The sequence below is a fragment of the Caulobacter sp. GW821-FHT10F06 genome (assembly GCF_058809215.1).
Genome location: NZ_JBXASK010000003.1, coordinates 531132 through 584968, shown reverse-complemented (window position 1 = coordinate 584968; position 53837 = coordinate 531132). Strand labels below are relative to the sequence as shown.

Below are 53837 nucleotides of genomic sequence, written 5' to 3'. Positions count from 1 at the left end.
CCGCTGGATCGCGACGCGGGCCTGGTCACCCTGACTGACGGCGCGCCTCTGGCGTTGTCGTGGCTGGGGTCGGTGCGCGGGCAGCGGGTGAGGGCGCTGGGCCTGGAGGTGTTCGGCCAGTCGGGCGATCTGCCTGATCTGTTCGGCAAGTACCGGCTGGACGCCGACGCCGTGCTGGACGCCTGCGCCGACCTGCTGGCCTAGAGGCCTTTCACCACCGTCAGCCGCCAGATGAGGCCGTCGCGGAAGCGATAGGCCAGCGTCACGCGGGTGTCGGACCACAGGCGGCCCTTTCGGCCGCGCACCGCGTACTGGATTTCGGCGATCAGCTGATCGGGCGGCGCGTCGCGGATATCGATCAGCCGCGCGTCGGCGCTCATCACCTCGAGCTGACGGTTGAAATAGTCGACGATCGCCGCGCGGCCCTCGATCTTGCCGCCTTCCATGAGGTCCGGCCATTCCGCGTCAGGGTGAAAGAACGCCCCCATGGCCTCGATGTCGCGACGATTGAAGGCGTCGTAGACCTTGGTCAGCAGGGCCCGTTCGGCGTCCATGTCAGCCCCTCCGGTCTTCGTCCGGCGCGATTTCCATGTCCGCGATAAGGCCGTCGCGAAGACGGAAGGTGGCCGTCACCGGACCCTCCCACCAGAAGCCGCCGCCGGATCCGCGCACCAGCACGTGGATGGCCGCCTCGATGCGGTCGTCCGGCAGGCGCTTGGTCGATATCAGCGACGACGCCACCTGGATCGTCGCGAACTGGCGCAGATAATAGTCGCGGATCGCCGCGTGGCCTTGCACGGTGACGCCCTCGAGGTTGTCGGGCACGCGCGCGTCGGAATGGAAGACCGACAGCGCCGCCTCGACGTCCTTGCGCGCGATCGCGTCGTGCAGCGTTGTCAGCAGAGGCTCCAGGTCGTCCCCGCCGTCCGGCGCCGGATTGCGATCGGTGTCCATCCGCACCACCAAGCCGTCCCGGACCTCGTAGGTATGGCGAATGCGGGTGTTGGACCAGACGCTGTGGTCGGCGGTGCTGTAGACCACCTGCTGCGAGAGCACCGAGACCCGGCCGTCGTCCAGGGTCTTGGTCTGGATCGGCGCGTACTCGGCCCGCAGAGCTCCGGTGTCGTAGAGGATGTAGGCGCGCAGGGCGTCGTGCCCGATCAGCCGCGTGTCATCCGTGTCGTTGGGCCAGTCCACGTCCGGAGCGAGCAATTCGAAGAAGCCGTCGAAGTCCCGGCCATTGAAGGCGCGATAGAGCTTCAGAATACGGTCTTCGTCGGCGGTCATGGCGCGGCGCTTGGCTTGTCTTCTGTTTCCACATCCATGCGCGAGATCAGGCCTTCGCGAAGCGTGTAATACTGACGCACCTGGATGTCGGACCACAGGCTGCCGCTCAGGCCGCGCACCACCTGATTGACGTCCACCCGCACCCGGCCGTCGGGTTCGGGGGTGAAGGCGATGGGCGTCACCTCCACCCGGATGGACTGGTCGTTGGTCTCCCAATAGTCGCGCAGCGCCGCATGGCCGATCAGCCGACCGCCGAAGGTCTGGTTGGGCCAGTCGACATCGTCGCGCAGTCGGGCTGCGAAAGCTGTGAAGTCGCGGCGATTGTACGCTTCGAACAGATCGGTCAGCAGGGTCTCTGCGTCGCTCATGTCAGGGCGCCGGCTTGTAGCCCGTCTCGACCTTCAGATAGGCGATCAAATCGATCCGGTCCTTGGGATCCTTCAGGCCGGCGAAGGTCATCTTGGTGCCGGGCATGAAGCCGCGAGGATCGGCCAGCCACTTGTCCAGGTGTTCGCCGTCCCAGATGAAGCCGGCGGCCTTCACGGGCGCGGAATAGGCGTAGCCTGGTTTCGTGCCGACCTGCCTCCCGAAGACGCCGTGCAGGTTGGGACCGGTCAGGTCCGGCCCGCCCTCGGTGATGGTGTGGCACGAGCGGCAGAGCGCGAAGCGGCTCTGGCCGTTGGCGATGTCGCCGGTGTTGTAGGGCGCGGGCAGGGCGGCCACCAAGGCGGCCTTCTCGGCGTCGGTTGGCGCGGGCGCGGCCGGCGCCGAGGCGGGCTCGGAAGCCGGTGCGGATGCGTCGCCGGAGCCTCCGTCCTTGGAACAGGCGCCCAGAACGACGCAGGCCGTCGCGATGACGGCAAGTTTGAAACCACGCATTACGAACCCCAACTGCGACACCATGGCGAAGTTATGCGACCCCGCGCCGCATATTATTTCCAGGACGTTTCTGAGTGTAAAATTCTCGTATAACGCCGTTATCCGGTCAAGCTTCCGCCACGGTTCCAGCGGCGTCCCTGCGACAATTGTCGGTATCCACTGGATTGCAAAAGAGAATCGTGGAATCGCGAACCGTGGTTCTGCACATAAATATTTGACGCCCGTTAACCATGATCATACCCAAAAGAGGCGGAGGGGCTGCTCCGCGACTGGGTAGGGAAAAAGTCATGGACTGGAATGAAGAGCGCACGGCGGTTCTGAAGAAGCTGTGGCTGGAAGGACTTAGCGCCAGCCAGGTGGCTCGGCAGCTGGGCGGCGTCAGCCGCAGCGCCGTGATCGGCAAGGTTCACCGTCTGGGCATCACGGTTCGCGAGACGCCCGTCCGCCAACGCACCGCCTCGGTCCGCGCCCCCAGCCGCATGCAGGTCCGCGCCCGCACCGCCCGCGAAACGACCGCGCCGGCCGCGCCCCGCGCCCTGGCTCCGCGTCCGAGCCGTCCGACCGACGACCTGCTGCCGACCTCCGGCATCCTGGGTTTGGAGACCCACTCCTGCCGCTGGCCGATCGGCAATCCCGATCAGGACGATTTCGGCTTCTGCGGCCGTGAGAAGCCCAAGCGCGGATCCTATTGCGACCAGCACTCGCAGGGCGCCTTCCGCCGCTTCCAGTCCGCGGCCGACATCGAGGCCTGGACCCTGCAAAAAGTCCCTGAAAAACGCATCCAGCAGCGCTTGGTCTGAGCAACGCCTCGCCTAATATGCGCGTTTACACTTTTTCGCCACGTCGTCCTTAATCGTCCGTTCGAGTAGATCCCATGAACATGGTCCTCATCGAGAACACCGCCGGCAGCAGCCAGGTGATCACAATCATCGAAGAGTTCGCCGGCCATTCGGTGTCGCGCGATCTCAACCCCGGCGACCACGCCCGCATCCCCGTCAGCCAGTTCAAATCCATCACCGTACGCGAGACCTATCCCGACGATTGGTTGTCGCGCGGCCGGGCCCGCAACCGCGCCGCCAGCGACGCCTGACCGCCCTTCATTTCGAAGGTTACAAAAGCCCCGTGAGAGCCATCTCGCGGGGCTTTTTGCTGCGCTCGGAGCGTGTCGCATGCAAGCAAGCTCAATTAGACGTCGCGAACGCCGGGTACCGATTGCGCGCGTTAACACCTCATGACATGAAGGCGCCCACGCGCGATCCGGGGGCGAGATGCGGGTACAGGATATGGGGGGGGATCAAGCTTTGCCGTTGCCGAGCTATCTCAGCTATCTGCTCTACCAGACCGAGCAGCATCGCCGCGCCTTGGCGGCCGATTGCATCGCGCGCCACGGCCTGAGCTTCGCCAAGTGGGTGGCGATGGTGTCGCTTCGCCGGTTCGGCGAATGCTCGATGACGCGGCTGGCCAAGCTGTCGGCCAGCGACCGCACCACCCTGACCCGTTCGGTCGACGGCCTGATCCGCGACGGCCTCGTCGTGCGCGAAACCTCGTCGATCGACCGCCGCATCGTCGTGGTGCGCCTGACGCCTGCGGGCTTCGATCTGCTGGCCCGCATTCGCGAGGACATCCGCCCGCTGAACCAGGAGGTCTGCTCGGAGCTGACCGCCGAGGAGCAGGCCAACATGACCCGCTATCTGAAGAAGATGCTGACGGGCCTGATCGAGGAGCCCGAGTGGATCGGGGACGTCCTGTCGTTCAGCACCCAGGCCGAGGCGCTGACGGCCTAGTCGTCGCCCTCTAATCGTCGCCTTTCGGCTTGCCCCGCAGCGACTTGATCCCCGCGCGCTTGCCCTTGGTCTCCAGCCGCTTGAGCTTGCTGGAATAGGTCGGCTTGGTGGGCCGGCGGGCCTTGGGGCGCTCGGTGGCCTTCTTGATCAGCTCGACCAGCCGCTCGCGCGCCTCCTGCCGGTTCATCTCCTGCGAGCGGCTGCCTTGGGCGAACAGCACCAGCACGCCGTCCTGGGTCATGCGGCTGCCGCCCAGCGTCTCAAGGCGCGCCTTGACGTCCTCGGGCAGGACGGGGGAGTTGCGCACGTCGAAGCGCAGCTCGATGGCGGTGGAGGTCTTGTTGACGTGCTGGCCGCCGGGACCCGAGGCGCGCGTGGCCTTCCAGATGAGGTCGTCCTCGTCGATCCGCAGCCAGGACGTGATCTCGATCATCGTCGGCCCCGCGTGGCCTTGACCACCACGGTGTCCAGGGCCTGGAGGAACTTGCTGCGGTCGTTGGGCCCGAACGCCTTGGGACCGCTGGTCACCTCGCCCATCGAGCGCAGGTGTTCGCCGATCGACCGCGAGGCCAGGGCCGAGCCGATCATGTCGTGGGTGAAGATCCGGCCGTTGGGCGCCAGCGCCGCGGCGCCGGCCTTCAGCACCCGGTCGGCCAGGGGAATGTCGTTGGTCACCGCCACGTCGCCCGGCTGGGCGCGTTCGGCGATCCAGTCGTCGGCGATGTCGGGGCCGGCGTCGACCACGATCTGCTCGATGACCGGGGTCAGCGGCACGCGGATCCAGCTGTTGGAGACCACATAGGTCTTCAGACCATAGCGCGCGGCGACCTTGTACACCTCGTCCTTCACCGGACAGGCGTCGGCGTCGATGAAGATCACGGGCGGGCGAGGGGCGGCGTCGGTCACGTCCTGCCGATAGCACGGCGGCGGCGGGGTTCAACCCCGCCAACGCGCCTTCGAATGTTAGTTGCGCGCCTTGCGGGCGGCGTATTTGGCGTCGCGCTTGGCCTTGGCGTCGGCGGCGCTCAGGGCCTTGCGTTCCTTGCGCTCGCCGCGCTTGGCGGTGAGGGCTTCCAGGTCGATGGCGGCTTGGGCGGCCAGCTTGGCCTCGGCGCTGTCGGCGATGGCTTGCTTGGCGTCGGCGCGGGCCTGGCTGCGTTCAGCGCGGACCTGGGCCAGCTCGGCGGCCTTCATGGCCTCGCGCTCGGCGAACAGCGGATCGGTGGCGGCCGCCTTGGGGCGGAGCTTGTCGAGCAGAAGCTTCTTGGCGGCGGCGGCCGTTTCGAGGCGTTTGGAAAAGTTCGTGTCGTGCGCTGAGATCATGGAGCCTTCGGTGGAGGAGGGTGGGAGAATTTCGGGCAGGAATGCTGGGCGCGAAATCCGCACCCCGACCCGCACCGGAAAAACTCCACGCGCGCCGTCGCACCTTGGAGGTGCGCGGAGGAGGGCGCACCATAGAAGAAGGGCCGGGAAGCTTTCGCCGCCCGGCCCCTCAAATCGTCTTAGGCAGCGGTCAGCTGGCCAGCGGACATCTTGCCGCTGCGCTGGTCGCGCTCGAGCTCGAAGTTGACCTTCTGGCCTTCGTCGAGCGAGCCGAGGCCCGAACGTTCAACGGCCGAGATGTGCACGAACACGTCCGCGCCGCCGTCGTTGGGTTGAATGAAGCCAAAGCCCTTGGTGGAGTTGAACCACTTCACGGTGCCGGTAGCCATGTTTTGTATCTTTCAGTTCTAGTTTCGCGGAGCCCAAGAGCGGGCCACGTGATCAAATTGTCGGAGAGGATCGTGGTAGGTCCGGAGCTCGATCCGAAGAGCAAGCGAGGAGAGCAACCGAGCCAGTTCGATATTCAATAATGAGGCTTATGCGCCATTATAATTCGAAATGCAACGCCATTCGAAATGCAGCAAATTCTTGCGACAATATCCGAGAACATCGCGAGAAAATTTTAGCCGACGGTAGAGTTATTTTTGAAAACGGCGCCGTGCGCGCAAGCGGCGGCGTCGTTTTCTTTTTGACGATTAGATCTCGAGCGTCAGCAGAGCGAACAGCGCGCCTTCGGTGTCCGACAGGCGCCAGCCGCGATGCACGAACACCGCGCCGCGCCGGAAGTCCTGGGCCACGCGCTGGCGCAAGCCGGGCAGGGTGCTGTCGCCGCGCCCATCGGGGAACAGGCGCTTGGCCAGGTTTGGCGCGTTGACGCCCGGGTTCCGCGCCAGCCAGGCGCGGCCGATACGCTCGACGGCCGCATGGTCCAGGTCGTCGAAGGCCGGAGCGATCGCGGCGAAGGCGGGCAGTCCGGGACTGGCGGTCAGGGCGACGAGGGCGGCCAACAGGTCGCGGCGGGCGAGAACGCTCATCGGGCGGCTCCCATCTCGGATTTCAGATGATCGGCCAGGCGCATGACCAGGGCCAGGATCGTCAGGGTCGGGTTGGCGATGCCCGAGGTGGGGAACACCGAACTGCCGGCCACATAGAGATTGGCCGTGTCGTGCACGCGCCCGTCGGGATCGACCACGCCCTGGCTGGGATCGGCGCTCATCCGGGTCGTGCCCATGTGATGGCGCGAGGCGCTGGAGACCTTCAGATAGTTGGCGCGCTGGATCGGCCAGCACAGCCGCCCCTGGCCCGAAGCGCCCAGGGCGTCGCCCAGACCCGCGGTCGAGCGCTCGAAGCTGTCCCAGTCGCGATCGGAATAGACCCATTCCAGCCGGATGCGCGGCATGCCCAGCGGGTCGAGATGGTCGGGATCCAGGGTCACGCGGCTGTCGGAGTTGGGGAAGTGCTCGGTCATGGCGAAGCAGCCCAACAACTGGCCGTCGCCCTGGCCGCCGTCCGTGCGCGTGGCGGTCTGGCGGATGACCTTGGTCTCGGCCTGGGTCGGCGACCCTGATCCCGGCGGTCCGCCGTTGTAGAGCGTCAGGGTGAAGTTCCCGGTCTTCATCCGGACCTGGCCGGCAAGGCCGCTGCCGATCACGCAATGGGCGGCCGCCCGCCCGGGCGGAACGTACAGCGTCATCGGCTCGGCCCGCGAGACGTTGATGGCCGAACCTTCGGTCTCGGCGTCGCCGTCCATCGCATAGGTGACGTGGCCCTGGAAGAACCGGCCGACCAGGTCGTGGCGGTTGCCGATCCCGCCAGAGGCCAGCAGCAGCCGCACATTCTCGATGCCGCCCGTGGCCAGCACATAGGTCTTGCCCCTGGCCGTGTGGCGCTTGCCGTCCAGGCAGGCGACGTCCAGCCCCTCGACCTTGTCGCCTTTGGTCCGGATACGGGTGACGTTCGCGTAGAGGTAAACCGTGATGTTCGGCGCGCTGGCGAAGCTGTCGCGAAAGGCGTCGAACGCCTTCTTGTCCGCGCCGCCCGACAGGCGGGAGAAGTAGCGCGGGGCGGGGAAGAAGCCGTCGACCGGATCCAGCGCCAACGGCGTGCGTGCGGGGTCTTTCAGAACCGGCGTGTCGGGACCAAAGCGTGGAATTTCCAGCACGTCGCAGGCGCGGTCGTAGAAGGGCTGCATCTGCTCGCGGCTCATCGGCCAGCCGCTGTGCGGCGCCCAGTCGCGCTGGGCGAAGTCGGCGGGATCCAGCGGCGCGCACTTGCCGCCCCAGACATGGCCCGAGCCTCCATAGGCCCGGATGCGCGACTGCACCGGATAGTCGTTGAGCGGCTTGTCGGGATTGCCCGGCGCGCGGACCACGGCCGTGCCGGCGTAGAGCGCCTGGTTCTCCATGTCGATCTCGCGACCGCCGCTCTCCAGGATGGCGACCTTCAGTGGTCCGCCGGCCAGCTCCTTGGCCAGGGTGATCCCCGCCAAGCCGCCGCCGATGATGATCAGGTCGGCCTTGATGCGGCTGGCGTCAGGCAAGGCTCGGGCGTCGATGAAAGCCATCGTGTTTCAGGTCCGATTTTCGAGTGGGTGAGGGCGCGCGCCTAGCGCTGCGCGCCCTGGGCTTGGAGGTAGGCGGCGACGTCGGCATGACCGCGCTTGGTCGCCTCGCCGAGCGGCGAGCGCATCTCGCCGCGATCGGCCTTCACGGCGCGGCTGGGGTCGGCGCCCTTCTCGACCAGATAGCGCACGGTCGGCAGGTCGCCGGCCTGGGCGGCGTTGATCAGCGGGGTCTCGTCGCCGGGCACATAGGCCTCGACCGAGGCGCCGCGCTCGACCAGCATCCGCACGATATCGAGCTGGCCCGACTGCGCCGCCGCGATCAGCGGATTGCCGTCGCCGCGCACCGCCACGTCAGGATCGGCGCCCTTGTCCAGCAGCAGCTTGACCATATCGGCGTGACCCGAACGGGCCGCGGCGATCAGGGGCGAGCCGTCGCCCTGAGTGGTCTGGTTGAGGTCGGCGCCGTTGTCGACGAGGTAGCGCACCGTGGCGGCGTCGCCCGAACTGACGGCGTTGATCAGCGGGTCGCCGTCGCCGCGCGAGGCCTTGCTGGCGTCCGCGCCGTTGTCGATCAGCAGCTTGACCAGATCGGCGCGGCCGATGCGGGCGGCCAGGATCAGCGGCGTGCCGTCGGTCGTGCCCTGGTTGGCGTCCGCGCCGTTCTTCAGCAGATCGGCGACGATGTTCCGGTCGCCCGACAGGATGGCGTTGGTGAGAGGCGTGCCGTCGCCGCGGGTGATCTGGCCGGCGTCGGCCCCATTGCCCAGCAGCAGGTTGACGATGTCGGCCCGGCCGGCGCGGGCCGCCACGGTCAGGGCCGTGCCGTCGCTGGTGGCCGCGTCGACCTTGGCGCCGCCGGCGACGAGGGCGCGGGCCGTGTCCAGGTCGCCGCGACGGACGGCGGCCATCAGCGGGGTGTCGTCCGGCGTGCGGTCGATGCGGTGTACGACGCGGGCGGGCTGCGCGGCCCAGGCGGCGACGCCTGCGGTGAGGGCGAGGGCGGCGACGGCCGCGCCTCCGGCCAGGCGACGGGCGCGGCCCTGGCGATGTTCCTTCAGCATGACGAACCTCTCCTTGAGTTGGGTGTTGGCCGAGGCCGGCCAGTGGCAGCCGAGCGGTGGGGCGTGGGGCGCCAGCTGGGTCTTCAGCATCGCCTCGCCATAGGCGCGGCGGGCGACGGGGAAGCGGGTCAGCACGGCGGCGTCGCAGGCGATCTCCTGGTCGATCCGCAGCAGGCGGGCGCCCAGATGGACCAGCGGGTTGAACCAGAAGACGCACTGCAGCGTCGTGGTCAGGGCGTTGATCTGCGCGTCGCCGCCGCGCAGGTGATTGCGTTCGTGGGCGAGGATCAGGGCCTGCTCCTCGGTCGTGAAGCGCAGGGCGAAGTCGGCGGGCAGCACCACGCGAGGCCGCAGAGCCCCGATCACGGCCGGACCGACGCCGGCGTGTTCGGCGTGAAACAGGCCTTCCTTGCGATGCAGTCGTCCTAACGACTTCAGGAACCGCCGCTGACGCTCGGCCTGCACGCCGATGGCCAGCAGGGCGACCAGGGCCCAGCCGATGGCGAGGGTGTCGCGAAGGTGACGGGTTCGAACGCGGGTTCGCTGGGCCGTCTGAGGCATGGTCGTCGGGCCAGCGACCGGAGTGGGAGCGGTCGCCTGGACCGCAATAACTGGCTTGGGCGCGGCGGGCGGCGTCACCGTCACGGTCCGCGCGGGGGCCAGCACGGCCAGCACCGCCAGCGGCGCGACCAGCCACAGGGCGTAGGCGGCGCGAGCCCCGAATGCGGCGCGCACGGGCCTGCGCAGAACCATCACCAGCAGCACGGCGGCGGCGAGCGCGAGGTTGGCGCGCAGCAGAAAGGACAGCAGATCACTTGCCATCGTCGAGACGCTCCAGCAGCTGGCGCAACTCGGCGACGTCCTCGGGGCTCAGCTTTTCGCGCTGCGAGAAATGGGCGACCAACGGGGCCAACTTGCCGTCGAACAGCCGGTCGAGCAGGCCCTGGCTCTCGGCGTGGACATAGTCGCCCTGGGCCACCAGCGGGCGGTACAGGAACCGGCGGCCATCGCGCTCGGCGGCGATGGCGTCCTTCTTCAGCAGGCGGTTCAGCAGGGTCTTCACCGTGGCGTCGGCCCAGTCCTGGTCATCTGGCAGAGCGGCGATGATCTCCTCGGCGGTCAGCGGGCTCCTGGCCCACAGCGCCTTCATCACCTGACTTTCGGCCGTGCTGATCCGCATGGAAGATCTCCGTTCTGCCGCTAACGTTTACGCTCGTAATCGATCGAGTCAATCCAACGATTACGCTCGTAAACGAAATGTAATGGAGGGCCCTCTCGGGCCCGAAGCATTTCCAGCGAAGCGTGGCTTGAAAACAGATCGATAGGATGCTATCTAAAATAGATAGGAAGCTATCTATTGAAAATGATGAAACCTCGCATCCTCGACGAACGCACCTTCACCGGCTCGCTGCTGCGTCTGGCGCGCATCTATCGGCGCGAGGTTAATCGCGCCCTGGCCGAACACGGCCTGTCCGACGCCAAGGCTCTGCCGGTGCTGCACATCGCCCGCGCCGGCGGCGGTCTGCGCCAGGGCGTGCTGGCCGAGGAGCTCGGGGTAGAGGGGCCGTCGCTGGTCCGCATCCTCGACCAGCTATGCGCCGCCAACCTTGTCGAGCGCCGTGATGATCCCAACGACCGTCGCGCCAAGACCCTGCACCTGACCCCTGAAGGCGAGGCCTTGGCCGTCGTCGTCGAGGACGCCGTGCAGGTGGTCCGCACCCGCGTCCTCGCCGGCGTCAGCGACGTCAACCTGGCCACCACCTTGCGCACCTTCACCGCCTTCGAAACCGCCCTGGACGCGATGGCGCCAGGGCAGGGGAGCTAGGCCTCGCCGTCATGCCCAAGTTCGATCGGCATACGCTGCTGTTCTCGCTGAACAGCTTCGCGGCGGCGATGCTCGCCCTCTATATCGGCTTCGCCTTGGGCCTGCCGCGCCCGTACTGGGCGATGACCACGGCCTATATCGTCAGCCAGCCTCTGGCCGGGGCCGTGCGCTCCAAGGCGGTCTATCGCGTGCTCGGCACCATGCTGGGCGCGGCCGCCGCCGTGGCCCTGGTGCCCAATCTCGTCAACGCGCCGGTGCTGCTGAGCCTGGCCCTGGCCCTGTGGGTCGGCGCGTGCCTGACCGTCTCGCTGCTGGACCGCACACCGCGCAGCTACGTGCTGATGCTGGCCGGCTACACCGCCGCGATCATCGGCTTTCCGAGCGTCAATCAGCCGGGTGCGATCTTCGACGTCGCCGTCTCGCGCGTGGTCGAGATCGGCCTGGGAATCCTGTGCGCCACCCTGGTCCACAGCCTGGTCTTCCCGCGCCCGGTCGGGACCGTGCTCCAGACTCGTCTCGCCGCCTGGCTGGGCGAGGCCGATCGCTGGGCGCTGGACGTGCTGAGGGGCGAGGACGCCGAGGCCATCGCTCGTGACCGCCGGCACTTGGCCGCCGCCGCCAGCGAGATCCACATGATGGCCGTCCACCTGCCGTTCGACACATCGCGCCTGCGCGAGACCAGCGGCGCGGTGCGGGCCCTGCACGAACGTATGCTGCTGCTGATCCCGCTGCTGTCGGGCCTGGCCGACCGCATGGACGCCCTGCGCGACGCCCAGAACCCCAAGGTGCGCGCCGCCCTCAACGCCGTCATCGCCTGGATCGAGGCCGGTTCGCCGCGTGAGGAGGGCCTGGCCCTGATCGAGAGGCTCGAGACCCTGGCCGCCAAGCGCCGCAACGCCAGCTGGGACGCCCTGCTGATCGAGAGTCTGCTGGTGCGCCTGGCCGAGGCCGTGCAGGCCCTGGGCGAGAGCCACGCCCTGATGGCCCGCCTGTGCGATCCCGACGCGCCGCTGTCGCCGGCCCTGGAGGCTGTGGCCGCCAAGGCCGGCCGCCGCAAGTTGCACGCCGACCTGCCGCTGGCCCTGCTGTCGGGCGGCGCGGCGACGATCGCCATCCTGCTGTCCTGCGCCGCCTGGATCGTCGCCGGCTGGGGCGACGGCGCGGCCGCGCCGGTGATGGCGGCGGTGTTCTGCTGCTTCTTCGCGGCGATGGACGACCCGGTCCCGGCCATCAAGAGCTTTGGCCTGTTCTCGCTGCTCTCGCTGCCGCTCTCGGCGCTCTACATGTTCGCCGTGCTGCCGGCCATCGACGGCTTCCCGCTGCTGGTTCTGGTGATGGCCCCGCCGCTGCTGTTCCTGGGCCTCTACATTCCCAACCCCGCCACCATGGGCGCGGCCCTGGCCGTGCTGATGGGCTTCTGCAACGCCCTGGCCTTGCAGGAAACCTTCAGCGCCGACTTCGCCAGCTTCCTGAATGGCAATCTCGGCCAGTTCGTCGGCCTGCTGGCCGCGATCATGGTCACCGCTGGCCTGCGCTCGATGGAGGCCGACGCCAGCGCCCGCCGCCTGCTGGGCCGCACCTGGAAGGGCCTGGCCCGCCTGGCCCGCGCCCGCTCGGCCCCGGATCCTGCTGACTTCGCCGCTCTGCTGGTCGACCGCCTGGGCCTGCTCACCCCGAAGTTGGCCATGGTCGGCGACCGTCACGACCTGATCGGCGTCGACGCCCTGCGCGACCTGCGGGTCGGCATGAACCTGGTCGCCGTCCAGGCCGCCCGGTCGCCGACGCGGGGCGAGCGCCAAGCGGCGCTGGACCAGGCGCTCGACGGCGTCGGCGACCACTTCGCCGCCCTGGCCGCCGGTCGCGGCGGCGCCCCGAGCCCCGACCTGCTGAACCGCCTCGACACGGCCCTGCGCGGCCTGATCGACGCCGCCGCCAGCTCCACCACTCAAGGCGTCAGTGGTCTGGTCGGCCTGCGCCGCAACCTTTTCCCCGACGCCCCCGCCTTCATTCAGGAGCCCGTCCGATGATCGGCGAAGTCAATGTCAGCGGCGTCTTCCTGTCGTCGGTCCTCGTCTCGGCGGTCATCGCTCTGGTCGCCTCGTTCGCCTTGCGCCGCGTGCTGTCGAAGGTCGGAGCCTATCGTTTCGTCTGGCATCCGGCGCTGTTCGACACCGCCCTGTTCGTCATCCTGTGGGCCGCGGTGATCACAATTCCGCTGCCGTTAGCTCTGTGAATTCAATGCTCAATACCAAAATCCTCATCCCGCTCCTCGGCCGCGTCGCCGTCACCGGCGTCGTCGTGGCGGTCGCCATCGTCGGCGGTCGCGCCCTGTGGACCCACTATCAGGTGGACCCCTGGACCCGAGACGGCCGCGTCCGCGCCGACGTCGTCCAGGTGGCCCCCGACGTCTCGGGCCTGGTCACCCGGGTCGAGGTCGGCAACGACCAAGTGGTCAAGGCCGGCCAGCCCCTCTTCTATGTCGACCGCGAACGCTACGCCCTGGCGCAGCGCCAGGCCGAAGCCGCGGTCGCCGCCCAGCGGGCCGCCCTGGCCCAGGCCCGACGCGAGCTGGCCCGCAACCGCATCCTCGGCGATCTGGTCGCCGGCGAGGTGACCGAGCAGAGCCTGTCCAAGGTCGAACTGGCCAACGCCGCCCTGGCCCAGGCTGTGGCCGCCCGCGACGTCGCGGCGCTGAACCTGGAGCGCACCGTCATCACCGCGCCGACCGACGGCTTCCTGTCGGACCTCACCCTGCGCACCGGCGATTACGTCACCGCCGGCAAGCCGGTGCTGGCCCTGATCGACAGCCGCTCGTTCCGCGTCGAAGGCTATTTCGAGGAGACCAAGCTGGCGGGCCTGCATGTCGGCCAGCCGGTCAGCATCAAGGTGATGGGCGAGCCCGCCGCGATGAAGGGCCACATCCAGTCGATCGCCGCCGGCATCGAGGACCGCGACCGCGCGGCGGGCGGCAATCTGCTGCCCAACGTCAACCCGACCTTCAGCTGGGTTCGCCTGGCCCAGCGCGTACCGGTGCGCATCGCTCTGGACCAGACGCCCAAGGATCTTCGCCTGATCGCCGGCCGCACCGCGACCGTCGCCGTCCTAGGGATCGACCGGTGAGCCCGCTGCGCATCCTGACGGTCGCCGCCTCGCTGCTGACGCTGAGCGCCTGCACGACCGTCGGCCCGGACTACAAGGTCCCCGACGCCGCTAAGCTCAACGCACCGACCGCGCAAGGGGCGTTCATTGAGTCCAAGACCAAGGCCGTCAGCCAGGCGCCCGTGCCGGACGGCTGGTGGAAGCTCTATGACGATCCGACCCTGAACGGCCTCGTCGCCGAGGCCCTCGCGGCCAACACCGACCTGCGCGTCGCCGCCGCCAACCTGGCGAGGGCCCGCGCCGTGGCCGGGGAGGCCGATGACGCCGGCGGCTTCAGGGTGGGGGCCTCGGCCGCCGCCATGCACGCCCGCGAGTCCGGCGAGCAATATCTGATGGCCGAGCCGCTGCCGGTCGAGAACCTGGCCGACGCCGGGATCAAGGTCTCCTACCAGGTCGATCTGGTCGGCCGCCTCAAGCGCGCCGCCGAGGCCGCCCACGCCGACGCCGAGGCCAGCCAGGCCGCCCTGGACCTGGCCCGGATCAGCGTCGCCGCCGATGTCGCCCGCGCCTATGTCGACGCCTGCGCCAGTGGCCACGAACTGGCCGTCGCCCGTCACAATGTCGACCTGCAGGGCAGGAGCCTGGCGGTCACCGGCAAGCTGATCGCCGCCGGCCGGGGCACGAGCTTGGACGCCACCCGCTCGCGCGCCTTGCTCGAGCAGTCGCGCGCCGCCTTGCCGACCTTCGAGAGCCGCCGCCGCGCGGCGCTCTACCGGCTGGCCATGCTGACCGGCAAGACTCCGGCCGAGTTCCCTAAGGTGGTCGAGGCCTGCGCGAGCCCGCCGCGTCTGTCCCAGCCGATCCCGGTCGGCGATGGCGCGGCGCTGCTGAAGCGCCGTCCCGACATTCGCCAGGCCGAGCGAACCTTGGCCGGCGCCACCGCCCGGATCGGCGTGGCCACCGCCGCGCTCTATCCGAACATCAGCTTTGGCCTCGGCGCCGGCTCGACGGGTCTGCTCGCAGACATTGGCCAACCCGCCGCCAATCGCTGGAGCCTGTCGTCGCTGATCTCGTGGACCGTGCCGGGCGAGGGCGACCGGGCCCGCATTCGCGCCACCGAGGCCGGAGCCGACGCGGCCCTGGCGCGTTTCGACGGCGTGGTGCTGAACGCCCTGCGCGAGACCGAGACCAGCCTGGCCGTCTACGCCCACGAACTGGACCGCAACGCCGCTCTACGCGCCGCGCGGGACGAGGCGGTGAAGGCCGAGGTGCAGGCGCAGACGCTCTATCGCGGCGGCCGCAGTCCGTACCTGGCCAGCCTCGACGCCCAGCGCACCCTGGCCGGCGCCGACGCGGCCCTGGCGGCGTCGGACGGGCAGGTGGCCGCCGATCAGGTCAATCTGTTCCTGGCCTTGGGCGGCGGCTGGGCGAGCGGCGAGGCGGTTGCGGACTAAGTCTGATTGCCGACGTAAGCGTTTGTTTTTGCGAACATCTCTCAGGTTGAGTTCGGGGTGGAACGAAGCGCCGGGCGGCGGCTTCTTCCTGCAACCCGCATTGGAGAATTGCTCATGGCCACCGCCGCCCCCAAACTTGACGCCGTCGCTCTGCTGAAAGCCGATCACCGCAAGGTCGAAGACCTGTTCGCCAAGTTCGAAGCCGCCAAGGGCGACGGCAAGAAGAAGGCCCTGGCCGAGCAGATCTGCATGGAGCTGACCGTCCACACCAAGATCGAGGAGGACATCTTCTACCCGGCCTGCGAGGGCAAGGTTGAGGAAGACCTGCTGAAGGAAGCCTATGTCGAGCATGACGGCGCCAAGGTGCTGATCGCCGAGATCGAGGCGGGCGGCCCGGACGACGAATTCTACGACGCCAAGGTCAAGGTGCTGTCGGAGATGATCGAGCACCACGTCAAGGAAGAGGAACAGCGCGTCGAGGGCATGTTCGCCCAGGCCCGCAAGGCCGGCCTCGACATGGACGCCCTGGGCGAGCAGATGGCCGCCGAGAAGGAACAGCTGATCGCCACCTACAAGGTCAGCGGCCTGCCGCGTCCCGAGACCCCCACCTTCCAGGGCACCGCCCTGGCCTAGGCGTTTCGCCACAAGTCAAAGAGCCCGCCGATCCCCAAGGTCGGCGGGCTTTTTTTATCCAATCTTGGCGCTGGCGATCACCAGCGTGCAGACCAGGCCCGTGGCGGCGTAGTCGAACTGGACCTCGCCGGCCATTTCGCCCTTCAGGCTGGTGGCGATCAGCCGCGAGCCGAAGCCGGTCCGTTCGGGCGGCGAGACGGGCGGACCGCCGCTCTCGCGCCAGACGATCTCGATCCGCGCATCGTCCCGGCGACGCCACGTGACCTCGACTTTGCCCTGCGGCGCCGACAGGCCGCCATACTTGGAGGCGTTGGTGGCCAGTTCGTGGAAGATCATCGCCAGCGACAGGGCCGCATTGGGCGTCAGCGGCGTGGGCGGTCCTTTCATGACGGCTTGGGCGCTGTAGGGCTCCAGGGTTTCGACGAGCAGCTCGCCCAGATCAGCCCCTTCCCAGACGCTGCGTGTCAGCAGGTCGTGCGCCCGGGCCAGGGCGTGCAGGCGATCGTTGAACAGCGGCAGCCCCTCGGCGCCACCGTCGCGCAGGCTGTGACGCGCCAGCGACTGGACGATGACCAGCGTGTTTTTGACCCGGTGATTGAGCTCGTTGATCATCAGGTCCTGACGTTCCCGAGCCGCGCGCGCCTCGATCTCGCGTCGTCGCAGCTCTTCCGACGCCTCCAGCATCGAGCGCCGCACCTCGACGATCTCCTGCAGGCGATCCGGATTGGGCTCGATCGGCTGACCCGCCGCCAGGCGTCCCGCGTCAACGACCAGGGCCCGCACCTCGCGCGAGATCGGGGCCGCGAACAGCATCGCCGCCAGGACGCCTAAGGCCATCATCAGCGCCGCGGCGAGCGCCAGCGGAGCCAGGGACGACAGATTGGCGCGATTGAGTTCGGTGCGCGGCACGCCGACGATGAAGGTCCAGCCATAGTCCGGCGAGCGGCTGAACGCCGACAGGGTCTTGACCCCGTCGAGGGTGTGGGTGCGCACCACGCCTTCGTTGGCCTTCGCCATGGCCGCGCGCATGTCGACACTGGCTAGGCGGCCCAGCATCTTCTCCTGGTCTCGCGACCGCGCCACCAGGGCGGCGTTGCGGTCGACGATGCTGCCGGTCCAGGTCTTTGGCAGGTTCTGCGAGGCCAGCAGGCTGTGAAAGGCGGCCGGTCGCTGGATGTAGGCGAGGTCGTGCAGCCGGCCGTCGACGATGACCGGCATGTCAATGGCGATGATCGGCCCGCCCGCCACCGCGCCCTTGGCCAGGTTCGAGACGGTCACGCGACCTTTCTGGACGACCGCCCAGCGTTCGGGCGGCAGGGGCGCGACGGGCAGTTTCGCGCCGGGCGGCGACAGGGTGTTGATCACCTGACCGTCCGGCGCGATCAGCACGATCCAGGCGGACTTGCCGGCCATGGCGCGCCGGGCCTGGCCTTCGAACGCCTTGAGATCGCCGCTGGCCAGGGCCGGCGACACGGCCAGGCCTTGCAAGACGCTCTGGCCCTGACCGATCTGGCGATCGGTGGCCAGGGCCAAGGCGCGGGTCATGGCGATCAGCTGCGTGGAGAACCGGCGCTGGCCTTCGGCATACTGGCCGGCGGCCAGGACGATCATCAGCAGGATGGCCGGAGCGGCCAGGGCCAACGCCATCAGCAAGAGCCGTCCGGTCACGGTCGGATGGGCCTTCGCGGCGCTTTTGGTCGTCACTGTCAGTCGCGCCCCGGTGTCACGCCGCAAGCTGACCGGGGCGACGGTTGAAGGTCAAGTCGCGAAGCTTGAAAAGCCTTGAGGGAATGGTGCCGGTTACAGGAATCGAACCCGTGACCTTCGGTTTACAAAACCGCTGCTCTACCAGCTGAGCTAAACCGGCCTGGTCACCCGGCGCGCCGAGCGGACGCCTTCCTTAGCGTCGAGGCGCGAACCGGGCAATGGGGCAGCGCGGGGATTGGCGGCGTGACGGTCAGGGGAAGGGCGCCAAGATCCTCCCCTGAAGGGGTTGGAGATCGCTGAGCGATCGGAGGGGAAAGTCCCGCTGACTCAATGCGTTCTTCCCCACCGGCCTTCGGACGCCTCCCCCTTCAGGGAGAGGATCGCGCGGGGATACAGCCTTCCTTATCCAACGCGCCCAACCCTCCCGTATTCTCAACTCACCTCGTCGCGAGGAAAGGGCGCAAGGCCAGCGACCGATGCGGCGACGGGGGGTGATCGAGCGGGGTCGGTCGGAGTCGCGGAAGCGGGGCCGGTCGGCGTTGAGGGCGGGGGACGTAAACCTGCCCATCGGAGGTCTCGCTGAAGACCTCCGCCCGTCCGAAGGTTCGCTCCGGGTCCCTCCGGAATCGATGTGGCTTGCAGCCTTTGGGCTGGGTCCGTCGCGAGGAGGACTAGCCCGGGTGGGGCAAAGGGTTGAACCAGACCCGCGCGCCCCGGCCAGAGGGATAACGATCACGCGGAGCGCTCGTCTTCGTCGAAACGGTACTTAGAAACACACTCTCCCGGGCGAGGCCCGGGCGCTCCGCGACCCTTTCCCACCCATCGCAGCGAAAGCGCGAGGCGGCGAAGCCGTGCCTGGTGGATGCTCGTCTCCCAGACCACGAACTTAACAACGCTCACTTGACGCGATCGCCGGTGCGCCCGACGCTGGCCGAAAACAGGGAGGACGGCGTCGGCTTGGACAAGGCGCTGCTGATTCAGCTCATCGGTTCGGCGGTCGCGATCGCCGCGCTTGTCGGCATGGCGGCCTGGGCGGGCATTGCCCGGCCGACGCCGCCGCTCGACGCCGCGGGGCTAGAGGCGCTGCTCGCCGTCGAATTTCCCGATCATCATCCCACGGCGACCTGGATCTCGGCCGACGGCTCCGGGGCCCTGGCGCGCGAGGGCGACACGGTGCTGGTCCTGTGGCGACGCGGAGACGGCTATGTCGGACGTGATGTTTCCTGGACGAGCATCGCCGAAGCCAAATCGATCAATGGCCGGCTTGCCTTGAAGCTCGACGACGCCAAGCCTGTGTTCGCCGTCGCCGACGATGTCTGGCCTCCCCAAGCCCTGGTCGCCTAGAGGAACTCGCCGCGTGAAAGCCGACTTCGATCCCGTCCAGATGGCGATCCCGTTCTTCGTCATCGCGGTCATCCTGGAAATCGTCCTGGCTCGTCTGGGCAAGGCCAAGGCGCACTACGAGACCCGGGACACCGCCATGTCGCTGAGCATGGGCCTGGGCAGCACCATCGCGGGGGCCCTGCTGGGCGGCCTGTTCTTCGCCGTCACGGTCTGGGTCTGGCAGCATCGGATCTTCACGATCCCGATGACGGCGGTGTGGGCCTGGGTGGTGCTCTTCTTCGCCGAGGACCTGACCTACTACTGGTTCCACCGCCTGGCGCACGAGCGTCGGTTCTGGTGGGCCAGCCACGTCAATCACCACACCTCGACCCACTACAACCTGTCGACCGCCCTGCGTCAGACCTGGACCGGCGGTGTGGCGGGGACCTGGCTGCTGTGGCTGCCGCTGTCCTTCCTGGGCTTCCCGCCGGCCATGGTGGCGATCCAGAAGGGGATCAGCCTCGTCTACCAGTTCTGGATCCACACCGAGGTCATCAAGCGCATGCCGCGCTGGTTCGAGGCGGTGTTCAACACGCCCTCGCATCACCGGGTGCACCACGCCCGTAACGCCCGCTATCTGGACGCCAACTACGCCGGCATCCTGATCATCTGGGACCGGCTGTTCGGCACCTTCATCCCGGAAACGGACGAGGAGCCCTGTCGTTATGGCACGGTCAAGAACCTGGGCAACTTCAACCTGTTGCACAATGTTTTTCACGAGTGGATCGGCATCGGCAAGGATGTGGCGAGCGCCAAGTCGCCGCGCGAAGCGCTGGGCTATGTGTTCGGCCCGCCGGGCTGGAGTCCGGACGGGTCGCGCGACACGTCGCACACGCTGAAGGCCAAGTGGCGGGCGCGCATGGAGGCGGAAAACGATCCGCTGGCCTGACCCTTCACTGGCAGACGTCGCTCCACTTCTGGCTCACCGCGTCGCTGCCGTCGACTTCCTCGACCACCAACGCGCCTTCCGAAAAGACGTAGCGCTCCTCGCCGTCGAACGAGTCCTGGTCCTCGACGATGTCGACCTTGCCGCACACGGACGGGATCTCCTCGTCCCAATGCACGAAGGTCTGGCCGAAGGTGATGGTCTGGGCCTGAGGGAAGCGGTCGGTCACCGCGATCTTGGCGCCGGCGATGGCCAGATTGTCATCCTGGGTGCGGTCGACGTCCTCGGTGTGGACGTCCCGGGCCATGTAGACGAACAGCGCGGCTCCGAGGCCGCCCAGCAACAGCACGGCGAGGCCGCCGGCGATGATCGTGGTCTTCAGTTTCGCCATCTTGAGGCGAGCCTAACGGAGATATCGCCTCAGGCGAAGGGGCCCAGAAGCTTGCGCAACGAGATCATGGGATCGCCATTCAGACCCAGGGCGAACCCCATACCGGCGAGGCAGAAGACGATCATCGCGACCCGCGTGACGAAGCTCAGGACAAAGCCCAGCGGATTGGCGTCACGATGGTAGCTATAGGTCTCGCCCGCCAGCACGCCGGTCTTGACGCCCCGAAACAGCGTCCAGGTCACAAAGGCGGCCATCAGCATATAGCCGCAATAGATCAGGACGTTGTCCATCCCGCGCTCCTGTTGCGGGCGCAGTCTGGCATGGCGGAGGTTAAGGTCTGGCTTAGTCGCGCAGCAGGGGAAGGGAGAGGCCGGTGGCGGGGCGCGCCGTCAGCATCTCGCGGCGGAACCGGAACAGCTCGGCCGGGCGGCCGCCGGTCTCGGCGTCCAGGCGGCCCAGGCCTTCGACCAGCTCCTCGCGTTCGACCACGCGGCGGAAATTCTGCTTGTGCAAGGGCACGCCGGCGATGGCCTCGACCGTGCGCTGCAGGGTCGAGAGCGTGAATTCGTCGGGGGTGAGCTCGAACACGACGGGCCGATACTTGATCTTGCCCCGCAGCCGCGAAAGCCCGGTGGCGAGGATGCGGCGGTGATCCGAGATCATCGGCTCGCCCAAGGCCGCCGAAAGCGCGGCGGGTTCGGCGGGATCATCGCCGTCGGCGCGAGCCCGATCGCGAGCCGCCTCCGGGGCCAAGCCCGCCTCGTACAGAAGCTCGTAGCGCTCCAGCACGCGTTCCTCGTTCCACGGCGCGCCGTCCAGGGCGAAGGCCAGCCGGGCCCGCGACCACTTGCCGGCGTCGTCGCTCGCCCAGCGCTTCAGAGCCGGCGCCAGCACCTCATCCAGAAGGGCGGGACGACCCTGACGCCAGTCCTCCCAGGGAAAGAACCGCGACCAGGGCGCCCAGACGGTGTCGGGCGCGTCGGTGTCGATGGCCGCCGGGGTCAGGCCCAGATAGCCGACCGAGACAACCCGCGCCGCGCCGGCCCCCACCTCGGCCCGGGGCGCGTCGCGGCCCTTGTCGCCGAAGGTGTACAGCTGCTCGACATAGCCCAGCTGAAACCGCGTCTGTTCGGTGACGAAAGCGCGCAGCCCCAGCTCGAAGGTGCGGTGGCCCTCCGGGTCGAACGGACCGAACGGCAGGCCGGGCAGGGGAGAAGCGACGTCGGTGACGGCGTCATGCGGTCGTACGGTCAGAACTACGGCTTCGCCGTCGCGGATGGCGACGACCACGGCCGACAGTCCGATGACGACGGATGCGGTCATTCGGTCTCGAACGCCGCGTTGGGCGCCGACTCGAAGCCGGCGGCCTTGGACAGCACGTGGAAGCGCTGAACATAATGAGCCTGGGCCTCGAACGGCGGCTGCGGCTTGATGTGCAGGTCATAGCCGGCCGGCGGCGCGCCGAAGATGGCCAGGGACTCGGCGTGCTCGAACCCGGCCAGCTGCGTGGCCTCGAAGAAGGCGCAGGCCCGGTCGGCCTGCTTGATCAGCTTCTTGATCGCCGGCGGCGTCTTCACGGGCAGGCCGAAGCGGATGTGAATCGCGTCCTCCAGCCGAGCCTCAAAATCCTTGTAGCTGACGCCCAGAGCGGCCTTGAACGGGCTGATCATGTCGCCGATCACATATTCGCTGGCGTCATGCAGCAGGGCGGCCAGCCGCCACTTGGGCTCGAGGTCCGGCTTGATGTGCGCGGCGATCTCCTCGACTACCAGGCTGTGCTGGGCGACCGAAAAGCCATGTTCGCCAATGGTCTGGCCGTTCCAGCGCGCGACGCGGGCCAGGCCGTGGGCGATGTCCTCGATCTCGATGTCCATTGGCGACGGGTCGAGCAGATCTAGCCTCCGACCGGAGAGCATTCTCTGCCACGCGCGGGGCGGCGCGCCCCTATGCAGCCCTTTGGCCACGAGATCGTTCCTTACGGTGAAGGTGGATTGACTGGCCCATCGGTTGACAAAGATCAATGATGGGCCGGCCCTCATCTGTGGAAATGCGCTCCAAAGGAGTTCGATCATGAGTTGGGCGAGAATCATGGCTCCCCTCGCGGGAGCCCAGGCCGATCGGGAACTTTTGACCTCGGCGGCGACGCTGGCGAGCGCTTTCGACGCCGAATTGGCCTGCGTTCACGCCCCCGCCGACATGGCTGACCTGATGCCCTGGATGGGCGAGGGCTTCATGGGCGGCGTGCAGGTCACGGCCCTGGAGACCCTGAAGGAAGCCGCCGTCGAGGGTTCACGCGCCGTCGGCGCCCTTGCCGCGGACGTCGGCTATGCCCGAACCCGCGTGGTCACGCTGGATTCGCCCGTGTGGGCGGGTCTGGCGATGGAGGGGCGGCTCTCGGACGTCATCGTCTTCGACAGCGCTTCGGCGCGCGGCAAGGGCCCGCTGGCGGAAGCCTTCCAGCAACTGGTCGCCGACGAGCAGCGTCCCATCGTCGTGGCGCGGCCTGGCCTCAAGGTCGGCGGCGTCGCCCTGGTCGCCTGGGATGGCGGCAAGGAAGCCAGCCGCGCCATGCGCACGGCCCTGCCGCTGCTGCAGAAGGCGTCTTCGGTGATCGTCGCCGGCGCGCCCGGCGCCTCGTCGCGAAATTTCGACCTGCTGCGGTTGGTCGACTTCCTCGGCGCTCGTGGCGTGAGGGCGACGACCCGTATCCTGGAGGGTTCGGGCGACGCCGCCGGCCTGCTGCTCGGCGCGGCCGCCGACGTGGGCGCGGACTTCCTTGTGGCCGGCGCCTTCGGGCATCCGCGCCTGCAGGAGTTCATCTTCGGCGGCACCACGCGCAGCTTGCTGAGCGGTGACGGACCGTCGCTGTTCCTCTCCCACTAAGTCTCAGACATTCAGAACAGAGGGAGGACTCAATGTCCCTGTCTCGCATCGTCATGCGCCTTGCCCGCAATCCCGGCACCGAGTTCGCCGGCGGCGACGACCACCGAGGATACGCCCTGACCGCGCCGCTGACCGACGACGGTCATCTGGACGAGGCGGCCTACGCCAAGTCCAAGGCCTCGTGCAGCGTTCGCCGTTTCGCGCCGGACGAGGACGCCATCGACGGCCTGCTGGCGCGCAAGGGCAGCCGCTGGTTCTTCGACTATGACGACGCCGATAACACCGACGACGAACCGGTGCATCGCCTCGGCGAGCATCGCTTCGCCCTGGGCGAATATGTCACGGTCACCGACGAAGATGGCCGGCCTCTGACCTACAAGGTCATGGAAGTCGTGCCGGTCCGCGCCGACGCCTGAGGCCGATCAACCGCCGACGTTGTGGCGCACCAGGGCCTTCATGTCCTTGAAGACGTCGTGGTCGCCCTCGTCGCGGTTCTTGGCCTTGACGGTGGCCACGGCGATCGGACCGCCCTTGGGTCCGCGCGCCTCGTAGCCCACGACCTTGTAGCCGCTGGGCGCCTTGTCGCTGGCCAGGATTAGGGTCGAGCGGATGGAGTCGCCGCGCTTGGTGTGGCGGATTTCCGCGCCGCCGTCGTTGGCCCGGATGTTGACGTCGCCGTCGCCGTCCTCATCGTCGCGCGCCGAAACGCTGACGGTCTGATTGCCGTCGCCGCCGCGCGTGGTGACGTTCTTGTTGATCTTGACCTCGGACGCGCCGCCTTCGCTGGCGTTGATCGTGATGTGGCCGATCTTGATGTCCGCGCCGTCTTCGCTGGCGTCGATATGGACGCCGGGCAAATGGATGCTGGTCTTGTTCTTCTCGTGCTTGCCAGGCTGGCTGGAGGTCGCGGCGACTTTGACCGTAGGCATCAAGGCCTTCAGCTCGCTTTCGATCGGCGCCAGCGCGGTCTCGGCGTCCCCGCCGTTCAAGGACACCAGCCGCAGCACCACTTCGGCTTCGCCGGAATAGACGCAGGACAGACCGTCGGCCGCGACGCTGACGCGCTTCAACTGGCCTTGCTTCTCGGGGCAATCGAGCTTGGAGATGGCGCGGATGGGTTCATGCAACGGCGCGCGATCATGGCGCTCGACCTTGGCCGTCTCGCCGCGATGGCAGGCGCCCAGCGCCAAGGCGCTCCCGCCGACAACGAGCGCGACTGCGAGCCAATTCGAATGACGCATGACCAACCCTCCAGATTTGGCCGGAAGGTGAGGGCGGCGACACAAACCGTCCAGTGAAATCCCGGTAACGCCCGTTACTGACCCGGACGTCCCGCGCCTTCGCGACGCGCCAGGAAGGCCAAGCGCTCGAAAAGGTGGACGTCCTGTTCGTTCTTCAGCAGCGCGCCGTGCAGGGGCGGGATCAGCTTGGTCGGGTCCTTCTCGCGCAGCATGCTCTCGTCGATATCTTCGACCATCAGCAGCTTGAGCCAATCCAGCAGCTCGGAGGTGGACGGCTTCTTCTTCAGGCCCGGCACCTTGCGCATGTCGTAGAAGATGCGCAGCGCCTCGCCGACCAGCTTCTGCTTGATGCCCGGATAGTGGACGTCGACGATGGCCTGCATCGTCGCCTCCTCGGGGAAGCGGATGTAGTGGAAGAAACAGCGGCGCAGGAAGGCGTCCGGCAGTTCCTTCTCATTGTTCGAGGTGATGATGATGATCGGCCGGACCTTGGCCGAGATCGTCTCGCCGGTCTCGTAGACATAGAACTCCATTCGATCGAGCTCTTGCAGCAGATCGTTGGGGAACTCGATGTCAGCCTTGTCGATCTCGTCGATCAGCAAGACGGGGCGCACAGGGCTCTCGAAGGCTTCCCAGAGCTTGCCCTTCTTGATGTAGTTCTTGACGTCCTTGACGCGCTCGTCGCCCAGCTGGCTGTCGCGCAGGCGGGTGACGGCGTCATATTCATAGAGGCCCTGATGGGCCTTGGTGGTCGACTTGATGTGCCAGGTCAGCAGCGGCGCGCCCATGGCCTTGGCGACTTCATAGGCCAGCACGGTCTTGCCGGTGCCGGGCTCGCCCTTGATCAGCAGTGGACGCTCTAGCGCCACGGAAGCGTTCACCGCGACCTTCAGGTCCTCGGTGGCCACATAGTCGGAAGTGCCTTCAAAGCGCTGGCTCATGCCCACCCTCTGCCGGATCGCGCCGGTCTCGAACAACTGTTCTAATCGAGGGTCAAACTACTGGCGCCCGCGCGCTTGGCAAGAGCGCGGGGCCAACAGAGTGCGGATTAAAAACGCGATGGGGTCAGGCGAACCGCTCGGCCAAGGCTTCGGCGACCTCGTTCATGGTCGGCGACCAGTCGTAATAGTCGTTCGAGGAGAAGCCGCGAACCTGCGGATACCAGGGCAGGCGTTCGGTCCCCAGGCGGGTCCAGGACGCCGCGCCGCTGATCTGCCAGATGTTCGCGCCGCAGGCCGCGCCGAGGTTCATGGTGGCGTTCGAGAAGCCGATGGTCAGGTCCATGGCGCAGCACAGGGCCGCGACATCGTCGAGATCCTGCTTCAGGTCGATGCCCTCGGGCTGCCAGATGTCGACCCCGAACTCAGACTTGGCGTAGGCGATCTCCTCGGCGCAGTCGCCGTACTGGAGATTGACGAAGGTGATACCGGGCGTCTCCAGGATCGGACGCCACAGGTCGAAGGGCGAGAACTGTCGGGCGCGTTCGCCGTTCAGTTTCAAGCTCTTCCACAACAGAGCGACCTTCGGTCCCGCGGGGGCCTTTTCCAGTTCCTTGCGCCAGTGCGCGACCCGCTCGGGATCGGCGACCAGGAAGTTCGATCGGTCGGGGAAAGCTTCGACAGACGGACGCAGCGTCGACAGCATCGAGCCGATCGGCGTCCACAGGTCGATCTGGCTCCAGTCGGTGACGCCCGGCGCGGTGCGACGCACGCGGCCTTCCAGCGCGACCGTGCGGTGCGCGGTGACCTCGGCTTGCGGGAACGAACGCTGGAACAGCGGGACCAGACGATGCTCCACGGCGATCGCCAGCTTGCCGTCCGGGCCGAGGGCGTCGATCACGTCGGGCAGCATGTTTGCGAACATGACCTCGTCGCCCAGGCCCTGTTCGGCGCAGACCATCAGGCTCTTGCCCGACAGGTCCTGGCCGGGCGTCCAGCGCTCGGCGTTGATCAGGAAGCGCGGCGCGTCGGTCAGGTCGGGCGAGAAGCGCGATTCGTAGGCTTCCCAGCCTTCGCCCACGCGACCCAGGCACAGCAGGATCGTCGATCGGGCGAACTGCATCATCGCCATGTCTTCCCGCGAATCGGCGTTGGCGATGGCCAGCTCGCAGTCGATGAGGGCGCTTTGGACGTCGCCCAGATCGAGATGGGCATAGGCGCGATTATGGTAGCCCTTGCCGAAATCGGGAGCCAGGCGCAGGGCCTCGTCGAAGAAGGTGATCGCCTGCTGGCCGTCGCCCAGGCTGCACATCACCGTGCCCAGCGTGTTCCACAGGATCGGCTGGCCCTGATCCTTCATGATTGCAGGGCGCAGGATCTCGATCGCCTCGGCGCATTCGTTGAGATCGCGCAGGGCGCAAGCCAGGTTGTTGGTCGCTTCGACGCAGTCCGGGCGGGCGATGCGGTAATGGGCGAAGAACTTCGCCGCCAGCTCCGGCATGTCCATGCGATAAGCCAGGCGGCCCAGGTCGCCGGCAACGGGACCATGGTCCGAGATCAATTGCAGCGCTGCTTCATATGCGCGCATGGAAGATGCGAAGTCGCCGGTTTTCTCGCGCGCGATGGCCAGGACGTGCCAGGCGACGCCCAGGCGCTCGTCGTGTTCCAGGGCCTGCAGAGCCAGGGCGTCGGCGCCCGGATAGTCCCGCGAATGGATGGCGGCGACCGCCTGGGCCAGCAGGCGCGAGGCCTCGCGATTCTTGAGTTCGGCCGCAGCCTTATCAAGTCGCGCCAGGGCTTCGGCCGAGGCCGAATCGCCCATCGTCGTGCCGGCGATGCCGCGCTGGACGATGGCCGCCGCGGTGACTTCCTGTTGGGCCAGCGCGCTGCCGGAGCCCTCAAGGGCGCGTTTGCGGGACATGTTTAAAAGCCTTGCGGGTTTGGAGTTAACCATCCTGTGGGGCAGTATGCTTAATTGAGTCCTAAGCTGCGGCTCACGGTCACAGGGCCAGCAAGACGGCGTTAACCCACGTTGATCTAGCTTCCACCTTGCACCCGCCGATCGTGGCGGACCGGGTTTTCGTGGCGATGCAGAAAGGGAGCGGCATAACGTGCCTTTGAAGCTTTCGCTGAAACCCGGCGAGAAGTTCGTTCTGAATGGCGCGGTGGTCCAGAATGGCGACCGACGCGGCGTTCTCGTACTCCAGAACAAGGCTTCAGTCCTTCGCGAGAAAGACATCATGCAGCCGGATCAGGTCACGACGCCAGCGCGTCGGATCTATTTCCCGGTGATGATGATGTATCTCGAAGAGGGCGTCGCCGAACGGTTCTACGAAGATTTCGCCACGCGCTTGAACGAGTTCATGAGCGTGGTGCGTAACCCGGCCGTGCTTGGCGATTGCATCGCCATCTCAAAGCACGTCATGGCGCGCGAATACTACAAAGCGCTCATGTTGAGCCGAAAGTTGATTGAATACGAAGACGAGAGGTTGGGGCATGTCTCTTCGGGCGTATCAGCAGGCGGCGACGCGGGCTGAGAATCCTCGTGAGCTGGAATATCGTCTTTTCGGCCAGGTGACCCGCGCCCTCATGGACGCGGCCCAGGCGCCGGAAGACGACTTTGCCAAGCGTATCGACGCGCTCGACTGGAACCGTAGGGTCTGGTCGGCGATGGCGACGGATTGTTCTTTGCCGGAAAACTCGCTCTCGCCTGAGCTTCGGGCGAGCATCATCTCGCTCAGCCTTTGGGTCGGTCGTCACTCCAGCGCGGTCATGCGCAAGGAGGAGGATTTCGAGCCTCTGATCGACATCAACCGCACCATCATGCAGGGCCTAGCCGGGCGCGTCGAAGCCGCCTGATCCCGGGCGCGGAGTCCTTCGCGCCAAACTTGCCCAGCCCTTTAGGAACTTCCTGCCGCCCGGCGAATATTGCATTCGCCGGGCGGTTTTGTTTCCAGAGCTTGTCTGGAAAATATCCCGAAAAATCAATGGATTGCTAAGTGGCCTCGCGTGAGCGCGTTTGGCCCGCCGCTTGCGATGGGCATGGCAGGGCAAAACGCCCAGCCGGCCCTGCCGGAAAAATCCGACCAAAACGGTAGGTGATCCATGATGAACTCAATCAACACGAACGCCGGTGCGCTCATCGCGCTCCAAAACCTCAACTCGACCAACTCGGAGCTTGCAACAACTCAGGGCCGCATCAACACCGGCAAGAAGGTCGCCAACGCCAAGGATAACGGCGCGATCTGGTCGATGGCCAAAATGCAGAGCACTGCCTCGAGCTCGTTGAACGCCGTGAAGGATTCCCTCCAGCGCGGTCAGTCGACGATCGACGTGGCGCTCGCCGCTGGCGATACGATCACCGATCTGCTCAGCAAGATGAAGGAAAAGGCCCTGGCCGCTTCCGACACCTCGCTGAACACCGCCAGCTTCAACGCTCTGAAGGCCGATTTCGAGTCGCTCCGTGACCAAATCACGAAGGCGGCGACGAATGCCAAGTTCAACGGCGTCAGCATCGCTGACGGCTCGACGACTGGGCTGACCTTCCTGGCGAACTCGGATGGCGATGGTTTCACCGTTACCGCTCAGACCTTGTCGCTCGACGGCATCGGTCTGTCGGCCGCGACCACCTTCACCGACGCTGCTACGGCCAAGACCATGATTGCGACGATCACCACGTCACTCACCACGGCGACCAACAAGCTGTCGTCCCTGGGCACCAACTCCGTCGGTCTGGACACGCACCTGACCTTCGTTGGCAAGCTTCAGGACAGCCTGGAAACCGGTGTTGGCAACCTGATCGACGCGGATCTGGCGAAGGAAAGCGCCAAGCTCCAGTCGCTGCAGACCAAGCAGCAACTGGGTGTGCAGGCACTGTCGATTGCGAACCAAACCCCGCAAACGATCCTTTCGCTGTTCAAGTGATCCGACATGCCGGGCGACCTTCGGGTCGCCCGGCGCCTCCTTTGAGCTGGGCGCCATGTGCCCGGCAATAATTACCCATGACCAAAGCCTCCCGGCAGAATTTGCCGGGAGGCTTTGTCGTTAACAGAGCTATAACGCCATCTTTTCAAGAGTTTGCGGCGCGTGGCGAGGTGGGCAGGTTTGGCCCGGTCATTGCTTCACGCCTACCTGAGCAAAAAGCTCCCGGCAGTCAAAATGACGTCGGAACACCTTGAAAAGGATCATTCGTAATGGCGCTGAACAGCATCAACACGAACGCCGGCGCGCTCATCGCGCTGCAAAACCTCAACACCACGAACTCGGAACTCTCGACCGTCCAACAGCGCATCAACACCGGCAAAAAGGTGGGCAGCGCCAAGGACAACGGCGCCATCTGGGCGACCGCCAAGAACCAAGCCTCCACCGCTTCCTCGCTGAACGCCGTGAAGGACTCCCTGCAACGCGGTCAATCGACCATCGACGTGGCCCTCGCCGCGGGCGACACGATCACCGACCTGCTGGGCAAGATGAAGGAAAAGGCGCTCGCCGCTTCCGACACCTCGCTGAACACCGCCAGCTTCAACGCCCTGAAGGCCGACTTCGAGTCGCTGCGTGACCAGATCACGAAGGCGGCCACGAACGCCAAGTTCAACGGCGTCAGCATCGCCGACGGCACGACCGCTTCGCTGACCTTCCTGGCCAACGCGGACGGTTCAGGCTTCACGGTCAATGCTCAGACCCTGTCGCTCGCCGGCATCGGCCTGTCGTCGTCCTCGACCTTCGCCGACGCCGCCGCCGCCAAGACCATGATCACCACCGTGACCACTGCCCTGGGCACCGCGACCAACAAGCTGGCTTCGCTGGGCACCAACTCGACGGGTCTCGACACCCACCTGACCTTCGTCGGCAAGCTGCAAGACAGCCTCGACGCCGGCGTGGGCAATCTGGTCGACGCCGACCTGGCCAAGGAAAGCGCCAAGCTGCAATCGCTGCAAACCAAGCAACAGCTCGGTGTGCAGGCGCTGTCGATCGCGAACCAATCCACGTCGTCGATCCTGAGCCTGTTCCGCTAAGGAACGGAGGAGGCGGGTCCTCACGGATCCGCCTCCGCCTCATTCGGGCTGAGATCGAGGAGAGATCACACCAGAGGACGCCGCCGCGAAGGCGGAGGCGCAGGGAGAGATGGAAACCAAAATCGCACTCTCGGCCGTTCCGGCCGAACCGGCCCCCTCGGGGCAATATCCCAAGCCCAACGCCCCGGAGCCTTCCGCGGGCGTGATCGGCGTTCCCGAATCACCTGCGGATTCGTCCGAGCCCCAGCCCGGCGATTTACGTTTGGTGATCGAGCAGGACGAGGATTCAGGCGCGTTCATCTATAAGACGGTCGATCGCCGCACCGGTGAAACGCTGCAGATCCTGCCGCGCGAAGACGTGCTGAAACTCAAGCATGCCAAGGGTTACGGCCCCGGCGCTGTCTATGATGGGCTCACCTGAGACCCCATTCTGACGACCTGTGACGCACGGTCGCGGGGTGATCTTGTTATGGTTTATTTTTGTTAACCATAATCTTACCATCTGATCCTACGGTCGGTTCCGTTAGGGCTCGCTCGCTGTTGAGGCGTGCGAACCAAACCCGGAAAAAATTTCCGATCGGAGGCCGTAATGACGCTAAGCGTCAACACCAATCAGCCCGCGCTGATCGCACTGCAGAATCTGAACAAGACCAACGATGACATGCAGGGCGTTCAGACCCGCATCAACACGGGTCTGTCGATCTCCAGCGCCAAGGACAACGCGGCTGTCTGGTCTATCGCCCAGGAACAGCGCGCTGACATGAGCGCGCTCTCGGCCGTCAAGATGAGCCTCGATCGCGCCACCTCGGTGGCCGACGTCGCGCTGGCCGCCGGCGAGTCCGTCTCCGATCTTCTCAGCCTGATGCGGGAAAAGGTCGTCGCGGCCAAGGACGCCTCGCTGACGACCACCTCGCGCACGGCGCTGAACGCCGACTTTCAGGGGTTGGTCAAGAACCTCACCCAGGTGCTGTCCAGCGCGACCTTCGACGGCGCCAACCTGCTGAACGGCAGCCTGACCGCCGACATTTCGTTCCTGGCCGACGCCGACGCCGGCACGGCCATCACGCTGAACCTTCAGAACCTGTCGTTCGGCGGCACGATCAACACGCTGACGACGACGGACGACATCCTGGATGTCACCAACGCCACCGGCGTGCTCACTCGCCTTGACGCGACCATGAGCGCGGTCAACCAGGCCGTTGGCAACATCGGCACCCAGGCCAAGCAGATCGAGGCTCACAACAGCTTCGTCTCCAAGCTCTCGGACGTGCTCGAGACCGGCGTGGGCAACTTGGTCGACGCCGATCTGGCCAAGGAAAGCGCGCGACTGCAGGCCTTGCAGGTCAAGCAACAGCTAGGCGCCCAGGCCCTGTCGATCGCCAACAGCGCGCCGCAGATCATTCTGAAGCTCTTCAACGGCAGCTAACCCCCAAGCGCACTAGGCCCAAGGCTGTGCGCGGGTTAGTTTCCAGCCAGGGGTGCTTAGGGAATCGGGCCGAGATGATCGACCTTCGCGATTTGCGTGACGAAGACGAGGGCGTGCTGTTTCAGTGGCGTTCCGAGCCGGAAGTCGATCGCTGGATGTCCGACGCCGCCTTTCCCAGCCGTGACGCCCACGCCGCGTGGTTCGAAGGTCTTCGCAACGACCCCGACAAGCGCGGTTGGCTGATCACGCGGGGAGGGGGCGCCGCCGGCCTCCTGACTCTCACGGGCCTGCTCAGCCATCATCGCCGCGCCGGGTGGAACTGGTTCCTGGGTTCGGCCGAGGCGCGCGGACGCGGTGTGGGACGCGCCGCCCAGGTGCTAGGTCTCGACCGCGCCTTCAACGAGCTTGATCTGCACAAGGTGTTCGCCGAGGTGATGGCGGACAATGACGCGGCCTTGAAGGCTCAGGCCGCCTCGGGTTTCCGTCGCGAAGGCTATCTGCGCGGCCACGTACTGAAGAACGGCGCGCCGCGCGATGTCGTGTTGTTGGGAATACTGGCTTCCGAATGGAGCGACCTGCGTGAGGCGGCTCGTCGAAGCCTGACCGACGCTAACCTTATCGCCGCGTGAACCACAGGTCTTAACGAGTCCTAAGCGTTCCTGGGGCAAAACACAGTGGGGTGCTCCGTGTATCCCGACAGGACCCGCCGTGACCGTCACTTTCGACACAAGCGTACTGCTCGGTTACTACCAGGCTCGCACGGGCCAGACCGCTGCTGCCTCGACCACGACGACGTCCACCGCCAAGCCCAAGGCCGTCGTGCCGACCGCGCCATGGGCGTCGGGAACCACCACCGAGCCGAGCACGCTGGTCAAGGCCGCGCTCAACGGCCGCAAGTTCGTCGACGAAGGCGCCAACCAGACCACCCTCAAGGGCGCCAGCGGCGACTACAAGAAGCTCTTCGCGACCTATCAAGCCCTGAACACACTGTCGGCCATCGCGGCGCGCGCGTCAGAGAAGGGCGTCACCGACAGCGAAATGAAGCGCCTGCAAACGGCGTTGACCAAGGGGCTGTCGGAAATCACCACCTACACCCAGGGGCTGGACCTGGAGCAGGGGCGTCTGACGTCTGGCGCGGTGATGACCAGCGACAAGGCCACCGTCGGCGTGCCCAAGAACGTCTACGGCTACGTCACCGACAAGATCTACAGCGGCCAGGTCGACGATGAGGTGCCCAACTTCAAGGGCAACGTCAGCTTCAACATGGCGGTCAAGAAGTTTGGTGTGACCACCAACCTGACCATGGATCTGTCGGAAATGGGCTCGACGCCCAGGACGATGTCCAACGTCGTCAGCTTCATGAACAGCAAGCTCAAGGCGGAAGGGTTCGAGACCTCGTTCGCCGTCGAGCGCACGATCGGTGAGGCGCGGACGGTTCAGGTCAACGGCCAGAACGTCACCCTGCCGGCCACCGGCGACGACTTCGCGCTGCGCATCAAGGGCGACTCGACCGAGCAGCTGACCTTCACGGCGGCCACCACGACGCCGGCCGTCTACATCACGACGGCCGCCGGCGATCCCGATCCGGACGACGACAGCACCACCGATGACGCCGTCATCGAGAACACCCTGACCAAGTACAGCGCCGCCGCGGGCGGTCAGCCGGGCGGCAAGGTGTTTTCTGAAACGCTGCAGGGCACGATTTCCAGCGTCCGCAAGTCGATCACCGGCGCGGACGGTTCGGTCTATATGCTGGCCGACGTCACCAAGGACGTCAGCGGCCAAGTCATCAAGGGCGACCAGGACGTCGCCCTGTTGAAGTACGACTCGGCCGGACACCTGCTCTATGCGCGCAGCCTGGGTGCGACGGATTCTGCCAGCGGCTTGTCTCTGGCGGTCGCCGATGACGGCAGCGTCGCCGTGGCCGGTTCGGTCACAGGACGCCTGCAGGGGGCGGTCAACGGCCCGATCAATTCAGACTCCGCCTCAACCACCCTGACCGACAGCTTCGTCACCCGCTACGACGCCAAGGGCGACGAGCAGTGGACCGTGCGCCGGGGCGGCATGTTGGAAGACGAGGCCACGGCCCTGGCCTTCGGTTCGGACGGCGTTCTCTATGTCGGCGGACGATCGAAGTCGGACTTGCCGGGCTCGACCACCATCGCCGATGGCGGGGGCTACGACTCCTATCTCAGCGCCTTCGCCACCGACGTGAACGGCACGCCCAAGGCGTTGTTCACTCAGAAGTTCGGCACGTCCGAGAACGACTCGGTGTCCGGGATCGTGGTCAACGGCTCGCAGGTGATCGTGGGGGGCAAGGAGAACGGCAACGCCGTCCTGCGCAGCTTCACCGTCGCGCCGACGGTCGTCACCGAGAACGCCACGACGATGACCTCGACCGGCGTGCAGGTCACCACGCCCGTGACCTATACGAAGTCGGCCACCCTGACCGCCGGCGTCGTCCGCGACCTCGGCACCCTGAAGGGCGGCGATATCGCCGGGCTGAAGATCGATGGCGGTCAGCTCTATGTGGGCGGCTACACAACCAACGGCGCGCTCAGTGTCGGCAACACCACCACGGCCGCCTCGGGCGGTTCGGATGGTTTCGTGGGCCGCATGTCGCTGGACCTCTCGAACACCAGCGCCGACACCCTGGCCTATTATGGCGGGACGGGCGACGAGACCGTGACCGGCATGGACGTGGCCAACGGCTCGGCCTGGCTGGTCGGTTCCGCCGGCAAGAACCTCGATGGCCAGGAGACGGTCGGGACCAAGGACGGCTATGTCGCGCAGATCGATGTCGCAACTGGCGCGGTGTCATGGTCCCAGCGACTGACCGGCAAGGACGGCTATGCGACGCCGACCTCGGTCGCGGTCGACAAGTCGGGCTCCAGCAGCCTGGACGTCTTCGGCCTGCCCAAGGGCACGATGGACTTCACCCAGTCCGACCGCATCGTCTCGGCGACGGCGGCGCGGGCCGGTGACACCTTCCAGATCCGGACGCGCGAGCGTGGCCCGCTGACGACGATCACCATCGAAGCCAACGACACGCTCGAGACCCTGGCCGACAAGATCAAGCGCGCCTCGGGTTTCCGCGCCAAGGTCGAGATGTCCAGCGACGGCAATAGCCGCAAGCTGAAGATCAGCCCGGCCTACAGCACCTCGACGGTCGAGATCGTCTCGGGCAAGGGCGGCACCGACGTGCTTTCGGCCCTGGGTTTGGCCTCGGGCGTTGTGCGCGCCACCAAGACCGAGAGCGGCAAGACCGTTTCGGCCGACGGCAACGGGCCGGTCTATGGCCTGCAGCTGCCGCCCGAGCTCGACATCCTGGACGAGACCAACCGCAAGAACGCCACCTCCGTCATCACGCGGGCCATGTCGGCGGTGCGCACCGCCTATCGCGAAATCGCCGATATCGCCTTGGGCGTCGACAGCAGCGCGGCCTCGACCTCGGGCAAGACCGGCGGCACGGTGCCGACCTATCTGAAGAACCAGATTTCGAATTATCAGGCCGCTTTGGACCGTCTCACGGGCGGATAGTCGGCTCGACAACCCGGCAGCGCTTGAAAGCGTCATCTTCGCGTCGTAGCCAGTGGTCATGGAATTTCTGAAAGATCGACGGGTCCTTCTGGCGGGCGGCGCCGCGCTGGCGCTTCTCGCGGGCCTTGGCATTGCCATCGCGCTGCTAAGCGGGGGCGGCAAGCAGACCGAACCGCCTCCGGCCTCGCGCGCGGGCCTGATCGTCGAGACCGGCCGAGCCGACGACACCAAGCTGGACCCCGCCCGTCCGCTGCGCTGCTTCGTCGGCGGCCAGTTCATGGGCGAGACGACCTTGGCCGAATGCGCCAAGAAGAACGGCGTCGCCACCGGCGCGCTCGATGTCGGCGTGGACGAGACGGGCGCCCTGGCCGCGGCCGATCAGGCCGGCACGGTGCTGACCCCGCTGCCGCCGCCGACCACTGTCGTTCCTGCGCCCGCCAATGTTTCGCCCGGTCCCGCGCCGTCGCCGTCGCAGACGGTGTCCAACGCGCCGCTGGCGGCCTGCTGGCGCTACGCCGGCGGAGAGTGGCGTCGCCTGCCCGGCGACATCACCTTGAACGCCTGCGCCCAGACCCTTTTCGCCGGACGCTGCGAGAAGCCGGGCGGCGCCACCTATGGCCGCTGGGGCGAGGAAACCCTGCGCCTGGTGCCGGGTCGCGTCGAAGCCTCTTCCGACAATCGTTCCTTCCACGCCGTGATCGACCAGGGACCGAACTGCTCGATCCCGGCCGCCGGTTAAGCCGAGTGCCGCCCATGCGTCGTCCGATCCTGATCGCCGTCTCCGTCGCGGCCGCCGGCCTGGCCCTCACGGCCTGCGAGAAGCAGACCAAGGCCCCCTTCGAGAAGGGCGTCTGCTTCCACGTGGCCACCAACAAGGACAAGACCCTGCGCTTCAACCCCGTGGCGCGGAACGTCGAGTCGATGGAGCAATGCGCCGCGACGCTGGAAGGCATGCGCATCCGTTTCGTGCGCATGGGCAGCCCCAACCGCACCCTGACGGGGTCCTACCAGGGCAGTTTCATCTTCCTCGAGAAGGAGGGGATCTTCCTGGGTCAGACCTATGAAGGCGCGCGCTTCATGTCGCTGGTGCGTACCGGCGACGGCCGCCTGGCGGTCCCTGGCGCGGTGCGACAAGCGCCCAGCCAGTAGAACATCGGTCCGCACAAATCGCGCTCGGTCCACAAGAACGTATTGAGAACAAAATTGCGTTGACCGGAGCGCTCCGTTAACGTCTTGATCAGATTCCGGCGCATGGGTCGCCGGGCGTGAACAAGGTCGAAGCGATGGCGGGCAGCGTCAACAAGGTCATTCTGGTGGGCAACCTCGGGGCCGATCCCGAGATCCGCAGCCTGGGTTCCGGTGACCGCGTCGCCAACCTGCGCATCGCCACGTCGGAAAGCTGGCGCGACCGCACCTCGGGCGAGCGCAAGGAAAAGACCGAATGGCACCGGGTCGTGATCTTCAACGACAATCTGGTGAAGGTCGCCGAGCAGTACCTGCGCAAGGGCTCGACCGTCTACATCGAGGGCGCGATCCAGACCCGCAAGTGGACCGATAACACCGGCGCCGAGAAGTACTCCACCGAGATCGTGCTTCAGAAGTTCCGCGGCGAACTGACCATGCTGGGCGGTCGCGGCGACAGCGCCGGCATGTCCTCGGGCGGCGGCGATGACGGCTATTCCAGCGGCGGTGGCGGCGGTTACGGCGGCGGCGCGCCGCGCAGCCAGCCCAGCGGTCCCCGCGAGAGCTTTTCGGCCGATTTGGATGACGAAATCCCGTTCTAGAGCCGGCCCGTTTGTCGAATTGAAAGGGGCGGCGGCCGGAGGGGCGTCGCCCTTTTTCATGCCGGACTTAGCGCGCATCGCTGCGACTTGAGGTTGTCTCAGGCTCGTGTTTACCTGACGCGTTCGCCAAAAGCGACTGTGGGGTGCGTCATGAAGCGATTGGTTTCGATCCTGGCCGGCATAGGCGTGCTGTCCGGCGCCCCTTCGGCGTTCGCTCAGACGGTGTCGGCTTCGCCCGCGTCCGTCCAGGCCCCGCCGCCGGCGGCGCTTGAAGGGCAAGCGGCGATCGATCCCGTGACTGTTCGGGCCGCCAACCGCAAGCGCCTGCTGACCTACGTGAAAGGCGTCTCGGCCCTGTCGTCGGACGGGCAGGTGGCGCGGCGGCCCAACAAGCTGTGCCCCTATGTTGTCGGCGCCCCGGCCGAGGTAAATACCTATGTCGCCTCGCGCCTGCGCCAGGTCGGCGAGACGGTCGGGGTTAAGTTCGAGACCAGGACGTGCCAGCCCAACCTGCTGGTGCTGTTCTCGGGTGAGCCCGATACCATGCTGAAACGGGCGCATCGCCTGCACAAGATCAGCTTCTCGCCGGCCTCGCCGACCCAGATCAATCGGTTCCTCGACAATGACCGGCCCGTTCGCTGGTGGCACAGCGTGGTTGTCGTGCCCGCGACGGCGACCTCGCCGGTCGCCGGAGCCGTCGATGGCCCGGCGATCGTCCGGATGGAGAACACGCGGATGCTGCCGGCCACCCGCAGCGTTATCCGAGGTTCGCTGATCGTCGTAGACGCCGGCCAGGCCAACGGCGTCGCGGTGGGCGCCTTGGCGGACTATATCGCCCTGGCGGCGCTCACCGACATGAAGCCGGATATCGAAATGCCCGGCCAGGACACGATATTGAACCTCTTTGCGCCGGGAGCCACACGCGACAACACGGCGCAAAGGCTTACCCCAATGGACATGGCCTATCTGCGCGGGGTCTATAAGGTCCGCGACACCGCGTTCGGCATGAACCAGTTGGGCAAGATCGCCACGGTCATGGCCGAGGAGCTTGAGCGCTAGCGACGGGCCTGTGGATCGCGACGTGGCCGGACTTGCGGCGCGAGGCCGGCTCGGTCTTGATGCCCGTTCAAGCAAGGAACGCCGATGTCGCCCTCATCCTGGATCGCCGCCGTCGGCGCGCTGACCGTTCTGGCGTTCGGCGCAAGCGCCCAAGCTGCGGCTCCCGAGTTCAAGCCCAAGGCCTGCGCCAGCGATTTCAAGAGCATCGCCCAGAAGGTCGACTGCGGCGACCTGATCGTCGACGAGGCGCGCGGCAAGGCCGGCAGTCGCCGGATCAGCGTCGCCGTGGCCATCGTCCGCGCCTCAGAACTCAAGGCGGGGCTGCCGCCGGTGATCTTCCTGCACGGCGGTCCAGGCGGCGCGGCGGTCGCCAATGTGCCGCGCCTGATGCAGCGCCCGGCGGCCAAGGAGTATGTGGCGGTCGATCAGGACTGGATCTTCATCGATCAGCGCGGCGGCGGGCTGAGTGATCCGTCGCTGGACTGCCCCGGGACCCATCTGACCGACGCGGGGCCGCCATCCGACAAGGACGCCGACGGCATCGTCGCCTGCCTGAAGGCTTTCAAGGCCCAGGGCGTGGACCTGTCACGCTACAACGCCATCGAGGTGGCCCGTGACGTCCAGGACCTGCGCCGGGCGCTGAAGCTGGACAGGATCGACCTGTTCGGCGGCTCGTACGGCACGCGGATCGAGGCCGCCATCCAGGCCAACGCGCCGCAGGGCGTGCGAGCCGTGGTCCAGGACTCGCCCTGGCCGCCCGAGGCCGACTGGACGGTGGGCGGGCCGGAGATGGTGTCGGCTCGATCGACATCGTTATGGCCAAGTGCGCGGTCGTGGCCGAGTGCGCCAAGCGCTATCCGGATCTGAAGGCCAAGCTTTCCCTGGTGGCCGAACGCTGGCTGGCCGGTCCCCAGACGATCGGCGGCAAGGTCTATACGGCCGACGATCTGGGCGGCTACCTGATGGACGCCAGCTATTTCAACGCCGCCTATCTGCCGCGCGACCTGTGGAAGATCATCCAGGGCGATGTCGGGCCGGTCGAGGAGTTCGTGGGGGCTCGCGATTACTATCGCGAGGGCCAGTTCATGACCCATCTCTGCAAGGAGGAGCTGCCGTTCGAGTCGCGGGCGGCGGTGGCCAAGGGCGCGGGCAAGGATCCGGTGGCCCGGCTGATGGTGGTCTCGATGCAGCGCATGCACGACATGTGCAGGAAGATCGACGTCGGCCCGCCCGTGCCCAGCGAGCAGAAGCCGGTCAAGACCAGCATCCCGACCCTGTTCCTGGCCGCCGAGATTGATCCGGGCTGTCCGCCCGACCTGACCCGCGCCGCCGCCAAGGGCTATGCGGGAAGCCAGGTGGTTATCGTCACCAACGCCACCCATGGCGTGACCAGCCGCAGCCCCTGCGCCCGCAAGATGGTCCGGGCTTTCTTCCAGGACCCGAGCAAGCCGGTCGACCGCACCTGCCTGCCCGCCGCCGACCAGCCGATGACCTTCGTCTACGATTGAGGCGCGAGCAGCGTGTCGGCCAGCGCCGTCGCGTCCCAGGTTTCGGCGCGGGGCCCGAGGACCAGCGGCGCGCGGGTCTCGAAAGCCCGCAGCATGTCGGCGGTCTGGATGAGGTCGGGCGCGTCCTGGCTCTCGCTCATCACCATGGCGGCGACGGTCAGGCCTCTGGCGCGGATGACCTCCAGCGCCGTCAGGACGTGGCTGACCGTGCCGAGATAGGAACCGGCGACCAGCAGGATCGGCAGGTCGAGGGCGACCATCAGGTCGAGATTGGTGGCCGTGTCGGTCAAGGGCGACATCACCCCGCCGGCGCCTTCGATCAGCAGCAGGTCGTGATCGGGGCGCGCCAGGCGGTCCCGGCAATCGGCCGTCAGGTCGTCCAGGCTCAGAGTCTCTCCCTCCAGCCGCGCGGCCAGGTTCGGAGCCAGCGGCGCGAGATAGCGGCGGGGCGAGATGCGGGGCAGGGCGTCCGGCTCGCCCAATGCCACGGCCAGCCGGCCGGGATCGCTAGAGCCTGGATCGGCGGGATCGAAACCGCTGACCACGGGCTTGAAGGCGTCGACGGTGAGGCCGCGCGCCCGGACGGTCTGGATCAGGGCGCAGGCGACGTGGGTCTTGCCGATGTCGGTGCCGGTCCCGGCGACGAACAGGCTCTTCATGTGATGAGGCCTCGGACCAGATCGGCTAGCTGCATCACGTCGGCGTCGGTGTGGGCGGCGCTGAAGGCGATGCGCAGGCGGGCGGTGCCTTCGGGCACCGTCGGCGGGCGGATGGCGACGACCAGGAAGCCCTCGGTCTCCAGCTTGGCCGAGGCGGCCAGCGCGGCGTCGGCCGTGCCGATGATCACCGGCACGATCGGGCTCTGGGCCGGCGGCAGGCCCAGGGCGTCGGTGAAGGCGCGGGCCTTGGCTAGGGGCAGGGCGGTCAGGGCCGGCTGGCTCTCGATGATGTCCAGCGAGGCCAGGGCGGCGGCGGCCGAGGCGGGCGGCAGGCCGGTGGCGTAGACGACGGTGCGGGCCCGCGTCTTCAGCAGGTCGATCACCGCCTGCGAGCCGCAGAGATAGCCGCCATAGGAGCCCAGCGCCTTGGACAGGGTGCCCATCTGCAGCGGGATGTCGGCGTCCGGGAACAGCGCCGCCGAGCCTCGGCCCTCGGCCAGCACGCCGACCCCGTGGGCGTCGTCCGACAGCAGCCAGGCGTTGTGCTCGGCGCACAGGGTCGAGAGCCGGTCCAGCGGGGCGATGTCGCCATCCATCGAGAACACGCCGTCGGTGGCGACCAGGGCGTGGCGGGCCGAGGGGCGTTCGGCCTTCAACAGGCGTTCCAGGTCGGCGAGGTCGTTGTGCTTGAAGGCGAGGGTCTTGGCGCCCGACAGCTTGGCGCCGGCCCAGATGCAGGCATGGGCCAGTTCGTCGACCAGGATCAGGTCGCCCGGCCCCGCGAAGGTGGGAATGACGCCGGTATTGGCCAGATAGCCCGAGCCGAACACGCAGGCGGCTTCCGTGCCCTTCAGCCGCGCCAGGCGCTTTTCCAGGTCGCCCAGCAGCGGATGGTCGCCAGTGACCAGCCGCGAAGCTGCCGCGCCGGCCCCGTAGTTCAGGGCGGCTTCGGCGGCGGCGGCGCGGACGGCGGGGTGGTGCGACAGGTCCAGATAGTCGTTGCAGGAAAACGAGATCAGCCGCCGGCCGTCGCGCTCGACGACTGCGCCTTCCAGGCGGCGGGTCGGCTTCAGCGTGCGGCGCAGGCTCCTGGCGTCGAGGGCGGCCAGCTTGTCGCCGGCGAAGGCGTCGAGGCTCTGCATGCTGTTTCCCGTTTGCGAAGCTAGGGCGCAGGGCATAGGCAAGGCGCCCTTTAGACGCAACGCAGGATCGCCATGACCCCCGATTGGATGAGCGCCGGCGCGCCCCATGTCTGGCGGCCCTATTGCCAGATGAAGACCGCTCGCCCGCCGCTGCCGGTGGTGGCGACCCACGGCTCGCGGCTGGTGCTGGCCGATGGACGCGAGCTGGTCGACGGCCTGGCCTCGTGGTGGACGGCCTGTCACGGCTATAATCATCCGCATATCGCTGAGGCTCTGCGGGACCAGATCGAGCGGATGCCGCATGTGATGTTCGGCGGGCTGGCGCACGAGCCGGCCTATCGCCTGGCCAAGCGGTTGGCCGATCTGCTGCCCGGCGACCTGAACCATGCCTTCTTCGCCGAGTCGGGCTCGGTGGCGGTCGAGATCGCGATGAAGATGGCCCTGCAGTTTCACATCAATCGCGGCGTTTCGGGGCGGACCAAGTTCCTGTCGTTCCGTGGCGGCTATCATGGCGACACCCTGGCGACGATGACGGTCTGCGATCCGGAGGAGGGCATGCACAGCCTGTTCTCGGGCGTCATGCCGGCCCAGGTCATTGCCGACCTGCCGCGCGACGCCGAGGGCGAAGCGTCGCTGGACGCGCTGCTCGCCGAGCGGGGCGGGGAGATCGCCGCCATCCTGGTCGAGCCCCTGGTGCAGGGTGCGGGCGGCATGCTGCTGCACGGCCCCGACACGCTGCGGGCTCTGCGCCGCCTGGCCGACGCCCATGGCGTGCTGCTGATCTTCGACGAGATCTTCACCGGCTTTGGCCGCACCGGAGCGATGTTCGCCATGCAGGCGGCGGGGATCGAGCCCGACATCGTCACCCTGTCCAAGGCCCTGACCGGCGGGACCCTGCCGCTGTCGGCCGCGGTGGCCTCGACCCAGGTGTTCGCGGCCTTCCTGTCCGACGATCCCGGCGCGGCTCTGATGCACGGCCCGACCTATATGGCCAATCCGCTGGCTTGCGCGGCGGCCAATGCGTCGCTGGACCTGTTCGAGGACGGATCGTGGAAGGCCGACGTCGCACGGGTTTCGCGGGCGTTGAGTGAGGGACTGGAGCGCTGCCGCAAGGCCTCGGGCGTGGTCGATGTGCGGGTGCTGGGCGCGATCGGCGTGGTGGAGTTCGAGGGAGCTGTGGCGGTCGGCGACCTGTGCGCCCGGTTCGCGGAGGAGGGCGTCTGGATCCGGCCGATGGGCAAGGTCATCTATCTGACGCCAGCCTTCACGACGCCGGACGCCGACCTGGCGCTGCTGACACGGGCTGTCCGCAAGGTCGTCGGCGTCGATTGACCCGAAAGGCCGGGTCTGGTCCAAGCGGCCATGCCCGCCAATTCGCCCCTGACCGGTCTGGAACGTCTCGCCATCCTGGCGATCATCCTGACCTGGGGTCTGAACAACGCCGCCGCCAAGGTGGCCACGGCCTATCTGCCGCCGATGATGGTGGGCGGACTGCGGTTCGCCCTGGCGCTGCTGTTCCTGTTTCCCTTCATCAAGCCGCCGTTCCCGCAGCCGAAGAAGCTGATCGGCATCATGCTGCTGTCGGGGCCGATCCATTTTGGCCTGATCTATGTGGCGTTCGGCATGGGAAAGTCGCTGAGTCCGCTGGTGGTGGCCAGCCAGCTGTGGATCCCGTTCACGGCCGTCGCGGCCTGGAAGATGCTGGGCGAGACCATGCGCCCGGCGGCGGTGATCGGCCTGGTCATCGCCTTCGTCGGCGTGGCCTGGATGAGCCTTGACCCGCACGGCGCCCAGGATCTGCCGGCCACGGGCCTGATCGTGCTGTCCAGCGCCTGCTGGGCCGTGGCCACGATCCTGGTGCGCCAGACGCCGGGCGTGAAGCCGCTGAAGATGCAGGGCATGACCGCCGTGATCGCCGCCCCAGCCCTGATCGCCCTGTCGTTCGCCTTCGAGCCTCGGGTGGTCGAGCGGGTGACCACGGCGCCGGCCATCGCCTGGGCCTGCGTGGCCTTTGCCGGCGTGGTTTCGACCATCGGGGCCAGCGCCTTGCTGTTCTGGCTGGTGCAGCGGCGCGAGGCGGGCCGGGTGACGCCGTACTTCCTGCTGACCCCGCTGGTCTCGTGCACGATCGGCATCCTGTTCATGGGCGATCGATTGTCGCCGCAGCTGGTGATCGGCGGGGCCGCGACCATGGTCGGGGTGGCGCTAGTGGCGTTGACCGAGAAGCGGGCGGTGAAGGCGGAGGCGATGGCGGGGGAGACGGTTTAGTCCGTGGAGGACCCCCTCCGGCCCTCTGGGCCACCTCCCCCAAAGGGGGAGGATCTACGCCGCGCTAGATGCTCCCCCCTTGGGGGAGCTGTCGCGGAGCGACTGAGGGGGTCCTCACGGGCTCGCAACCTCGCGCTTTCGCTGCGATGGTGATGGGAAGGCGCGGAGCGTCCGGACGACGTCCGGATGTGAGTTAGATGAGTACCGTTTCGACGAAGCCGTCCGCTCCGCGTGACCGTTTTCCCTCTGGCCGGGGCGCGCGGGTCTGATTCAACCCTTTGCCCCACCCGGACTTCCCCTGCCTCGCGACGGACCCAGCCCTGGGGCTGCAAGCCACGTCGATTCCGGAGGGATCCGGAGCGGACCTTCGGACGGGCGGGGACCTTGGCCGATCCCCGATGGATGGGTTTACGTCCCCCATCCTCGCTCCCGCGCGATCACCCCTGACAGCCGCCTCAGTCGCCGGCCGGACGCCCTTCCCGTGCCGTCAGGTGGGATTGAGTATGCGGGTGGTTTGCGGCGCATCGGAAAGCGCGATGCGAGAAAGCTACAAGTCTTTGATTTCACGACGTTCGACCTGGCGAACATCGGGGATAGAGCGGGCTCTATCCCCGTGCTTCGGCCCGACGGACCCTTACTTCACCACGCCGCACGCGGTGCGCGCGCCGGCGCCGCCGATGGGCTGGGTCTTGTAGTCGTCGGGGCTGGCGTGGACGACGATGGTCGAGCCGTCGGCGTCGAGCAGGGCGGGCCGGCCGCCGGCGCCCTTCAGCGAGACCAGAGGCGAATAGAACTCGGCCGTGGCCGAGCCGTCGGCGCCGGCGAACAGGTTGGGCAGGTCGCCGTTGTCGTTGCCGGCCGGGTTCAGCAGGCCGTGGACCACGGCGGTTGTGGTGTGGACGTGGGCGCCGGCCGACTTGAAGTCCGGCGCGCCGCAGTCGCCCTTCTCGTGGAAGTGCAGGCCGTGCCAGCCCGGGGTCAGGCCCTTGGCCTCGACGCGTAGCAGCACGCCGTGCGGCGCTTCGGTCAGGGTGGCGGTTCCCAGCACCTTGCCGTCGCCGGCCTTGATCTCGGCGGTCGCGGTCTGGGCGTCGGCCGCCTGGGCGGAAGCGACGCCGACACAGGCGAGGCTGGCGATCGCGAGGGCGGTCGCGGCGAGGTGTGAGCGCATGGGAAATCCTTCAAAAACAAGCGGACGAGGGCCTCGCCTATCCCGGAAAGGTGGCGCCGACCCTGGGGGAATGCTAACAGTTTTAGACAGTTCCGTGTTCGATTCTGACGGCGAAAAATCCCCTTGAGCGACGATCAAATCACTACCCCTCCCGAAGGGCCGCGAGGGGATATCGCCCCGATCTTTATCGAGGACGAACTGCGTCGTTCGTATCTCGACTACGCGATGAGCGTGATCGTCAGCCGCGCCCTGCCGGACGCGCGCGATGGTCTGAAGCCTGTTCACCGCCGCGTGCTGTTTTCGATGCACGAACAAGGCCATACGCCCGACCGCGCCTATGTGAAGTCGGCCCGCGTGGTCGGTGACGTGATGGGTAAGTATCACCCGCACGGCGACGCCTCGATCTACTTCACCCTGGTGCGGATGACCCAGTCGTTCTCGATGGGCCTGATCCTGATCGACGGCCAGGGCAACTTCGGCTCGGTCGACGGCGATATGCCCGCCGCCATGCGGTACACGGAATGTCGGATGGCGCCCCCGGCGCTGTCCCTGCTGGCCGATCTGGACAAGGACACGGTCGACTTCCAGGACAATTACGACGGCAAGGAACAGGAGCCGACGGTCCTGCCGTCGCGGATTCCGAACCTGCTGGTCAACGGCGCGGGCGGCATCGCCGTCGGCATGGCCACCAACATCCCGCCGCACAATCTGGGCGAGGTCATCGACGCCTGTCTGGCGCTGATCGACGATCCGGAGATCGGCACCGAAGCCCTGCTCGACATCGTGCCTGGCCCCGACTTCCCGACCGGCGGCGAGATCATCGGCCGCAGCGGTCCGCGTCAGGCGCTGCTGACCGGCCGCGGCTCGGTGATCATGCGCGGTCTGGCGACGGTGGAAGAGATCCGCGCCGGCCGCGAAGCCATCATCATCACCGCCATTCCGTTCCAGGTGAACAAGGCCACCCTGGTCGAGCACATCGCCGAGCTGGTGCGTGACAAGAAGATCGAGGGCGTCAGCGACATCCGCGACGAGTCCAACCGCGACGGCATGCGCATCGTGGTCGAGCTGAAGCGTGACGCCTCGGGCGACGTGATCCTCAACCAGCTGTACCGCTTCACGGCTCTGCAAAGTTCGTTCGGCGTCAACATGCTGGCCCTGAACCGCAAGCGCCCCGAGCAGATGGGCCTGCACCAGCTGATCGACATCTTCGTGAAATTCCGCGAGGAGGTCGTGGTCCGGCGCACCAAGTTCGAGCTGGGCAAGGCGCGCGATCGCGGCCACGTCCTGGTTGGCCTGACCATCGCCGTCGCCAATATCGACGAGTTCATCCACATCATCCGCTCGTCCAAGGACCCGGCCGAGGCGCGCGAGCGTCTGGTGGCCAAGGCCTGGCCGGCCGGCGACATGCTGCCTCTGGTCGAGCTGATCGCCGATCCGCGCACGCTCCAGGAGGGCGGCGACCTGATCCGCCTGACCGACGAGCAGGCCCGCGCCATCCTGGCCCTGACCCTGTCGCGTCTGACCGGCCTGGGCCGCGAGGAAATCGGCAATGAGGCCCAGGCCCTGGCCGAAGCCATCCGCGGCTTCCTGGAGCTGCTGTCGGACCGCGCCAACATCATGGCCGTGGTCCGCGAGGAGCTGGTCGAGGTGCGCGAGAAGTTCGCCGTGCCGCGCCGCTGCCAGATCGTCGACGGCGACGCCGACGTGGAAGACGAAGACCTGATCGTCCGCGAGGACATGGTCATCACCGTGACCATGGGCGGCTACGTCAAGCGCACGCCGCTGGCCAACTACCGCACCCAGCACCGGGGCGGCAAAGGCAAGTCGGGCATGGCGACGAAGACGGAAGACGCGGTCACCCGCGTGTTCTCGGCCTCGACCCACGCGCCGCTGCTGTTCTTCACCTCGGGCGGCAAGGTCTACAAGCTGAAGGTCTGGAGGCTGCCGCTGGGCGCCGCCAACTCGCGCGGCAAGGCGTTCGTGAACCTGCTGCCGATCGAGCCGGGCGAAACGATCACCTCGATCCTGACCCTGCCGGAGGACGAGGCCACCTGGGGCGGCCTGGACGTGATGTTCTCGACCCGCTCGGGCAGCGTGCGTCGCAACAAGCTCAGCGACTTCGTGGACGTGCGCCGCAACGGCAAGATCGCCATGAAGCTGGACGAAGGCGACGGCATCGTCGGGGTCGGCGTCTGCGGCGCCGAGAACGACATCCTGCTGACCACGGCCGTGGGCCGCTGCATCCGCTTCTCGGCCGACGAGGTGCGGGTGTTCGCCAGCCGTGATTCGACCGGCGTGCGCGGCGTGCGCCTGGCCGAGGGCGACAGCGTGATCTCGATGGCCATCCTGCGCGGCGTCGACGCCACGCCGGCCGAGCGCGCGGCCTATCTGAAGCACTCGCGCGCCATGCTGCGCGCCGCCACCGGCGAAGAGGGCGACGACGCCCCGGCGCCGGAGGAGACCGACGAGGAGGTCGGTGAGGCCAGCCTGACGCCGGAACGCATCGCCGAGCTGGGCGCGGCCGAGGAGTTCATCCTCACCGTGTCGTCTGAAGGCTTCGGCAAACGCACCAGCGCCTATGATTATCGCCGCACCGGCCGGGGCGGGCAGGGCCTGACTGCTCAGGACCTGACCAAGCGCGGCGGCCGTCTGGCGGCCTCGTTCCCGGTCGAGGACAGCGACGAAATCCTGTTGGTGACAGACGCTGGACAATTGATACGTTGCCCCGTCGCGCAAATTCGTGTTGCAGCGCGGAATACTCAGGGCGTAACCGTCTTCCGCACCGCGAAGGACGAGCATGTCGTGAGCGTGGAGCGGTTGGCCGACGCCGGTGGCGGCGAGGCCGACGATCAGGGCGACGCAAGCGGGGCGGACGAGACCCCGTAAGGCGCCGGCAGGCAGGGGGTTGCATGAGGGTCGGCCTTTATCCCGGAACGTTTGATCCGGTCACCAACGGCCATCTCGACATCATCGGTCGAGCCGTAAAGCTGGTGGACAAGCTGGTGATCGGCGTGGCGATGAACATCGGCAAGGGGCCGTTGTTCTCGCTGGACGAGCGGGTGTCGATCCTCGAGCGGGAAACCGCGCACTTGACCAAGATCGCCCAGATCGAGGTGCGGCCGTTCGACAGCCTGCTGATGCACTTCGCCCGGGACGTGAACGCCCAGATGATCGTGCGCGGCCTGCGGGCCGTGGCCGACTTCGAATACGAATTCCAGATGACGGCCATGAACCAGCAGCTGGATCGCGAGATCGAGACGGTGTTCCTGATGGCCGACCCTCGGCACCAGGCGATCGCCTCCAAGCTGGTCAAGGAGATCGCGGCCCTGGGCGGCGACATCTCCAAGTTCGTGCCGCCGGGCGTGGCCGGTTTGCTGCTGGACAAGGTTCGCAAGCCCTCGCCGTGAAGCTGTCTCATTCCTAAGCTTCAACACGTCGGACTTGTCGCGGGGGCGTGGTCGTTCTACCCCGCCTGATCTTTCTGTTCGGGGACGTTTATGAAGCTCGCCTTTTCCGCCGCCGCCCTGGCTCTGCTCGCCACGGCCGCCGCCGCCCCCATCGCCTGGGGGCAGACGCCGGCGGCTGGTGACTGGCGCACGCCCGATCCCCAGAACGTCATTGTCGTCGAGACCAACAAGGGCCGGATCATCGCCGAGCTCAATCCCGAGGCCGCGCCGGCCCACGTCGAGCGCATCCGCGAACTGGTCCACGCCAACTTCTACGACGGCCTGACCTTCTTCCGGGTCATCGACAGCTTCATGGCCCAGACCGGCGACCCGCAGAACACCGGCACCGGCGGCAGCGACAAGCCCGACCTGAAGGCCGAGTTCACCTTCCGTCGCGGCCTGGACCTGCCGCTGGGCGCGTCGGCCAAGGTCGGCAACACCGAGACCGGCTTCGTCGGCGCCCTGCCGGTGACCAGCCAGCCCGCCGCCCTGGCGGTGATGACCGCCGACCACAAGCTGGCGGCCTATGGCAACTTCTGCCAGGGCGTGCTGGGCATGGCGCGCGCCAACGATCCCGACAGCGCCAACAGCCAGTTCTTCTTCATGCGCCAGCACTACCCGTCGCTGGACAAGACCTACACCGCGTTCGGCCGGGTGCTGTCGGGCCTGGAGGTGGTGCGGGCCATCAAGGTGGGCGAGCCGCCGACCGACCCGCAGGACAAGATGGTCACCGTCCGGCTGCTGGCCGATCTGCCGGCCGACAAGCGCCCGACGATCCAGGTGATGGACACCCGCGGCGCGGCCTTCGCCGCCTTGGTCGCCAAGCGCCGGACCGAGGTTGGCCCCAGCTTCGTCAATTGCGATGTCGACATTCCGGTGCAGGTGAAATGATCCAAACGCGCGCTGTCGCCCTGGCCCTGAGCATGGCCGCCCTGACGGGGCCGGCCTTCGCGGCGGCTCCCGTGGTTCCCAAGCCGACGGCGGCGGACTGGCGCACGCCGGCTCTCGACACCGTGATGGTGATCGACACCAACAAGGGCCGGGTGCTGGTCGAGCTCTTGCCGCTGGTCGCGCCCGGTCACGTGGCGCGGCTGCAGGAACTGACCAAGGCCGGCGTCTATGACGGCCGCACCTTCTTCCGGGTCATCGACCGCTTCATGGCCCAGACCGGCGATCCCAAGGACACCGGCGACGGCGGGACCGACAAGCCCAACCTGAAGGCCGAGTTCACCTTCCGCCGCACGGCCGAGACGCCGTTCGTGGCCGCCGCCGCGCCGGCGGGGTTGGAGGTGGGGCTGATCGGCTCGTTCCCGGTGGTCAGCCAGAACTGGTCCTGGCATGAGGTCACCACCGACGGGAAGGTCTCGGCCTGGGGCACCTACTGCCCGGGCGTGATCGGCATGGCCCGCGACGACGACAACAACTCGGCCAACAGCCAGTTCTTCCTGATGCGCCAGCCCTATCCGTCGCTGGACAAGCGCTACACCGCGTTCGGCCGGGTGATCAGCGGTCTCGACGCCGTGCGCGCCATCAAGACCGGCGAGCCGGTGGCCGCGCCGCAGGACAAGATGGAAAAGGTGCGCCTGCTGTCCGACATCCCCGAGGCCGAGCGTCCGAAAATCCGGGTCATCGATCCCAAGGGGCCGTGGTTCGCGGCGGAGATCCGTCGCCAGCGCGCGGCCAAGGGCGCGGACTTTTCGGTCTGCGACCTGCAGATTCCCGTCGAGATCGACTGACCGCGTCTCCATTTCCGGGTGAGCGCAGGTTCACAGGCAGGGGGAAAGCGCGCTAGAAGCGCCATCACCTTTTGACATCCAAGGGATGACCATGGCGGCCGACCTCGAAAACACCCTGATCCTGACCCTCGAAAGCGGGCCGGTCACGATCCAGTTGCGCCCCGACCTGGCTCCTGGCCACGTGGACCGCATCAAGGAACTGGTCCGCGAGGGCTTCTACGACGGCGTGGTGTTCCACCGCGTGATCCCGGGCTTCATGGCCCAGGGCGGCGATCCGTCCGGCACCGGCCGCGGCGGCAGCGACAAGCCCGACATCAAGGCCGAGTTCTCCAAAGAGCCGCACGTGCGCGGCGTCTGCTCGATGGCCCGCACGCCCGATCCGAACTCGGCCAACAGCCAGTTCTTCATCGTCTTCGACGACGCCACCTTCCTCGACGGCCAGTACACCGTGTGGGGCCAGGTGACCGAAGGCATGGAACATGTCGACGCGCTGCCCAAGGGCGAGCCGCCGCGCGAACCGGGCAAGATCGTCAGCGCCAAGATCGCCGCCGACGCCTGATACGGCTTGAGCTGAATACGAGAACGGCCCCGGAGCGATCCGGGGCCGTTTTTTCTTTGCGCTAGTCCCGCCTCAACTTGACGATGACCGGGCGGTGATCCGAGCCGAGGGCGGGGCCGCGCTCGACGCTGACGGTCTTCCAGGCCTTGCCCGCATAGACTTGGTCGATCGGCAGGAAGGGCGCCGGCGCGTTGGCCAGGCGGGAGAACTTACCCGATGGCCAGGAGGCGAGGGCGCGGGTGCGTCGCTCCAGGCCGAAGGCCTTGTCCTGGCGCTTCATCGTGAACGACCAGGGCGTGGAGTTGAAATCGCCAGTAACGATGGTGGTGGTCTTGTCGAAGCGGGCGATGGCGTCGGTCATCCGCTTGCTCTGCTGCTGCTGCGGACCCGCCGGCACGGGCCAGACATAGTGGACGCCGGCGACGGTGAAGGGCCCCTTGGGATCGGCGAGTGTGGCCCAGGCGCCAGGCAGCTCGCGGCCTTCCTCGTACAGGCCGGCGCGGGCGATCATGCGCTTCTTGCTGAAGATGTAGGTGTCGCAGGACCGCTTGCCGGCGCAGGAGACGTTGAACGGATAATAGGCTTTCAGCGCCTGGACCACCGGCCAGGTCCGACCACCGCCTTCGACGAGGATGACCACATCGGCGTCTTGGGCGAGCAGCCAGCGGGTGGTCTTTTCGGGCGTCCGGTTGTCATGCCAGACGTTGAATTGAATGACCTTCAGGTCGTCCGGCTTGGGAGGCAGGCGCCGTGAACCCGCCGCGGCGAGCAGGTCAGGGCCCATCAGGACCATGCAGCTGACGATCGCGATCAGGCCAAGGGCCACCATCGCCTTGCGTTCGTCGCCACGAGCAAAGATCCCGCCCATGAGCGCGGCTGCGATGCCCATCCCGGCCCATAGGGGCGCGAAGTGGGTGAAGCCGTCCAGTCGATCGCTGAACGCACCGCCGAGACAGGCCAAGGCCACCGCCGCCCCGACGAGGCCGAGCATCAGCGCGGTGCCGCGGAACATCAGACTCAGGAGGCGAAGGAGCAGATCCATGTCCTGCCCATAGCATGTCAAAGCTTCCGGAAAATGACCTCAGTCGCCAGCGAAATAGAAGAAGCCGATGTTGCGTAGGCGTTCGGCGCCGACCTGCAATTGGCCCATCAGCACCGTCCTGGTCTCGCCGCCGGGCCCGCCCGCCTTGGCCGCCTTCAGCGCCGGCAGGTCGAAGCCGCCAGAGAACACCACCTCGCCGACGCGCGGATCGGTAGCGTGGAACGTGACCTGGCCGGCGCCGACCTTGTAGCGGTCGGGCATCAGGCGGAAGCTGACGGTGTGGTAGACCTGACCCAGTTCGTTTTCGGCCGTGGGGCTGGTGACGTCCTCGAACTCCAGGAAGAACGGGCCGAAATTGGCGGGACGCTTGCCGTCTTCCCACGACGCGAAGTCGCTGGGCGAGCCCAGGTTCATCGACGTCAGGACCCAGTCGCCCGACTTCACCGGCGTCTGGGTGAGATAATAGCCGAAGACGTCCAGTTTCGGATCGTGCTGGAACGCGACCTCGGCCGGCGTGGCGGCGACCGGGGTCTTGGGCGGGGCCGTCGGCTTGCCGTCGCAGGCGGAAAGCAGCAACAGCGGCGGTGCGATCAGCGCGACCAGGCGTTTCATGGCGGTCTTCCCCCCGAGACTTGTTCTTGAGGCACGTTGGTCCTGTCCGAACGGCGTTGTCCATCGCGCTCGCGCGGGCGGTGTGTCTTGACCTGCGGGCCGCCCCGTGTCCTTGAAGCCGCCCCATGCGCCTTTCCGACTTCGATTTCGTCCTGCCCGACGACAACATCGCCCTGCGCCCGGCCGAGCCGCGTGATTCCGCGCGCCTGCTGGTGGTGCGACCCGGCCAGGACCTCGCCGACCATGTCGTTCGCGAGCTGCCCGATTTCCTGCGTCCCGGCGACGCCCTGGTGTTCAACGACACGCGGGTGATCCCGGCGCGGCTGGCCGGCCTGCGCGACGCCCGCACCACCGGGGGCGGCGACGGATCGCCGGTGCCGGTCGAGGCCACCCTGCATCGCCGCGTCGCGCCTGATCGCTGGAAGGCCTTCATGCGTCCGGGCAAGCGGCTGAAGGTCGGTGATCGCGTGGCCTTCGGCTCGGACGAACATCGGCTGGACGCCACGATCCTGGAAAAGCACGACGGCGGCGAGGTGCTGCTGGCCTTCGACCTGTCCGGACCCGATCTGGACATCGGCGTCGCCCGGCACGGCGACATGCCGCTGCCGCCCTATATCGCCGCCAAGCGGGCGGAGGACGAGCGCGATCGCGCCGACTACCAGACCGTCTACGCTCGCGAGGACGGCTCGGTGGCGGCGCCCACCGCCGGCCTGCACTTCACGCCCGACTTGCTGGAGGCGCTGAAGGCGAGGGGCGTTTCGCTGCACTTCGTCACCCTGCACGTCGGGGCCGGCACCTTCCTGCCGGTCAAGACCGACGAGGTCTCCGAGCACAGGATGCACGCCGAATATGGCGAGGTGACCGCAGAGATCGCGGACGCCCTGAACGCCGTGCGCGCGGCCGGCGGACGGATCGTCTGCGTCGGCACCACGTCCCTGCGCCTGCTGGAAAGCGCCACGGGGGAGGATCGCGTCATCCGGCCGTTCGCCGACGAGACCGCCATCTTCATCACCCCCGGCTACCGCTTCCGCGCCGCCGACGTGCTGATGACCAACTTCCACCTGCCCAAGTCGACCCTGTTCATGCTGGTCAGCGCCTTCGCCGGCCAGAAGACCATGCGCGACGCCTATGAGCGGGCCATCGCCACGGGCTATCGCTTCTATTCCTATGGCGACAGCTCGCTGCTGTTTCCCGCCGACCCCAACGAGAGCCGCTGATGGCGTTCCCCTTCGAGATTTCCGCCACCGACGGCAAGGCCCGCACCGGCGTGCTGAAGACCCCGCGCGGCGACATCCGCACGCCGGCCTTCATGCCGGTGGGCACGGCCGCGACCGTCAAGGCCATGACCGTCGACCAGGTCAAGGACACCGGCGCCGACATCATCCTGGGCAACACCTACCACCTGATGCTGCGGCCCACGGCCGAGCGGGTGAAGCGCCTGGGCGGACTTCACAAGTTCATGCGCTGGGACAAGCCGATCCTGACCGACAGCGGCGGCTTCCAGGTGATGTCGCTCTCGGGGATCAGCAAGGT

General features: G+C 67.2%; 59 protein-coding genes, 1 tRNA gene and 2 pseudogenes (2 of these 62 cut by a window edge). 36 read left to right on the top strand and 26 right to left on the bottom strand.

Annotated features, from left to right (window positions below):
• Positions 1-204, top strand: partial view of a thiamine pyrophosphate-binding protein gene (locus AC1RUS_RS09090; protein WP_492915164.1) — the 3' portion only. 2151 nt of this gene lie to the left of the window's left edge; 204 of the gene's 2355 nt are visible here — the last part of the coding sequence; the start codon falls outside the window, past its left edge; its stop codon occupies positions 202-204.
• On the opposite strand, the gene AC1RUS_RS09085 is transcribed toward AC1RUS_RS09090, so the two are convergent.
• Genes AC1RUS_RS09085 through AC1RUS_RS09070 form a run of 4 tightly spaced genes read right to left on the bottom strand, consistent with a single transcriptional unit; the run spans position 201 to position 2166 of the window.
• Positions 201-554 (bottom strand): nuclear transport factor 2 family protein, encoded by a 354-nt coding sequence (locus AC1RUS_RS09085; protein ID WP_492915162.1) that lies wholly within the window; start codon positions 552-554, stop codon positions 201-203. The genes AC1RUS_RS09090 and AC1RUS_RS09085 overlap by 4 nt on opposite strands.
• Before the next feature lies 1 nt (position 555).
• Complete coding sequence (locus AC1RUS_RS09080; RefSeq protein ID WP_492915160.1) at positions 556-1287, bottom strand: nuclear transport factor 2 family protein; 732 nt, start codon at positions 1285-1287, stop codon at positions 556-558.
• Positions 1284-1655, bottom strand: a complete 372-nt coding sequence (locus AC1RUS_RS09075; RefSeq protein ID WP_492915158.1) for a nuclear transport factor 2 family protein — start codon at positions 1653-1655, stop codon at positions 1284-1286. The genes AC1RUS_RS09080 and AC1RUS_RS09075 overlap by 4 nt, the downstream gene beginning before the upstream one ends.
• 1 nt (position 1656) lies before the next feature.
• Positions 1657-2166 carry a c-type cytochrome gene (locus tag AC1RUS_RS09070; protein WP_492915156.1) on the bottom strand — a complete coding sequence of 170 codons (510 nt, stop codon included), beginning with the start codon at positions 2164-2166 and terminating at the stop codon, positions 1657-1659.
• 287 nt (positions 2167-2453) lie between these two features.
• Between AC1RUS_RS09070 and AC1RUS_RS09065 the strand changes: the two genes are divergently transcribed.
• The 3 genes from AC1RUS_RS09065 (at position 2454) to AC1RUS_RS09055 (ending at position 3950) form a co-directional block, all read left to right on the top strand.
• Complete coding sequence (locus AC1RUS_RS09065) at positions 2454-2966, top strand: GcrA family cell cycle regulator (RefSeq protein WP_492915154.1); 513 nt, start codon at positions 2454-2456, stop codon at positions 2964-2966.
• A 74-nt stretch (positions 2967-3040) separates the two neighbouring features.
• Positions 3041-3256: a hypothetical protein gene (locus AC1RUS_RS09060; RefSeq protein ID WP_492915152.1), complete on the top strand. Its 216-nt coding sequence runs from the start codon at positions 3041-3043 to the stop codon at positions 3254-3256.
• Between the two features lie 178 nt (positions 3257-3434).
• Positions 3435-3950 (top strand): MarR family winged helix-turn-helix transcriptional regulator, encoded by a 516-nt coding sequence (locus AC1RUS_RS09055; protein ID WP_492915150.1) that lies wholly within the window; start codon positions 3435-3437, stop codon positions 3948-3950.
• Between the two features lie 10 nt (positions 3951-3960).
• On the opposite strand, the gene arfB is transcribed toward AC1RUS_RS09055, so the two are convergent.
• The 8 genes from arfB to AC1RUS_RS09015 all read right to left on the bottom strand — a co-directional run bounded on the left by arfB (position 3961) and on the right by AC1RUS_RS09015 (position 10077).
• Entirely contained in the window at positions 3961-4383 is a 423-nt protein-coding gene (gene arfB, locus AC1RUS_RS09050) for an alternative ribosome rescue aminoacyl-tRNA hydrolase ArfB (protein WP_492915148.1), read from the bottom strand.
• Positions 4380-4829, bottom strand: a complete 450-nt coding sequence (locus AC1RUS_RS09045) for a YaiI/YqxD family protein (RefSeq protein WP_492915322.1) — start codon at positions 4827-4829, stop codon at positions 4380-4382. Before AC1RUS_RS09045 ends, arfB begins: the two co-directional genes overlap by 4 nt.
• A gap of 84 nt (positions 4830-4913) precedes the next feature.
• Positions 4914-5273 carry a DUF6481 family protein gene (locus tag AC1RUS_RS09040; RefSeq protein WP_492915146.1) on the bottom strand — a complete coding sequence of 120 codons (360 nt, stop codon included), beginning with the start codon at positions 5271-5273 and terminating at the stop codon, positions 4914-4916.
• Between the two features lie 179 nt (positions 5274-5452).
• Positions 5453-5662 (bottom strand): cold-shock protein, encoded by a 210-nt coding sequence (locus AC1RUS_RS09035; RefSeq protein WP_492915144.1) that lies wholly within the window; start codon positions 5660-5662, stop codon positions 5453-5455.
• A 306-nt stretch (positions 5663-5968) separates the two neighbouring features.
• Positions 5969-6307: a hypothetical protein gene (locus AC1RUS_RS09030; RefSeq protein ID WP_492915142.1), complete on the bottom strand. Its 339-nt coding sequence runs from the start codon at positions 6305-6307 to the stop codon at positions 5969-5971.
• A complete protein-coding gene (locus AC1RUS_RS09025) occupies positions 6304-7836 on the bottom strand; it encodes an FAD-dependent oxidoreductase (protein ID WP_492915140.1) in 1533 nt (510 codons plus the stop codon). The genes AC1RUS_RS09030 and AC1RUS_RS09025 overlap by 4 nt, the downstream gene beginning before the upstream one ends.
• Positions 7837-7877: 41 nt before the next feature.
• The gene (locus AC1RUS_RS09020) at positions 7878-9719 is read right to left on the bottom strand and encodes a M56 family metallopeptidase (protein WP_492915138.1); all 1842 of its coding nucleotides are present in this window, start codon (positions 9717-9719) and stop codon (positions 7878-7880) included.
• Complete coding sequence (locus AC1RUS_RS09015) at positions 9709-10077, bottom strand: BlaI/MecI/CopY family transcriptional regulator (RefSeq protein WP_492915135.1); 369 nt, start codon at positions 10075-10077, stop codon at positions 9709-9711. The genes AC1RUS_RS09020 and AC1RUS_RS09015 overlap by 11 nt, the downstream gene beginning before the upstream one ends.
• 273 nt (positions 10078-10350) lie before the next feature.
• On the opposite strand from AC1RUS_RS09015, the gene AC1RUS_RS09010 reads away from it, so the two are divergent.
• The 6 genes from AC1RUS_RS09010 (at position 10351) to AC1RUS_RS08985 (ending at position 15908) form a co-directional block, all read left to right on the top strand.
• The gene (locus AC1RUS_RS09010; protein WP_492915320.1) at positions 10351-10722 is read left to right on the top strand and encodes a MarR family winged helix-turn-helix transcriptional regulator; all 372 of its coding nucleotides are present in this window, start codon (positions 10351-10353) and stop codon (positions 10720-10722) included.
• A gap of 11 nt (positions 10723-10733) precedes the next feature.
• Entirely contained in the window at positions 10734-12749 is a 2016-nt protein-coding gene (locus AC1RUS_RS09005; RefSeq protein WP_492915133.1) for an FUSC family protein, read from the top strand.
• Positions 12746-12955 (top strand): DUF1656 domain-containing protein, encoded by a 210-nt coding sequence (locus AC1RUS_RS09000; RefSeq protein WP_492915131.1) that lies wholly within the window; start codon positions 12746-12748, stop codon positions 12953-12955. Before AC1RUS_RS09005 ends, AC1RUS_RS09000 begins: the two co-directional genes overlap by 4 nt.
• Before the next feature lie 5 nt (positions 12956-12960).
• Entirely contained in the window at positions 12961-13842 is an 882-nt protein-coding gene (locus AC1RUS_RS08995) for an efflux RND transporter periplasmic adaptor subunit (RefSeq protein ID WP_492915129.1), read from the top strand.
• Complete coding sequence (locus tag AC1RUS_RS08990) at positions 13839-15275, top strand: efflux transporter outer membrane subunit (RefSeq protein ID WP_492915127.1); 1437 nt, start codon at positions 13839-13841, stop codon at positions 15273-15275. The genes AC1RUS_RS08995 and AC1RUS_RS08990 overlap by 4 nt, the downstream gene beginning before the upstream one ends.
• Before the next feature lie 114 nt (positions 15276-15389).
• Positions 15390-15908 (top strand): hemerythrin domain-containing protein, encoded by a 519-nt coding sequence (locus tag AC1RUS_RS08985; protein WP_492915125.1) that lies wholly within the window; start codon positions 15390-15392, stop codon positions 15906-15908.
• Between the two features lie 54 nt (positions 15909-15962).
• On the opposite strand, the gene AC1RUS_RS08980 is transcribed toward AC1RUS_RS08985, so the two are convergent.
• Positions 15963-17555, bottom strand: coding sequence for a sensor histidine kinase (locus tag AC1RUS_RS08980; RefSeq protein ID WP_492915318.1), 1593 nt, complete (start codon positions 17553-17555; stop codon positions 15963-15965).
• Positions 17556-17699: 144 nt separating this feature from the next.
• Positions 17700-17775 (bottom strand) — tRNA-Thr (locus AC1RUS_RS08975).
• A gap of 755 nt (positions 17776-18530) precedes the next feature.
• Between AC1RUS_RS08975 and AC1RUS_RS08970 the strand changes: the two genes are divergently transcribed.
• Together AC1RUS_RS08970 and AC1RUS_RS08965 are read left to right on the top strand one after the other, a co-directional pair.
• Positions 18531-18959, top strand: coding sequence for a hypothetical protein (locus AC1RUS_RS08970; RefSeq protein ID WP_492915123.1), 429 nt, complete (start codon positions 18531-18533; stop codon positions 18957-18959).
• 40 nt (positions 18960-18999) lie between these two features.
• Complete coding sequence (locus AC1RUS_RS08965) at positions 19000-19887, top strand: sterol desaturase family protein (RefSeq protein ID WP_492915316.1); 888 nt, start codon at positions 19000-19002, stop codon at positions 19885-19887.
• A gap of 4 nt (positions 19888-19891) precedes the next feature.
• Here AC1RUS_RS08965 and AC1RUS_RS08960 read toward each other — a convergent pair whose 3' ends face one another.
• The 4 genes from AC1RUS_RS08960 to AC1RUS_RS08945 are packed head-to-tail and all read right to left on the bottom strand — an operon-like array spanning position 19892 to position 22239.
• The gene (locus AC1RUS_RS08960) at positions 19892-20275 is read right to left on the bottom strand and encodes a hypothetical protein (RefSeq protein ID WP_492915121.1); all 384 of its coding nucleotides are present in this window, start codon (positions 20273-20275) and stop codon (positions 19892-19894) included.
• Between the two features lie 29 nt (positions 20276-20304).
• Entirely contained in the window at positions 20305-20565 is a 261-nt protein-coding gene (locus AC1RUS_RS08955) for a hypothetical protein (protein WP_492915119.1), read from the bottom strand.
• Positions 20566-20617: 52 nt separating this feature from the next.
• Entirely contained in the window at positions 20618-21598 is a 981-nt protein-coding gene (locus AC1RUS_RS08950; protein WP_492915117.1) for an NUDIX hydrolase, read from the bottom strand.
• A complete protein-coding gene (locus AC1RUS_RS08945) occupies positions 21595-22239 on the bottom strand; it encodes a YfbR-like 5'-deoxynucleotidase (RefSeq protein WP_492915114.1) in 645 nt (214 codons plus the stop codon). Before AC1RUS_RS08945 ends, AC1RUS_RS08950 begins: the two co-directional genes overlap by 4 nt.
• 106 nt (positions 22240-22345) lie before the next feature.
• Here AC1RUS_RS08945 and AC1RUS_RS08940 point away from each other — a divergent pair, with 106 nt between their 5' ends.
• Together AC1RUS_RS08940 and AC1RUS_RS08935 are read left to right on the top strand one after the other, a co-directional pair.
• Positions 22346-23158, top strand: coding sequence for a universal stress protein (locus AC1RUS_RS08940; RefSeq protein ID WP_492915112.1), 813 nt, complete (start codon positions 22346-22348; stop codon positions 23156-23158).
• Between the two features lie 32 nt (positions 23159-23190).
• The gene (locus AC1RUS_RS08935; RefSeq protein ID WP_492915110.1) at positions 23191-23574 is read left to right on the top strand and encodes a hypothetical protein; all 384 of its coding nucleotides are present in this window, start codon (positions 23191-23193) and stop codon (positions 23572-23574) included.
• A gap of 6 nt (positions 23575-23580) precedes the next feature.
• Here AC1RUS_RS08935 and AC1RUS_RS08930 read toward each other — a convergent pair whose 3' ends face one another.
• The 3 genes from AC1RUS_RS08930 to AC1RUS_RS08920 form a co-directional block, all read right to left on the bottom strand.
• Complete coding sequence (locus AC1RUS_RS08930; protein ID WP_492915108.1) at positions 23581-24399, bottom strand: hypothetical protein; 819 nt, start codon at positions 24397-24399, stop codon at positions 23581-23583.
• A 74-nt stretch (positions 24400-24473) separates the two neighbouring features.
• The gene (locus AC1RUS_RS08925) at positions 24474-25340 is read right to left on the bottom strand and encodes an AAA family ATPase (RefSeq protein ID WP_492915106.1); all 867 of its coding nucleotides are present in this window, start codon (positions 25338-25340) and stop codon (positions 24474-24476) included.
• A 124-nt stretch (positions 25341-25464) separates the two neighbouring features.
• Positions 25465-27258 (bottom strand): tetratricopeptide repeat protein, encoded by a 1794-nt coding sequence (locus AC1RUS_RS08920; RefSeq protein ID WP_492915104.1) that lies wholly within the window; start codon positions 27256-27258, stop codon positions 25465-25467.
• 190 nt (positions 27259-27448) lie between these two features.
• Here AC1RUS_RS08920 and flbT point away from each other — a divergent pair, with 190 nt between their 5' ends.
• The 13 genes and pseudogenes from flbT (at position 27449) to AC1RUS_RS08855 (ending at position 39669) form a co-directional block, all read left to right on the top strand.
• On the top strand, positions 27449-27874 hold the full coding sequence (gene flbT / locus AC1RUS_RS08915; RefSeq protein WP_492915102.1) for a flagellar biosynthesis repressor FlbT: 426 nt from the start codon (positions 27449-27451) through the stop codon (positions 27872-27874).
• Positions 27834-28196, top strand: a complete 363-nt coding sequence (gene flaF, locus AC1RUS_RS08910) for a flagellar biosynthesis regulator FlaF (protein ID WP_492915100.1) — start codon at positions 27834-27836, stop codon at positions 28194-28196. Before flbT ends, flaF begins: the two co-directional genes overlap by 41 nt.
• A 246-nt stretch (positions 28197-28442) precedes the next feature.
• Positions 28443-29261: a flagellin gene (locus tag AC1RUS_RS08905; RefSeq protein WP_492915098.1), complete on the top strand. Its 819-nt coding sequence runs from the start codon at positions 28443-28445 to the stop codon at positions 29259-29261.
• Between the two features lie 269 nt (positions 29262-29530).
• Complete coding sequence (locus AC1RUS_RS08900) at positions 29531-30352, top strand: flagellin (RefSeq protein WP_492915096.1); 822 nt, start codon at positions 29531-29533, stop codon at positions 30350-30352.
• A 109-nt stretch (positions 30353-30461) separates the two neighbouring features.
• Positions 30462-30773 carry a hypothetical protein gene (locus AC1RUS_RS08895; RefSeq protein ID WP_492915094.1) on the top strand — a complete coding sequence of 104 codons (312 nt, stop codon included), beginning with the start codon at positions 30462-30464 and terminating at the stop codon, positions 30771-30773.
• A 168-nt stretch (positions 30774-30941) separates the two neighbouring features.
• Positions 30942-31778, top strand: coding sequence for a flagellin (locus tag AC1RUS_RS08890; protein WP_492915092.1), 837 nt, complete (start codon positions 30942-30944; stop codon positions 31776-31778).
• A 74-nt stretch (positions 31779-31852) separates the two neighbouring features.
• Positions 31853-32407, top strand: a complete 555-nt coding sequence (locus AC1RUS_RS08885; protein WP_492915090.1) for a GNAT family N-acetyltransferase — start codon at positions 31853-31855, stop codon at positions 32405-32407.
• Positions 32408-32486: 79 nt separating this feature from the next.
• Positions 32487-35318, top strand: a complete 2832-nt coding sequence (locus AC1RUS_RS08880) for a hypothetical protein (RefSeq protein ID WP_492915088.1) — start codon at positions 32487-32489, stop codon at positions 35316-35318.
• A 58-nt stretch (positions 35319-35376) separates the two neighbouring features.
• Positions 35377-36057 (top strand): hypothetical protein, encoded by a 681-nt coding sequence (locus AC1RUS_RS08875; protein ID WP_492915086.1) that lies wholly within the window; start codon positions 35377-35379, stop codon positions 36055-36057.
• Positions 36058-36071: 14 nt separating this feature from the next.
• Positions 36072-36467: a hypothetical protein gene (locus AC1RUS_RS08870; protein WP_492915084.1), complete on the top strand. Its 396-nt coding sequence runs from the start codon at positions 36072-36074 to the stop codon at positions 36465-36467.
• A 134-nt stretch (positions 36468-36601) separates the two neighbouring features.
• The gene (ssb, locus tag AC1RUS_RS08865; protein WP_492915314.1) at positions 36602-37102 is read left to right on the top strand and encodes a single-stranded DNA-binding protein; all 501 of its coding nucleotides are present in this window, start codon (positions 36602-36604) and stop codon (positions 37100-37102) included.
• A gap of 150 nt (positions 37103-37252) precedes the next feature.
• Positions 37253-38161: a hypothetical protein gene (locus AC1RUS_RS08860; RefSeq protein ID WP_492915082.1), complete on the top strand. Its 909-nt coding sequence runs from the start codon at positions 37253-37255 to the stop codon at positions 38159-38161.
• A gap of 84 nt (positions 38162-38245) precedes the next feature.
• A pseudogene (locus AC1RUS_RS08855) lies at positions 38246-39669 on the top strand (alpha/beta hydrolase).
• On the opposite strand, the gene bioD reads toward AC1RUS_RS08855, so the two are convergent.
• Entirely contained in the window at positions 39660-40328 is a 669-nt protein-coding gene (bioD, locus tag AC1RUS_RS08850; RefSeq protein WP_492915080.1) for a dethiobiotin synthase, read from the bottom strand. The pseudogene AC1RUS_RS08855 and the gene bioD sit on opposite strands and share 10 nt — an antisense overlap.
• Positions 40325-41470, bottom strand: coding sequence for an 8-amino-7-oxononanoate synthase (gene bioF, locus AC1RUS_RS08845; protein WP_492915078.1), 1146 nt, complete (start codon positions 41468-41470; stop codon positions 40325-40327). The genes bioD and bioF overlap by 4 nt, the downstream gene beginning before the upstream one ends.
• A 72-nt stretch (positions 41471-41542) precedes the next feature.
• On the opposite strand from bioF, the gene AC1RUS_RS08840 reads away from it, so the two are divergent.
• Positions 41543-42802, top strand: coding sequence for an adenosylmethionine--8-amino-7-oxononanoate transaminase (locus tag AC1RUS_RS08840; RefSeq protein ID WP_492915076.1), 1260 nt, complete (start codon positions 41543-41545; stop codon positions 42800-42802).
• Positions 42799-43738 (top strand): annotated as a pseudogene (locus tag AC1RUS_RS08835) (DMT family transporter). Before AC1RUS_RS08840 ends, AC1RUS_RS08835 begins: the two are co-directional and overlap by 4 nt.
• 634 nt (positions 43739-44372) lie before the next feature.
• Here AC1RUS_RS08835 and sodC read toward each other — a convergent pair.
• A complete protein-coding gene (gene sodC, locus AC1RUS_RS08830; RefSeq protein ID WP_492915074.1) occupies positions 44373-44909 on the bottom strand; it encodes a superoxide dismutase[Cu-Zn] in 537 nt (178 codons plus the stop codon).
• 123 nt (positions 44910-45032) lie between these two features.
• Between sodC and gyrA the strand changes: the two genes are divergently transcribed.
• The 5 genes from gyrA to AC1RUS_RS08805 all read left to right on the top strand — a co-directional run bounded on the left by gyrA (position 45033) and on the right by AC1RUS_RS08805 (position 50650).
• Complete coding sequence (gene gyrA / locus AC1RUS_RS08825) at positions 45033-47795, top strand: DNA gyrase subunit A (protein WP_492915072.1); 2763 nt, start codon at positions 45033-45035, stop codon at positions 47793-47795.
• A 23-nt stretch (positions 47796-47818) separates the two neighbouring features.
• Complete coding sequence (gene coaD / locus AC1RUS_RS08820) at positions 47819-48316, top strand: pantetheine-phosphate adenylyltransferase (protein WP_492915070.1); 498 nt, start codon at positions 47819-47821, stop codon at positions 48314-48316.
• 90 nt (positions 48317-48406) lie between these two features.
• A complete protein-coding gene (locus AC1RUS_RS08815; protein ID WP_492915068.1) occupies positions 48407-49246 on the top strand; it encodes a peptidylprolyl isomerase in 840 nt (279 codons plus the stop codon).
• Between the two features lie 32 nt (positions 49247-49278).
• Positions 49279-50091 (top strand): peptidylprolyl isomerase, encoded by an 813-nt coding sequence (locus AC1RUS_RS08810; protein WP_492915312.1) that lies wholly within the window; start codon positions 49279-49281, stop codon positions 50089-50091.
• A gap of 91 nt (positions 50092-50182) precedes the next feature.
• Positions 50183-50650: a peptidylprolyl isomerase gene (locus tag AC1RUS_RS08805; RefSeq protein ID WP_492915066.1), complete on the top strand. Its 468-nt coding sequence runs from the start codon at positions 50183-50185 to the stop codon at positions 50648-50650.
• A 61-nt stretch (positions 50651-50711) separates the two neighbouring features.
• Here AC1RUS_RS08805 and AC1RUS_RS08800 read toward each other — a convergent pair whose 3' ends face one another.
• Both AC1RUS_RS08800 and AC1RUS_RS08795 read right to left on the bottom strand, forming a co-directional pair.
• On the bottom strand, positions 50712-51692 hold the full coding sequence (locus tag AC1RUS_RS08800; protein WP_492915064.1) for an endonuclease/exonuclease/phosphatase family protein: 981 nt from the start codon (positions 51690-51692) through the stop codon (positions 50712-50714).
• Positions 51693-51731: 39 nt separating this feature from the next.
• Positions 51732-52304: a hypothetical protein gene (locus tag AC1RUS_RS08795; protein ID WP_492915062.1), complete on the bottom strand. Its 573-nt coding sequence runs from the start codon at positions 52302-52304 to the stop codon at positions 51732-51734.
• 125 nt (positions 52305-52429) lie between these two features.
• On the opposite strand from AC1RUS_RS08795, the gene queA reads away from it, so the two are divergent.
• Positions 52430-53521 (top strand): tRNA preQ1(34) S-adenosylmethionine ribosyltransferase-isomerase QueA, encoded by a 1092-nt coding sequence (queA, locus tag AC1RUS_RS08790; protein WP_492915060.1) that lies wholly within the window; start codon positions 52430-52432, stop codon positions 53519-53521.
• Positions 53518-53837 carry the 5' portion of a tRNA guanosine(34) transglycosylase Tgt gene (tgt, locus tag AC1RUS_RS08785; RefSeq protein ID WP_492915310.1) on the top strand. Its footprint extends 796 nt past the window's final position, so only the first 320 of its 1116 coding nucleotides appear in the window; the start codon lies at positions 53518-53520; the stop codon falls past the right edge of the window. The genes queA and tgt overlap by 4 nt, the downstream gene beginning before the upstream one ends.

What these genes read in the sequence shown, in the direction of transcription:
- AC1RUS_RS08995 (WP_492915129.1), top strand. Translation starts at nt 12,961, where the DNA reads ATGCTCAATACCAAAATCCTCATCCCGCTCCTCGGCCGCGTCGCCGTC.
- AC1RUS_RS08795 (WP_492915062.1), bottom strand. Translation starts at nt 52,304, where the DNA reads ATGAAACGCCTGGTCGCGCTGATCGCACCGCCGCTGTTGCTGCTTTCC.
- ssb (WP_492915314.1), top strand. Translation starts at nt 36,602, where the DNA reads ATGGCGGGCAGCGTCAACAAGGTCATTCTGGTGGGCAACCTCGGGGCC.
- AC1RUS_RS08885 (WP_492915090.1), top strand. Translation starts at nt 31,853, where the DNA reads ATGATCGACCTTCGCGATTTGCGTGACGAAGACGAGGGCGTGCTGTTT.
- AC1RUS_RS09015 (WP_492915135.1), bottom strand. Translation starts at nt 10,077, where the DNA reads ATGCGGATCAGCACGGCCGAAAGTCAGGTGATGAAGGCGCTGTGGGCC.
- bioD (WP_492915080.1), bottom strand. Translation starts at nt 40,328, where the DNA reads ATGAAGAGCCTGTTCGTCGCCGGGACCGGCACCGACATCGGCAAGACC.
- sodC (WP_492915074.1), bottom strand. Translation starts at nt 44,909, where the DNA reads ATGCGCTCACACCTCGCCGCGACCGCCCTCGCGATCGCCAGCCTCGCC.
- AC1RUS_RS09075 (WP_492915158.1), bottom strand. Translation starts at nt 1,655, where the DNA reads ATGAGCGACGCAGAGACCCTGCTGACCGATCTGTTCGAAGCGTACAAT.
- AC1RUS_RS09005 (WP_492915133.1), top strand. Translation starts at nt 10,734, where the DNA reads ATGCCCAAGTTCGATCGGCATACGCTGCTGTTCTCGCTGAACAGCTTC.
- AC1RUS_RS08985 (WP_492915125.1), top strand. Translation starts at nt 15,390, where the DNA reads ATGGCCACCGCCGCCCCCAAACTTGACGCCGTCGCTCTGCTGAAAGCC.
- AC1RUS_RS08960 (WP_492915121.1), bottom strand. Translation starts at nt 20,275, where the DNA reads ATGGCGAAACTGAAGACCACGATCATCGCCGGCGGCCTCGCCGTGCTG.
- AC1RUS_RS09025 (WP_492915140.1), bottom strand. Translation starts at nt 7,836, where the DNA reads ATGGCTTTCATCGACGCCCGAGCCTTGCCTGACGCCAGCCGCATCAAG.
- AC1RUS_RS09085 (WP_492915162.1), bottom strand. Translation starts at nt 554, where the DNA reads ATGGACGCCGAACGGGCCCTGCTGACCAAGGTCTACGACGCCTTCAAT.
- AC1RUS_RS08905 (WP_492915098.1), top strand. Translation starts at nt 28,443, where the DNA reads ATGATGAACTCAATCAACACGAACGCCGGTGCGCTCATCGCGCTCCAA.
- AC1RUS_RS08800 (WP_492915064.1), bottom strand. Translation starts at nt 51,692, where the DNA reads ATGGATCTGCTCCTTCGCCTCCTGAGTCTGATGTTCCGCGGCACCGCG.
- AC1RUS_RS08940 (WP_492915112.1), top strand. Translation starts at nt 22,346, where the DNA reads ATGAGTTGGGCGAGAATCATGGCTCCCCTCGCGGGAGCCCAGGCCGAT.
- AC1RUS_RS09030 (WP_492915142.1), bottom strand. Translation starts at nt 6,307, where the DNA reads ATGAGCGTTCTCGCCCGCCGCGACCTGTTGGCCGCCCTCGTCGCCCTG.
- AC1RUS_RS08840 (WP_492915076.1), top strand. Translation starts at nt 41,543, where the DNA reads ATGACCCCCGATTGGATGAGCGCCGGCGCGCCCCATGTCTGGCGGCCC.
- AC1RUS_RS08810 (WP_492915312.1), top strand. Translation starts at nt 49,279, where the DNA reads ATGGCCGCCCTGACGGGGCCGGCCTTCGCGGCGGCTCCCGTGGTTCCC.
- bioF (WP_492915078.1), bottom strand. Translation starts at nt 41,470, where the DNA reads ATGCAGAGCCTCGACGCCTTCGCCGGCGACAAGCTGGCCGCCCTCGAC.
- AC1RUS_RS08805 (WP_492915066.1), top strand. Translation starts at nt 50,183, where the DNA reads ATGGCGGCCGACCTCGAAAACACCCTGATCCTGACCCTCGAAAGCGGG.
- AC1RUS_RS08925 (WP_492915106.1), bottom strand. Translation starts at nt 25,340, where the DNA reads ATGAGCCAGCGCTTTGAAGGCACTTCCGACTATGTGGCCACCGAGGAC.
- AC1RUS_RS09055 (WP_492915150.1), top strand. Translation starts at nt 3,435, where the DNA reads ATGCGGGTACAGGATATGGGGGGGGATCAAGCTTTGCCGTTGCCGAGC.
- AC1RUS_RS08895 (WP_492915094.1), top strand. Translation starts at nt 30,462, where the DNA reads ATGGAAACCAAAATCGCACTCTCGGCCGTTCCGGCCGAACCGGCCCCC.
- AC1RUS_RS08815 (WP_492915068.1), top strand. Translation starts at nt 48,407, where the DNA reads ATGAAGCTCGCCTTTTCCGCCGCCGCCCTGGCTCTGCTCGCCACGGCC.
- AC1RUS_RS09080 (WP_492915160.1), bottom strand. Translation starts at nt 1,287, where the DNA reads ATGACCGCCGACGAAGACCGTATTCTGAAGCTCTATCGCGCCTTCAAT.
- AC1RUS_RS09070 (WP_492915156.1), bottom strand. Translation starts at nt 2,166, where the DNA reads ATGCGTGGTTTCAAACTTGCCGTCATCGCGACGGCCTGCGTCGTTCTG.
- AC1RUS_RS09020 (WP_492915138.1), bottom strand. Translation starts at nt 9,719, where the DNA reads ATGGCAAGTGATCTGCTGTCCTTTCTGCTGCGCGCCAACCTCGCGCTC.
- AC1RUS_RS08965 (WP_492915316.1), top strand. Translation starts at nt 19,000, where the DNA reads ATGGCGATCCCGTTCTTCGTCATCGCGGTCATCCTGGAAATCGTCCTG.
- AC1RUS_RS08935 (WP_492915110.1), top strand. Translation starts at nt 23,191, where the DNA reads ATGTCCCTGTCTCGCATCGTCATGCGCCTTGCCCGCAATCCCGGCACC.
- AC1RUS_RS08875 (WP_492915086.1), top strand. Translation starts at nt 35,377, where the DNA reads ATGGAATTTCTGAAAGATCGACGGGTCCTTCTGGCGGGCGGCGCCGCG.
- AC1RUS_RS08870 (WP_492915084.1), top strand. Translation starts at nt 36,072, where the DNA reads ATGCGTCGTCCGATCCTGATCGCCGTCTCCGTCGCGGCCGCCGGCCTG.
- AC1RUS_RS08900 (WP_492915096.1), top strand. Translation starts at nt 29,531, where the DNA reads ATGGCGCTGAACAGCATCAACACGAACGCCGGCGCGCTCATCGCGCTG.
- coaD (WP_492915070.1), top strand. Translation starts at nt 47,819, where the DNA reads ATGAGGGTCGGCCTTTATCCCGGAACGTTTGATCCGGTCACCAACGGC.
- AC1RUS_RS09035 (WP_492915144.1), bottom strand. Translation starts at nt 5,662, where the DNA reads ATGGCTACCGGCACCGTGAAGTGGTTCAACTCCACCAAGGGCTTTGGC.
- queA (WP_492915060.1), top strand. Translation starts at nt 52,430, where the DNA reads ATGCGCCTTTCCGACTTCGATTTCGTCCTGCCCGACGACAACATCGCC.
- AC1RUS_RS08930 (WP_492915108.1), bottom strand. Translation starts at nt 24,399, where the DNA reads ATGCGTCATTCGAATTGGCTCGCAGTCGCGCTCGTTGTCGGCGGGAGC.
- AC1RUS_RS08860 (WP_492915082.1), top strand. Translation starts at nt 37,253, where the DNA reads ATGAAGCGATTGGTTTCGATCCTGGCCGGCATAGGCGTGCTGTCCGGC.
- AC1RUS_RS09065 (WP_492915154.1), top strand. Translation starts at nt 2,454, where the DNA reads ATGGACTGGAATGAAGAGCGCACGGCGGTTCTGAAGAAGCTGTGGCTG.
- arfB (WP_492915148.1), bottom strand. Translation starts at nt 4,383, where the DNA reads ATGATCGAGATCACGTCCTGGCTGCGGATCGACGAGGACGACCTCATC.
- AC1RUS_RS08890 (WP_492915092.1), top strand. Translation starts at nt 30,942, where the DNA reads ATGACGCTAAGCGTCAACACCAATCAGCCCGCGCTGATCGCACTGCAG.
- AC1RUS_RS08955 (WP_492915119.1), bottom strand. Translation starts at nt 20,565, where the DNA reads ATGGACAACGTCCTGATCTATTGCGGCTATATGCTGATGGCCGCCTTT.
- AC1RUS_RS09040 (WP_492915146.1), bottom strand. Translation starts at nt 5,273, where the DNA reads ATGATCTCAGCGCACGACACGAACTTTTCCAAACGCCTCGAAACGGCC.
- AC1RUS_RS09060 (WP_492915152.1), top strand. Translation starts at nt 3,041, where the DNA reads ATGAACATGGTCCTCATCGAGAACACCGCCGGCAGCAGCCAGGTGATC.
- AC1RUS_RS08980 (WP_492915318.1), bottom strand. Translation starts at nt 17,555, where the DNA reads ATGGCGTTGGCCCTGGCCGCTCCGGCCATCCTGCTGATGATCGTCCTG.
- AC1RUS_RS09000 (WP_492915131.1), top strand. Translation starts at nt 12,746, where the DNA reads ATGATCGGCGAAGTCAATGTCAGCGGCGTCTTCCTGTCGTCGGTCCTC.
- AC1RUS_RS08950 (WP_492915117.1), bottom strand. Translation starts at nt 21,598, where the DNA reads ATGACCGCATCCGTCGTCATCGGACTGTCGGCCGTGGTCGTCGCCATC.
- AC1RUS_RS08920 (WP_492915104.1), bottom strand. Translation starts at nt 27,258, where the DNA reads ATGTCCCGCAAACGCGCCCTTGAGGGCTCCGGCAGCGCGCTGGCCCAA.
- flaF (WP_492915100.1), top strand. Translation starts at nt 27,834, where the DNA reads ATGTCTCTTCGGGCGTATCAGCAGGCGGCGACGCGGGCTGAGAATCCT.